At 68.2% G+C, this 55,733-nt stretch carries 57 protein-coding genes (2 of these 57 cut by a window edge); 20 read left to right on the plus strand and 37 right to left on the minus strand.

The features are described 5' to 3' along the window. Positions 1–644 carry the 3' portion of a GNAT family N-acetyltransferase gene (locus tag EV646_RS03575; protein WP_132143793.1) on the plus strand. 271 nt of this gene lie to the left of the window's left edge, so the window shows 644 of its 915 coding nt (coding positions 272–915); its start codon lies off the left edge, out of view; the stop codon is at positions 642–644. 600 nt (positions 645–1,244) lie between these two features. On the opposite strand, the gene EV646_RS03580 is transcribed toward EV646_RS03575, so the two are convergent. Continuing rightward, on the minus strand, positions 1,245–1,850 hold the full coding sequence (locus EV646_RS03580; protein WP_132143795.1) for a hypothetical protein: 606 nt from the start codon (positions 1,848–1,850) through the stop codon (positions 1,245–1,247). Beyond that, positions 1,843–2,355 (minus strand): RNA polymerase sigma factor, encoded by a 513-nt coding sequence (locus EV646_RS03585; protein WP_132143797.1) that lies wholly within the window; start codon positions 2,353–2,355, stop codon positions 1,843–1,845. The genes EV646_RS03580 and EV646_RS03585 overlap by 8 nt, the downstream gene beginning before the upstream one ends. A 112-nt stretch (positions 2,356–2,467) precedes the next feature. Between EV646_RS03585 and EV646_RS03590 the strand changes: the two genes are divergently transcribed. Together EV646_RS03590 and EV646_RS03595 are read left to right on the plus strand one after the other, a co-directional pair. Next, on the plus strand, positions 2,468–3,049 hold the full coding sequence (locus tag EV646_RS03590) for an ArsR/SmtB family transcription factor (protein ID WP_132143799.1): 582 nt from the start codon (positions 2,468–2,470) through the stop codon (positions 3,047–3,049). Between the two features lie 45 nt (positions 3,050–3,094). After that, positions 3,095–4,351 (plus strand): MFS transporter, encoded by a 1,257-nt coding sequence (locus EV646_RS03595; RefSeq protein WP_199236766.1) that lies wholly within the window; start codon positions 3,095–3,097, stop codon positions 4,349–4,351. Here EV646_RS03595 and EV646_RS03600 read toward each other — a convergent pair. After that, positions 4,348–5,913 carry an MDR family MFS transporter gene (locus tag EV646_RS03600; protein WP_132143803.1) on the minus strand — a complete coding sequence of 522 codons (1,566 nt, stop codon included), beginning with the start codon at positions 5,911–5,913 and terminating at the stop codon, positions 4,348–4,350. The genes EV646_RS03595 and EV646_RS03600 overlap by 4 nt on opposite strands. After that, a complete protein-coding gene (locus EV646_RS03605; protein WP_158290894.1) occupies positions 5,910–6,419 on the minus strand; it encodes a MarR family winged helix-turn-helix transcriptional regulator in 510 nt (169 codons plus the stop codon). Before EV646_RS03605 ends, EV646_RS03600 begins: the two co-directional genes overlap by 4 nt. A 129-nt stretch (positions 6,420–6,548) precedes the next feature. Between EV646_RS03605 and EV646_RS38755 the strand changes: the two genes are divergently transcribed. The 3 genes from EV646_RS38755 (at position 6,549) to EV646_RS03615 (ending at position 8,446) form a co-directional block, all read left to right on the plus strand. Further along, the gene (locus EV646_RS38755; protein WP_158290895.1) at positions 6,549–6,695 is read left to right on the plus strand and encodes a hypothetical protein; all 147 of its coding nucleotides are present in this window, start codon (positions 6,549–6,551) and stop codon (positions 6,693–6,695) included. Continuing rightward, positions 6,692–7,117, plus strand: a complete 426-nt coding sequence (locus EV646_RS03610) for a P-loop NTPase family protein (RefSeq protein ID WP_132143807.1) — start codon at positions 6,692–6,694, stop codon at positions 7,115–7,117. Before EV646_RS38755 ends, EV646_RS03610 begins: the two co-directional genes overlap by 4 nt. A 165-nt stretch (positions 7,118–7,282) precedes the next feature. Continuing rightward, positions 7,283–8,446 (plus strand): right-handed parallel beta-helix repeat-containing protein, encoded by a 1,164-nt coding sequence (locus tag EV646_RS03615; protein ID WP_132143809.1) that lies wholly within the window; start codon positions 7,283–7,285, stop codon positions 8,444–8,446. On the opposite strand, the gene EV646_RS03620 is transcribed toward EV646_RS03615, so the two are convergent. From EV646_RS03620 to priA, 7 genes are all read right to left on the minus strand, one after another. Further along, on the minus strand, positions 8,427–8,894 hold the full coding sequence (locus tag EV646_RS03620; RefSeq protein WP_241995243.1) for a MarR family winged helix-turn-helix transcriptional regulator: 468 nt from the start codon (positions 8,892–8,894) through the stop codon (positions 8,427–8,429). The genes EV646_RS03615 and EV646_RS03620 overlap by 20 nt on opposite strands. Then, on the minus strand, positions 8,891–9,652 hold the full coding sequence (gene hisF / locus EV646_RS03625; RefSeq protein WP_132143811.1) for an imidazole glycerol phosphate synthase subunit HisF: 762 nt from the start codon (positions 9,650–9,652) through the stop codon (positions 8,891–8,893). Before hisF ends, EV646_RS03620 begins: the two co-directional genes overlap by 4 nt. 98 nt (positions 9,653–9,750) lie before the next feature. Continuing rightward, positions 9,751–10,683 (minus strand): lysophospholipid acyltransferase family protein, encoded by a 933-nt coding sequence (locus EV646_RS03630; protein ID WP_132143813.1) that lies wholly within the window; start codon positions 10,681–10,683, stop codon positions 9,751–9,753. Next, the gene (larAH, locus tag EV646_RS03635; protein WP_132143815.1) at positions 10,683–12,263 is read right to left on the minus strand and encodes an NPN-dependent hydroxyacid isomerase, LarAH14/15/16 family; all 1,581 of its coding nucleotides are present in this window, start codon (positions 12,261–12,263) and stop codon (positions 10,683–10,685) included. Before larAH ends, EV646_RS03630 begins: the two co-directional genes overlap by 1 nt. A 36-nt stretch (positions 12,264–12,299) precedes the next feature. Continuing rightward, on the minus strand, positions 12,300–13,496 hold the full coding sequence (locus EV646_RS03640) for a zinc-dependent alcohol dehydrogenase (RefSeq protein ID WP_132143817.1): 1,197 nt from the start codon (positions 13,494–13,496) through the stop codon (positions 12,300–12,302). Beyond that, the gene (locus EV646_RS03645; RefSeq protein ID WP_132143819.1) at positions 13,493–15,784 is read right to left on the minus strand and encodes an HAD-IB family hydrolase; all 2,292 of its coding nucleotides are present in this window, start codon (positions 15,782–15,784) and stop codon (positions 13,493–13,495) included. Before EV646_RS03645 ends, EV646_RS03640 begins: the two co-directional genes overlap by 4 nt. Further along, a complete protein-coding gene (priA, locus tag EV646_RS03650) occupies positions 15,781–16,518 on the minus strand; it encodes a bifunctional 1-(5-phosphoribosyl)-5-((5-phosphoribosylamino)methylideneamino)imidazole-4-carboxamide isomerase/phosphoribosylanthranilate isomerase PriA (RefSeq protein ID WP_132143821.1) in 738 nt (245 codons plus the stop codon). Before priA ends, EV646_RS03645 begins: the two co-directional genes overlap by 4 nt. A 122-nt stretch (positions 16,519–16,640) precedes the next feature. On the opposite strand from priA, the gene EV646_RS03655 reads away from it, so the two are divergent. Then, positions 16,641–17,756: a cytochrome P450 gene (locus EV646_RS03655; protein WP_132143823.1), complete on the plus strand. Its 1,116-nt coding sequence runs from the start codon at positions 16,641–16,643 to the stop codon at positions 17,754–17,756. Here the strand turns inward: EV646_RS03655 and EV646_RS03660 are convergent. Next, on the minus strand, positions 17,734–18,501 hold the full coding sequence (locus EV646_RS03660) for a class I SAM-dependent methyltransferase (protein WP_132143825.1): 768 nt from the start codon (positions 18,499–18,501) through the stop codon (positions 17,734–17,736). The genes EV646_RS03655 and EV646_RS03660 overlap by 23 nt on opposite strands. Before the next feature lie 48 nt (positions 18,502–18,549). On the opposite strand from EV646_RS03660, the gene EV646_RS03665 reads away from it, so the two are divergent. Beyond that, positions 18,550–19,038: a GAF domain-containing protein gene (locus EV646_RS03665; protein WP_132143827.1), complete on the plus strand. Its 489-nt coding sequence runs from the start codon at positions 18,550–18,552 to the stop codon at positions 19,036–19,038. Positions 19,039–19,433: 395 nt separating this feature from the next. Here EV646_RS03665 and EV646_RS03670 read toward each other — a convergent pair whose 3' ends face one another. After that, positions 19,434–20,210 (minus strand): sulfite exporter TauE/SafE family protein, encoded by a 777-nt coding sequence (locus EV646_RS03670; RefSeq protein ID WP_132143829.1) that lies wholly within the window; start codon positions 20,208–20,210, stop codon positions 19,434–19,436. Positions 20,211–20,328: 118 nt separating this feature from the next. Here EV646_RS03670 and EV646_RS03675 point away from each other — a divergent pair, with 118 nt between their 5' ends. Next, the gene (locus EV646_RS03675; RefSeq protein WP_132143831.1) at positions 20,329–21,132 is read left to right on the plus strand and encodes a GNAT family N-acetyltransferase; all 804 of its coding nucleotides are present in this window, start codon (positions 20,329–20,331) and stop codon (positions 21,130–21,132) included. Here the strand turns inward: EV646_RS03675 and EV646_RS03680 are convergent. From EV646_RS03680 to EV646_RS03710, 7 genes are all read right to left on the minus strand, one after another. Beyond that, complete coding sequence (locus EV646_RS03680) at positions 21,129–21,554, minus strand: HIT family protein (RefSeq protein WP_132143833.1); 426 nt, start codon at positions 21,552–21,554, stop codon at positions 21,129–21,131. The two genes, EV646_RS03675 and EV646_RS03680, sit on opposite strands and share 4 nt — an antisense overlap. 45 nt (positions 21,555–21,599) lie before the next feature. Continuing rightward, entirely contained in the window at positions 21,600–23,363 is a 1,764-nt protein-coding gene (locus EV646_RS03685) for a proline--tRNA ligase (protein WP_132143834.1), read from the minus strand. A 135-nt stretch (positions 23,364–23,498) separates the two neighbouring features. Beyond that, on the minus strand, positions 23,499–24,797 hold the full coding sequence (locus EV646_RS03690; protein WP_132143836.1) for a M14 family zinc carboxypeptidase: 1,299 nt from the start codon (positions 24,795–24,797) through the stop codon (positions 23,499–23,501). Between the two features lie 54 nt (positions 24,798–24,851). After that, positions 24,852–25,676, minus strand: coding sequence for a GNAT family N-acetyltransferase (locus EV646_RS03695; RefSeq protein WP_132143838.1), 825 nt, complete (start codon positions 25,674–25,676; stop codon positions 24,852–24,854). Between the two features lie 27 nt (positions 25,677–25,703). Continuing rightward, the gene (locus tag EV646_RS03700) at positions 25,704–26,972 is read right to left on the minus strand and encodes an MFS transporter (RefSeq protein ID WP_132143840.1); all 1,269 of its coding nucleotides are present in this window, start codon (positions 26,970–26,972) and stop codon (positions 25,704–25,706) included. 103 nt (positions 26,973–27,075) lie between these two features. After that, positions 27,076–27,714, minus strand: a complete 639-nt coding sequence (locus tag EV646_RS03705; RefSeq protein ID WP_132143842.1) for a VOC family protein — start codon at positions 27,712–27,714, stop codon at positions 27,076–27,078. Beyond that, a complete protein-coding gene (locus tag EV646_RS03710; protein WP_132143844.1) occupies positions 27,711–27,875 on the minus strand; it encodes a ribbon-helix-helix domain-containing protein in 165 nt (54 codons plus the stop codon). The genes EV646_RS03705 and EV646_RS03710 overlap by 4 nt, the downstream gene beginning before the upstream one ends. 51 nt (positions 27,876–27,926) lie before the next feature. Between EV646_RS03710 and EV646_RS03715 the strand changes: the two genes are divergently transcribed. After that, positions 27,927–28,295, plus strand: a complete 369-nt coding sequence (locus tag EV646_RS03715; protein WP_132143846.1) for a VOC family protein — start codon at positions 27,927–27,929, stop codon at positions 28,293–28,295. Here the strand turns inward: EV646_RS03715 and trxA are convergent. Further along, complete coding sequence (trxA, locus tag EV646_RS03720) at positions 28,285–28,620, minus strand: thioredoxin (protein WP_132143849.1); 336 nt, start codon at positions 28,618–28,620, stop codon at positions 28,285–28,287. The two genes, EV646_RS03715 and trxA, sit on opposite strands and share 11 nt — an antisense overlap. After that, a complete protein-coding gene (locus EV646_RS03725; RefSeq protein ID WP_132143851.1) occupies positions 28,617–28,985 on the minus strand; it encodes a MerR family transcriptional regulator in 369 nt (122 codons plus the stop codon). Before EV646_RS03725 ends, trxA begins: the two co-directional genes overlap by 4 nt. 65 nt (positions 28,986–29,050) lie before the next feature. Here EV646_RS03725 and EV646_RS03730 point away from each other — a divergent pair, with 65 nt between their 5' ends. Beyond that, positions 29,051–29,557 carry an NUDIX domain-containing protein gene (locus EV646_RS03730; protein ID WP_132143853.1) on the plus strand — a complete coding sequence of 169 codons (507 nt, stop codon included), beginning with the start codon at positions 29,051–29,053 and terminating at the stop codon, positions 29,555–29,557. Here the strand turns inward: EV646_RS03730 and EV646_RS03735 are convergent. The 7 genes from EV646_RS03735 to dxr form a co-directional block, all read right to left on the minus strand. After that, positions 29,545–30,093, minus strand: a complete 549-nt coding sequence (locus tag EV646_RS03735) for a nucleosidase (RefSeq protein WP_132143855.1) — start codon at positions 30,091–30,093, stop codon at positions 29,545–29,547. The genes EV646_RS03730 and EV646_RS03735 overlap by 13 nt on opposite strands. Positions 30,094–30,134: 41 nt before the next feature. Next, a complete protein-coding gene (locus EV646_RS03740) occupies positions 30,135–31,016 on the minus strand; it encodes a trypsin-like serine protease (RefSeq protein ID WP_132143857.1) in 882 nt (293 codons plus the stop codon). Positions 31,017–31,105: 89 nt separating this feature from the next. Then, the gene (locus EV646_RS03745) at positions 31,106–31,528 is read right to left on the minus strand and encodes a PIN domain nuclease (RefSeq protein WP_132143859.1); all 423 of its coding nucleotides are present in this window, start codon (positions 31,526–31,528) and stop codon (positions 31,106–31,108) included. Further along, on the minus strand, positions 31,525–31,779 hold the full coding sequence (locus tag EV646_RS03750) for a type II toxin-antitoxin system VapB family antitoxin (protein ID WP_132143861.1): 255 nt from the start codon (positions 31,777–31,779) through the stop codon (positions 31,525–31,527). Before EV646_RS03750 ends, EV646_RS03745 begins: the two co-directional genes overlap by 4 nt. A 109-nt stretch (positions 31,780–31,888) precedes the next feature. Next, positions 31,889–33,040 (minus strand): flavodoxin-dependent (E)-4-hydroxy-3-methylbut-2-enyl-diphosphate synthase, encoded by a 1,152-nt coding sequence (gene ispG / locus EV646_RS03755; RefSeq protein WP_132143863.1) that lies wholly within the window; start codon positions 33,038–33,040, stop codon positions 31,889–31,891. 12 nt (positions 33,041–33,052) lie between these two features. Continuing rightward, the gene (locus EV646_RS03760) at positions 33,053–34,363 is read right to left on the minus strand and encodes a M50 family metallopeptidase (RefSeq protein ID WP_132143865.1); all 1,311 of its coding nucleotides are present in this window, start codon (positions 34,361–34,363) and stop codon (positions 33,053–33,055) included. Beyond that, on the minus strand, positions 34,360–35,580 hold the full coding sequence (gene dxr, locus EV646_RS03765; protein ID WP_199236767.1) for a 1-deoxy-D-xylulose-5-phosphate reductoisomerase: 1,221 nt from the start codon (positions 35,578–35,580) through the stop codon (positions 34,360–34,362). The genes EV646_RS03760 and dxr overlap by 4 nt, the downstream gene beginning before the upstream one ends. A gap of 48 nt (positions 35,581–35,628) precedes the next feature. On the opposite strand from dxr, the gene EV646_RS03770 reads away from it, so the two are divergent. The 4 genes from EV646_RS03770 to EV646_RS03785 all read left to right on the plus strand — a co-directional run bounded on the left by EV646_RS03770 (position 35,629) and on the right by EV646_RS03785 (position 38,637). Further along, the gene (locus EV646_RS03770) at positions 35,629–36,207 is read left to right on the plus strand and encodes a DUF1707 SHOCT-like domain-containing protein (protein ID WP_132143868.1); all 579 of its coding nucleotides are present in this window, start codon (positions 35,629–35,631) and stop codon (positions 36,205–36,207) included. Positions 36,208–36,226: 19 nt separating this feature from the next. After that, a complete protein-coding gene (locus EV646_RS03775; protein ID WP_132143870.1) occupies positions 36,227–37,390 on the plus strand; it encodes an acyl-CoA dehydrogenase family protein in 1,164 nt (387 codons plus the stop codon). Further along, positions 37,390–38,286, plus strand: coding sequence for an aminoglycoside phosphotransferase family protein (locus tag EV646_RS03780; RefSeq protein WP_132143872.1), 897 nt, complete (start codon positions 37,390–37,392; stop codon positions 38,284–38,286). Before EV646_RS03775 ends, EV646_RS03780 begins: the two co-directional genes overlap by 1 nt. A 66-nt stretch (positions 38,287–38,352) precedes the next feature. After that, a complete protein-coding gene (locus EV646_RS03785) occupies positions 38,353–38,637 on the plus strand; it encodes a DUF6458 family protein (protein ID WP_199236768.1) in 285 nt (94 codons plus the stop codon). On the opposite strand, the gene EV646_RS03790 is transcribed toward EV646_RS03785, so the two are convergent. Continuing rightward, the gene (locus tag EV646_RS03790) at positions 38,606–39,118 is read right to left on the minus strand and encodes a GNAT family N-acetyltransferase (RefSeq protein WP_132143874.1); all 513 of its coding nucleotides are present in this window, start codon (positions 39,116–39,118) and stop codon (positions 38,606–38,608) included. The genes EV646_RS03785 and EV646_RS03790 overlap by 32 nt on opposite strands. A 93-nt stretch (positions 39,119–39,211) precedes the next feature. Here EV646_RS03790 and EV646_RS03795 point away from each other — a divergent pair, with 93 nt between their 5' ends. Further along, the gene (locus EV646_RS03795; protein ID WP_132143876.1) at positions 39,212–39,583 is read left to right on the plus strand and encodes a nuclear transport factor 2 family protein; all 372 of its coding nucleotides are present in this window, start codon (positions 39,212–39,214) and stop codon (positions 39,581–39,583) included. A gap of 14 nt (positions 39,584–39,597) precedes the next feature. Here the strand turns inward: EV646_RS03795 and rny are convergent, their stop codons facing one another. The 5 genes from rny to recA all read right to left on the minus strand — a co-directional run bounded on the left by rny (position 39,598) and on the right by recA (position 47,068). Beyond that, a complete protein-coding gene (gene rny / locus EV646_RS03800) occupies positions 39,598–41,373 on the minus strand; it encodes a ribonuclease Y (RefSeq protein ID WP_241995245.1) in 1,776 nt (591 codons plus the stop codon). Positions 41,374–42,214: 841 nt separating this feature from the next. Further along, the gene (locus tag EV646_RS39190) at positions 42,215–42,958 is read right to left on the minus strand and encodes an antitoxin (RefSeq protein ID WP_199236769.1); all 744 of its coding nucleotides are present in this window, start codon (positions 42,956–42,958) and stop codon (positions 42,215–42,217) included. Between the two features lie 525 nt (positions 42,959–43,483). Then, entirely contained in the window at positions 43,484–43,876 is a 393-nt protein-coding gene (locus EV646_RS03810) for an MmcQ/YjbR family DNA-binding protein (RefSeq protein ID WP_132143878.1), read from the minus strand. Between the two features lie 212 nt (positions 43,877–44,088). Next, complete coding sequence (locus EV646_RS03815) at positions 44,089–44,622, minus strand: regulatory protein RecX (protein WP_241995247.1); 534 nt, start codon at positions 44,620–44,622, stop codon at positions 44,089–44,091. A 1,372-nt stretch (positions 44,623–45,994) separates the two neighbouring features. After that, entirely contained in the window at positions 45,995–47,068 is a 1,074-nt protein-coding gene (recA, locus tag EV646_RS03820; protein WP_132143880.1) for a recombinase RecA, read from the minus strand. Between the two features lie 251 nt (positions 47,069–47,319). On the opposite strand from recA, the gene EV646_RS03825 reads away from it, so the two are divergent. The 3 genes from EV646_RS03825 to EV646_RS03835 all read left to right on the plus strand — a co-directional run bounded on the left by EV646_RS03825 (position 47,320) and on the right by EV646_RS03835 (position 50,980). Further along, positions 47,320–48,114: a hypothetical protein gene (locus tag EV646_RS03825; RefSeq protein ID WP_132143882.1), complete on the plus strand. Its 795-nt coding sequence runs from the start codon at positions 47,320–47,322 to the stop codon at positions 48,112–48,114. A gap of 40 nt (positions 48,115–48,154) precedes the next feature. Next, positions 48,155–48,718 carry a GrpB family protein gene (locus EV646_RS03830; protein WP_132143884.1) on the plus strand — a complete coding sequence of 188 codons (564 nt, stop codon included), beginning with the start codon at positions 48,155–48,157 and terminating at the stop codon, positions 48,716–48,718. Between the two features lie 144 nt (positions 48,719–48,862). Next, positions 48,863–50,980: an MMPL family transporter gene (locus EV646_RS03835; protein ID WP_132143886.1), complete on the plus strand. Its 2,118-nt coding sequence runs from the start codon at positions 48,863–48,865 to the stop codon at positions 50,978–50,980. Between the two features lie 45 nt (positions 50,981–51,025). Here EV646_RS03835 and EV646_RS03840 read toward each other — a convergent pair whose 3' ends face one another. After that, a complete protein-coding gene (locus EV646_RS03840) occupies positions 51,026–51,220 on the minus strand; it encodes a DUF3046 domain-containing protein (RefSeq protein ID WP_132143888.1) in 195 nt (64 codons plus the stop codon). Continuing rightward, the gene (locus tag EV646_RS03845; RefSeq protein ID WP_132143890.1) at positions 51,217–52,389 is read right to left on the minus strand and encodes an LppM family (lipo)protein; all 1,173 of its coding nucleotides are present in this window, start codon (positions 52,387–52,389) and stop codon (positions 51,217–51,219) included. The genes EV646_RS03840 and EV646_RS03845 overlap by 4 nt, the downstream gene beginning before the upstream one ends. Before the next feature lie 98 nt (positions 52,390–52,487). On the opposite strand from EV646_RS03845, the gene EV646_RS03850 reads away from it, so the two are divergent. Further along, positions 52,488–55,733, plus strand: the 5' portion of a protein-coding gene (locus EV646_RS03850; protein WP_132144805.1) for an ATP-dependent helicase. 1,350 nt of this gene lie beyond the right edge of the window; only the first 3,246 of its 4,596 coding nucleotides appear in the window; it begins with the start codon at positions 52,488–52,490; the stop codon falls past the right edge of the window.

Consider the following 55,733-nt stretch of genomic DNA (forward strand, 5'->3'; position numbering starts at 1 on the left):
TCCAGCGCGCCACGGGAATAGGCCGGCACGCCCATCAATCAGAGGTCGTCCTGAGCCTCGGCGTGATCAGGCAAGACCAGTTCATGTCCGGCATCGCCGCCGCGCACGGCTTCACCATCGCCACCTCGGTCCACCGCATGCGGATCAACTTCACCGGCCCCATCGAACCACCGGCAGTCCCCGCAGGCGCCGTCGTCAAGCAAGGAGCCTTCGACGATGCCACCCGCCGCGCCGCCCACGCCGTACTGGTAGAAGCCTTCGCAACCCAGCCCGGCGCCGATCCTCGCCCGTACGACGAATGGGCCGCCTCGCGCGAATCCCGCTCGACCTTCGACTGGTCCCAGCTCACCACCGTCGAACTCGACGGTCGCCCCGTAGCCGTTGCCGAATGCAACGACAACTTCCGCACCACCGACAACTGCGGCTACATCGGCCGCCTGGCCGTCATCCCAGCAGCCCGCGGCAAAGGCCTGGCCAAGTTCCTCCTCCACCACACCTTCGCCACCGACGCCACCGCCGGCCGCTCCGGCACCATCCTCCACGTAGACACCAGCAACCCCACCCCCGCTCTAGCCCTCTACACCGCCGTAGGCATGCGCCCAGACCTGACCAGCGACATCTACCGCCGCCCTCTCCCCCTCTAGCCCCTCCTCGATAGCGGCCTATATGACGACTAGCGGCCTATTGAGCGCTATCGATCAAACAACCCGCTATCGAGCCGGCGAATCAACCTCTGTGCCCGGGATGTGGTCGAGTTTGTCCGGATGCCGGGATCCCAGGGCTTGAGCGAGGACTGCGGACACCCTCCGGGGACCTGGAACACCTGGCCAGATGTCCGAGGTCCCGGCAAGGTGTCCGAGGTCCGGCCCGACACAGGAACCAGGGGCCGGCCACACGCTATGTCCTGTGTCAGGCCCCGCGATGGTGTGCCAGCCGTCCCGGCGACACCCATCGGCTGCAGCTAGACCCAACCACCCCCGGCCCCGGGCTACACCTCCCCGCGCGCTCCGCATAGCTGCGTCCTTCCCTGGTCGGGGTGGTGGGGGTCAAGGGTCGAAGATCGCGCAGCGACGCCGACGAAGGAGGCGCCCTTGACACCCGCCACCCCGACTAGCACCATCACGCAGCGAAGCCCGCGGACAATCACCTCCGTCTAAGCGCGAGACAAACCCGCACCCAACAGACAGACGGCACCACCAGCGGACGACGCCCGCCGGGGCGGTCGCGGTCCACCCCGGCGGGCGTCAGTTCAGGACCACCCGTGTGCCGGAGCTGCCGGCATAGACGACGCGGTCGGCGAGTGGGGAACGAAGGTCGAGGTAGACGGCGGTGGGGTCGGTGCCCGGCTTGACGCATTGGCGGTTCGAGGTGGAGTCGGGCGCGACCGAGTACCGGTACGCCGCGATGCGCACACTGCCGGCATCCTGGGACAGGATCCGTACGACGGTCTGCGGCACACAAGCCTCAGCGACATACGGATCGCTCGGCACCTCAACAACAAGCACCGACGACCGCCCCGGATCCACCCGCACCGAAGACACCAATATCTCTCCCCGCAGCACCATCAGCGTCGTACCGTTCCTGAACTGAGCCGGCGGCGGCCCGTCATCCAGATGCCCCGGCGTAGCGGTCGTCGTCACCTGAGGCGCGACCGGCTCCTCGGCTCGCGGACGGTCGATCGACACAACCGCCACCCCAGCGACCGCAACCATCGCGGCCGCAGCCGTCAGCACGTGTCGACGCCGACGACGCGACCGAGCGACAAGCTCGACTTCCGAGAACGGCGGCGCCTCCTCCGGCGTCCGCTCGTCGACGTACTCGACCAGCAGGTCGGTCGGCAGCTCACGCATGATCACGAACCTCTTCCTTGACGGCGAGCAGCGGCGCCAGCGCCTGACGCGCCCGAGCCAGCCGCGATTTCACCGTGCCGGGTGGCAGTTGCAGTTCCTCGGCGATCTGCTCGACCGGCAGATCCATCACGTGATGCAGTACGACGACCGCCCGCTGCGCCGGAGTGATCCGTGCAAGCGCCGCAGCCACGTCCAATGCATCACCGTCCGGCCCGCGGACTACGGCAGGCCGACCGGTCAGCTTGGCCAGCGCACGCCGAGCCACCTGCTGCCGGCGCAACCGGCTGACGAGCGTCCGTACGGCGACCGCCCGCACCCAGGCCTCCGGGTCGTCGTACCGCCGGATCGAGTCCCAGCGGCCGAGCAGCTTCACGTACGCGTCCTGCGCGACCTCCTCGGCGTCCGCGCGCGAGCCCCCGATGGACACCAGTACGCCGATCAACCGCGGCCAGGTCCGCCGGTACAGCGCTGCCATCTCCGCCGCCGGATCATCCTGCACGTCCACACCCCCACCGTCGGTCACACGGCTAACACGCGCCAGCACCCCACCCGGTTCCACCGAATCTCAAGCATCTCAGGGGTTGCCCTTCCGAGATCTGAGAGATTACTCTCGAAACATGTCTCTCACAAATCCGTACGGCGACTTCGAGATCACCGACCCGCAAGCCATGCGGGCGCTGGCTCACCCCGTCCGGCTGGCCGCCCTCAGCTGGTTGCAGAAGAACGGACCGGCGACGGCGACCCAGCTGTCCGAGCACGTCGGGGCCTCGCCGTCGGTGACCAGCTGGCATCTGCGGCATCTGGCCCAGTTCGGGCTGGTGATCGACGAGCAGCCCCCGGGGGCGGACAAGCGGCAGCGCTGGTGGAAGGCGGTGGCGCGGGGGTTCCGGTACGAGATGCCGGACACCCCCGAGGGCGTTGAAGCCGGCCGACTGCTGCGCGCCGAGATGATGAACCAGGCCCTCGAAGCTGCACAGCAGTGGCTCGCCGAGACCGAGCCCGAGCTGGATGCCGAGTGGAGCCGCCTGGCCGGCTCCGCGAACACGCGACTGGTCCTCACCCCCGAAGAGGCCGAGGCGATCGAGGCCGCGATCGAGCAAGTCCTCACGCCGTATGTCCAACGCGGCGAGGAAGGCGCGCCACCGACGGCCCGCGCCGTCCGCTACCTCCGCATCTCTTTGCCTGAAGCAACCAACTGACCAAGTCAATCAATTAACCGAGTTAATCTTGGGGGGAACCACACCGTGAGCACAGTTTCCGCAACCAGCCTCTGGCGGGACCGGCAGTTCCGGACCTTCTGGTCGGCGCAAGGCGTGTCCGAGTTCGGCGACCGGATCACCGAACTCGCGCTGCCGCTGATCGCCGTCACCATGCTCGACGCCTCACCGAGTCAGGTCGGCTTCCTGACCGCCGCCGTCTGGCTGCCGAACATCATCAGCCTGTTCATCGGTTCCTGGGTCGACCAGCGCCGGGACAAACGCCCGCTGATGATCGCCGCCGACCTCGCCCGGACGATCCTGCTGCTCACTCTGCCGGCGGCGTACTGGCTGGACGTCCTCACGCTCGGTCAGCTCTACGCGATCGCGATCCTGGCCGGTACGGCGCACGTCGTCTTCATCACCGCCTACGTGTCGTTCTTCGTCCGGCTGGTCGAGCAGGACCAATACCTCGAGGCCAACAGCAAGCTCTCAGCGACCAGGTCGATCTCGTTCATGGCCGGCCCGAGCATCGGCGGCCTGCTGATCCAATGGCTGACCGCGCCGATCGCGATCGTCGTGGACGCGTTGTCGTTCCTGTTCTCCGCTTTCCAGCTCAGCCGCCTGAAGACCGAGCCCGGCGAGCACGACGAGTCACCCGAGCCGTTCCTCCAAAGAGCCCGCGCCGGGATGCGCTACCTACTGCGCCACCCGTATCTCCGCGGCAGCCTCGGCTGCGCGACGACGGTCAACTTCTTCAACCTGATCAGCATGGCGCTGCTCGTCCTCTTCGCCAGCCGCAACCTCGAACTGTCCGCGGGCACGATCGGTCTCGCCTTCGGCATCGGCGCCTCCGGCAGTCTCCTCGGCGCACTCGCCGCCTCCCCGCTGACTCGGCTCCTCGGCGCCGGGCGGCTGATCGCGATCAGCTCGGTCATCTTCCCCGGCTCGGTCGCGATCGCCGCGTTCGCCGGCGGCCCGACCTGGGCGCGCGCCGCCGCGCTCGCCGGGGCCGAGTTCGTCGCCGGCTTCGCGGTGATGTGCTTCGACGTACCGCTGAACTCACTGCAGGCTGCCGTCACCCACGACCACATGCGCAGCCGGGTCGCGGGTGCGTTCAGCAGCATCAACTACGGCGTCCGCCCGCTCGGTGCGATCGTCGGCGGCTTCCTCGGCACCTGGATCGGCGTCCGCGAAACCCTGCTCATCTCCGCGGTCGGCGGCCTGTTCGCCGTACTGTGGCTGCTGCGCTCCCCCATCATCCACACCCGCGAACTGACCGGCCTCAAGCCACCAGAGCTCTAATCATCGACCTTTGCGACCGTACGCCGGAGCGGGACTTCCTTGATGAAGAGCACGGCCACCAGGCTGACGACAGCACACGCTGCCGCGATCAGGAAGATCCGCCCGGTCGCATCGCCGTACGACTGCCGTACCAGCGCAGCCAACTGCGGCGGCAAGTGACCGACATCCAGCAGACTCGTAGATCCGCCCTCATTCAGCCTCCGAGCCGCCTCAGCACCACCGGGACCAGCGAGCACACCAGCGACGATGAGGTCCTTCACCCGAGCCGCGAGGACCGCGCCAAGCGCCGACACACCAACCGCACCACCCAGGCTGCGGAAGAACGAGACCGTCGCACTCGACGCACCGATCTGCGAAACGTCGACGGTGTTCTGTACGGCGAGCACCAGGTTCTGCATCGTCATCCCCATGCCCAGCCCCATCGCGAGCATGCCGAGACCGACGTACCAGTACGGCGTGGTGTGGTCGATCGTGCCGAGCACCACCAGACCGCCGACCAGAAGGATGCCGCCGGCAACCAGGTACCGCTTCCACTTGCCGAACCGGCTGATCAGCTGCCCGGACCCGACCGACCCGAGGAACGAGCCCAGCATCATCGGAATGGTCAGCAACCCGGCCTCGGTCGGGCTGTACCCGCGAGCCACCTGGAAGTACTGACCAAGGAACAACGCACTGCCGAACAACGCGACCCCGACCGCGAGGCTGGCGACGATCGCCAGCGCGGTGGTCCGCTCCCGAACGACCTTCAACGGAACCAGCGGCTCCGCGGCCCGGTTCTCCACCAGTACGGCGAGAAGACCGAGGACCACGGTGCCACCAACGAACAGCGCCGACTCCCAGGACACCCACGCGAAGTCGTGACCGGCGAAGGTCACCCAGATCAGCGGCAGGCTGGCCGCACCCGCGATCAGAATCGCACCGAGGTAGTCGAGCTTGACCTCACGCTTGAACACCGGCAGATGCAAGTACTTCTGCAGTACGACGAGACTGATGACAGCAAGCGGCACACAGACGTAGAAACACCAGCGCCAGCCGAGCCAAGACGTGTCGACGATGACTCCACCGATCAGCGGACCGCTCACCGTCGCAACCGCCATCACGGCACCCATGTAGCCGGAGTACCGGCCGCGGTCGCGAGGCGGGATCGCCGCACCGATGATCGCCTGGGCGAGCGCCATCAGACCGCCCATCGCCAGGCCCTGCAGAACACGGGCACCGATCAGGAACGGGACGTTGTGGGCCATGCCGGCCAGCGCGGAGCCGACCACGAACAGCGAGATCGCCAGCTGCACCAGCAGCTTCTTGCTGATCAGGTCGGCGAGCTTGCCCCAGATCGGGGTCGACACCGTGGTCGCGAGCAGGCTCGCGGTCAGCACCCAGGTGTACTGCGTCTGGGAGCCTTCGAGGCTGGCGATGATCGTCGGCAGGGCATTGCTGACGATCGTCGAGCTCAGCATCGCGGTGAACAACGCGGCGAGCAGGCCGACCAGGATCTCGAGGATTTCGCGGTGGGTGAGTTCCGGCGCGGCGGGCGTCTGCGGCCGGGTCTCGGTGACAGTCATCGGTCTCCAGAAAGTTGGGGGCGCCTCACGGCCTTGTTGACATCGGTCATGGCGTGCGCGATCCGCTGCATGGTGTCGGCCACCGCGAGCAGCGCGTCGTCATCGAGATCCGACAAGGCGGTACGAAGCTCCTTGGTGTAGGACGCATAAAGGGCCTCCAGCTCGGCCCGGCCCTTGGGCGCCAGGCTGACCAGCCCTACCCGGGCATCCGCCGGATCCGGCCGACGGCTCACCAGTCCGTCGGCCTCCAGCGCGGTCAGCTGCCGGCTCACCACCGACGCGTCGACTCCCAGTTTGGCGGCCAGCTCGCCGCCGCGTTGCTCGCCGTCCCTCAGCAGGACCTTGAGAACGCTGGCGTCAGACCGTCGCAGGCCACTGTTCGGCATCAGCTGCCGGTGCTCGACACAACGCACGGCCCGGATCAGGGAACTGATCCCCTCGAGCACTTCCTGGACCGGCGTATCCCGCTCGACCCCCGGGACAGAGGGATGCTGAGCTAGTTGCATAACCCAACTATATGCGTCATTAGTTGGCTTCTGCAACCATATATCCGGATCGCGAGGATGTGGTGACAATGGGTGACCTTGACCACAACCAGCTATCATCGCCGTAAAGGGGGCTCTGCAACGGGGGCGGTGCTCGATCCGGTCGCCATCTACGACGCACCACTCATGGGCGACATCCCGCCACCGGGGCGGAACCGGATGCTGACCGGCCCCAAGAGTCCGCTGCCGATGGCCGTCGACCCGCTGTCGAGCCCAGCCCGCTCAACGCGGACGTGAGCGTCCTGCGCGCCGGCACCACCCAGACGAAACCGACCACCGGCATGGCGTATGCGGAGGCGGTGGACAAGGTGATCGCCGAGGCGAAGGCCTGCTTCGATCTCGTCCTGATCGACAGCCCTCCCCTGCTCAGCGTGGCGAACGCGGTCGAGCTGGTGAACGATTCCGACGCCGCGATCGTCGTACTCGGGTCCGGTGAGTCGGTTCAGGATCACCTCACCATGCTCGAGCGGCTGGACCAGGTCGAGTCCGGCGTCGCAGGGTACGTCTACCGGCGCGAAGCCGGCGGCCCGAGGTTCGTCCGCCGGCTGCGCGAGCGATCCGCCCCTTCTCCACCGAGCGGCGCCGGCCTCACCGGCCCGGTCGGACCCGTCCCGAGATCCTGTGACGGCGTTACGCTCAGGCCGTCCGACGATCTCTAGCCGATCATCGCTGCGCATCCGGCCGGTACGACGTACTGCTTCTCTCCCGGGATCTACCGGCTGGAGGAACCGCTACGGCCGAAGGAAGGCGACGCGTTCATCGGTCACCGAGGGGCCATTGTCAGTGGATCGAAGGTGCTGACCGGCTGGCGACACGAGGGTCGGGTGTGGTCGACGAAGGGCTTCCTGCCCGGCGCGCCCGGCGTGCATGGCGAGTGCCTGGAGGAGGTGCCGACCTGCGCGTACGCCGAAGATGTCTTCGTCGACAAACGGCGGCTGACCCGGGTCGACTCCCCGGCCGCGGTGGTCAGCGGCAGTGTCTACGCCGACTACCGCACCAACACGATCATGATCGGCGAGGATCCCGGACGCCACTCGGTCGAGCAGGCGGTCGCACCCAGCCTGATCCGGTCGATGACGTCACCGTCGCAAAACCTCGTCCTCGAGCAAGCAGCCAACGAGGCCCAGACCGCAGCAGTCGAAAGCCGGCAGCAGACGCCTCATCGGGTCGGCTCCGGCTGGCGCATCGAGCACAACGAGGTGCGGTTCAACCATGGCGCCGGCCTCGGTCTCGCCGACGATGCCGTGGTCACGGCCAACTTCATCCACCACCAGGGCCAGCTGGGTTTCGGGGCCTGGGGCAACGGCTCGGTTGTCAGTGGCAACGAGATCTCGTTCAACGGTGTGGCCGGCTACTCGCCGGAGTGGGAGGCGGGTGGCAGCAAGAGCTGGCTCACCGACCGTCACAAAGTCACTCACAACTACGTACACGACAACCTGGGGCCGGGGTTGTGGACCGACGGCGGCAACATCCGGACGGAGTACTCATCGAACAAGATCACCGGCAACTGGGGCGCGGGGATCCAGCACGAGCTCAGCTACGACGCCACCATCCGGGACAACGACATCTCCGGCAACGGCCGCCGGCACAAGGGGTGGGCGTGGGAGGCCGGCATCCAGATCCAGTCGTCTGGCGGGATCGGCCTGATCGAGGTCACCGGCAACGTCGTCAGCGGCAACGCCAACGGCATCGCGCTCATCGACAGCGGCAACCGCGCTGACGAGACGCCGGCACCGCACGGACCGCACATGGTCCGCAACGTGTGGGTCCACGACAACCGCGTCGTCATGTCGGAGGGTCAAACCACCGGTGCTGTTCAGGACACCGGAGACCCGGTTGTCTACACCAACCGCTTCGAGAGCAACACCTACTACCTGCAGTCCCGCGACGAGCCGCACTTCTCCTGGAACGACGCCGACCTCACCTGGGCGCAGTGGCAAGACCTCGGCAACGACCGCGAAGGCAGCGTCAGCCCAGGTCGTCGTTGAGGCGGGCGAGCAGGCGGCCGAGGTCGCCGAGATCGGCCGGACTCCAGCGGTCCAGGATGGCGCGGAATTCGGTCTGGCGCTGGGCTCGCATCGCGTCGAAGCGTTCGGCGCCGACCGTGGTGAGGCGGAGCAGCCGGGCGCGGCCGTCGTCCGGGTCGCCGACGCGCTCGATCAGGCCGAGGTTCTCCAGTTGGGTGATGCCGCGGCTGACGGTCGACTTGTCCAGGCCGAGCGCCTGGGCCACATCTGACGCTCGTACGCCGCCACTCGCCGTACCGGGCTCGATCTGGGAGATCAGCGCGTAGCCCGCCGCGTCCATCTCCGGGTGGACCCGGCGCGCGAGCCGCAGCGACGCCGACCGGGACCGCCGGAACAGGGCCGACAGTTGCTGCTCGATGTCGGCGACGAGGCGCTCGCTCTGCTCGGACCGCTCCACCGTCGAGCTCACCGGACCACGATCCCCGCGTCGCGCAGCGCCTTCTTCACGTCCGCGATCCTGAAGTCGCCGAAGTGGAACACGCTCGCGGCCAGGACGGCGTCCGCTCCGGCCTCGACCGCGGGCGGGAAGTGCTCCGGCGCGCCCGCTCCCCCGCTGGCGATCAGCGGTACGTCGACCACCGCGCGGACCGCCCGGATCAGCTCCAGGTCGAAGCCCTGCCGGGTCCCGTCGGCGTCCATCGAGTTCAGCAGAATCTCCCCCGCACCGAGCTCACAACCGCGCTGGGCCCACTCGATCGCGTCCAGCCCGGCCGACTTGCGCCCGCCGTGGGTGGTGACCTCGAACCCGCTCGGCTGGTCCGCGGAGCGTCGTACGTCGAGGGACAGCACCAGGACCTGGTTGCCGAACCGCTGCGCGATCTCGCGAATCACCTCGGGCCGGGCGATCGCGCCGGTGTTGATGCCGACCTTGTCCGCGCCGGCCCGCAGCAGCCGGTCCACGTCCGTCGCCTCGCGGACGCCGCCACCGACAGTGAGCGGGATGAACACCTGCTCAGCGGTCCGCCCAACCACCTCGTACGTCGTCTCGCGGGAGCCCGAGGAGGCGGTGATGTCGAGGAAGGTGAGCTCGTCGGCCCCCTCCGCGTCGTACACCTTGGCCATCTCGACCGGATCTCCGGCATCGCGCAGGTCGGTGAAGTTGACACCCTTGACCACCCGCCCGGCATCGACGTCCAGACAGGGGATCACACGCACGGCAAGAGTCACGCGGTCAGGGTACCTACTCCAGGCCGGCAATCCGTCCAGCCGTCCATCGCGGGCACTTCACGAACAGCTTGCGTCCGGGGAAACACCCGCGATGTCAGCTACTTCCAGGCGCGGCGTTTGGTGCCGGCGGGCTTGATCGGGGCGGTGGATTCCCAGACGCGGCGCCAGCGGGCGGCGTCCGGGCCCGACTGGGACGGCGACGTGCCGGCGGCGACGCGGCGGCGGGCCTCCCACCAGGTGGTGGACTCCTCGTCGAGGAGCGCGGACACCGCGGCCGAGATCTTGGGCGCGAAGTCGCGGGCGCTGTCCCCCTCGGCCGGGCGCAGCGGATCGCCGTACCGGACTGCGACGGTCGGACGACCCGGGATCGGCCAGCCGCGACCGCGCGGCATCGCGGCGAACGAGCCCTTGATGCCGACCGGGATCACCGGCACGCCGTGCTCGACGGCCAGGTACGCCGCGCCCATCCGGAACCGTTCCATCCACCCGTCCGGCGACCGGGTGCCCTCCGGGAAGACGACCACGTTCCAGCCGTCCGCGAGCAGGTCGCCCGGCGTCGAGCTGAGCTTGCCGCCACGACGCTCGATCGGGAACGTGTTGAACACGATCGCCGACGCCGTCGCCCGCCACCAGGTGTCGAAGAAGTAGTCCGCCGCGGCCGCCACCGCCGTCTTCCGGCGCATCGCGTCGGGCAGCGTGCAGAGCACCAGCGGGGTGTCCAGGTGCGACGAGTGGTTCGCCACGATCAGCGCCGGGCCGTTGACCTTGAGCAGCGAGTCCAGCCCGCTCACCTGCGGGTTGACCTCCCACCGCAGTACCGAGTTCAGCGCCCCCTTCTGCAGCACCTCCCGTACGGCGATCGCCGCCGGAGTCCGGGCCCACTTCGTCGGGAAGACCGAGGTCTCCTTCGGGATCACGTACGGCTCGGCCGACCGCGGCACCTGCGGACGCCGGCCCCAGCGCCACCCGCGCGCGACCTGCTTGACGTCGCGCGCGGTGTCGCGGCTGAACTTCACCAGGCTGGTACCCATCAGCGCACGTCCGCGAGCAGGTGCGGCGGGTTGTGCAGATACGTGATCGACGGCGACCGGCCGACCGAGTGGCTGACCATCTCCAGCGCATCCTGCAGCGTCGACGCGGACCGGAAGCCCATCCGCTCGACCGTCTTGCGGTTCGCGCCGACCCAGACGATGTCGCCGCAGTGGTCCAGCGCGTGGGAGATCCAGTACCACATGTAGAACGGGTGCACGCCGTGGTAGGCGTACGACGTCCGGTACAGGTGGATGTACCACGGGTCCTCGGCGTACTGCTTCTCGAACTTCGCCTCGATCGTGGCCGGATCGGTCGACTCCGACAGCACCTCTTCGAAGAAGTCGACGTACGACGGGTGGTGCAGCTGGCTGAACTCGTACGGCACCGGGTGGTAGAGGATGACCGCGCCGTCCTTGCGGACGATGGGGTTCCCCCGGTACGCGTTGAAGTGGTAACCCAGCCCCATGCAGGCGGCCAGGATCGGGTTCATCACCGAGTTCACGTTGTAGGGGCCGAGGTACGGCACGCCGATGATGCCGACGTCGGACTGGCCCTGCACCTCGACCAGGTGCTGGCGGTGCACGACCTCCAGCGTCTTCTCGTGTACCGGCTCGATCGCGCCGGCGTTCACTCCGGTCAGCTCGTAGCTCGCCCGGACGTCGGTGAAGATCTTGTGCCGCAGCTTGGCCGGCGCCGCCGCCAGACCGCGCTTGGTGGCCAGCATCGAGGCCTGGTCCTTGAGCGACCACTCCCACTCGCGCTTCTGCAGGAACTCCAGCGGCCCGCCGAATACGTTGTTGTTCAGCGTCGTCTCGATCTGGAAGACCTTGACGTGCTGGGTCAGCACCTCGCCCATCCGCCAGGCGGAGTGGTGCATCTTCGACGCCTTGTGGTCCATGAACGACCGCGAGTGGATCATCGTGTGGCTGTTGTGGTGGTGCTTCAGCGACTTGTACGACGCCAGCCCGATCGACGTCGACTTGTGGCCGCCGTCCATCGCCACCAGGTTCACGTTCACGTAGACGAGCAGGTCGGACTCGGCCGCCCGCTTGGAGATCTCCACGTCCTCGCCGTGCCGGGTCTGGCCCAGGTGGGTCAGGTTGTCGCGGTCCTCGGCGTCGAAGTTGTAGAGCTTGCCGTCGGGGAAGAACGAGCGGAACACCCGCTCACCGACGATGTCGCGCAACTCGTTCGGGGTGAGCCGGCGGTGCAGCGCGTTCGCCGAGATGATCTCGACGTCGTCGACCCCCGCGTCGGCGGCCATCGTCAGCACCGCCTCGATGATCCGCTGCCGGATGTCCGGCTTCTTCATCGGCGGCAGCGGCAGCGAGATGTCGTCGAACGCGATCGTCAGCCGCATCCCGGCGGTGAGCAGCTCCGGCAGCGGCTCGGAGTCGATCGGGTTCAGCAGCGCGTTCTGGATCGCCTCCTCGACGTCCCGCACCGGCGGCAGCGCCTCCGGCGGGTACACCACCCGGGTGCCGAGCGGGAAGCGCTCCAGCAGGAAGCCCTCACCCGAGTGCACGATCAGCGGCGGGGTCCGGTCGTCCACCTCAAGCACAAAACCTGGCCGAGACATGTCAGAACCTCTCTCGTCGTACGTCGTTCAGCGCCCTCATGAGGCCCTCACATCAAATGCGACCTTGACCGTGCCGAGCCGGCCGGCCGAATGCGCGTGGTCGATCGCCTCGCGCCAGCGGTACAGCGGGTAACGCGCACCGACGATCCCGTCCAGCGGAGCCTTGGCGGCCAGCTCCAGCGCGGTCTCGAAAGCGGGCTGCTCGTTCGGCTCCTGCCGGGCGGACGCGTAGCTGCCGGTCAGCTCCAGCTCCCGGAACCACACCGGCGACAGGTCAGACCCAGCCGCAGGCATCCCGGACAGCACGACCCGGCCGCCGGCCTTGGTCACCCGCAACACAGTGTCGATCGAGTCCTTGCTGCCGACCGCGTCCACGGCGATGTCGACACCGCCGAGCAGGAACTCCTTCGCCATCTCGGGCTTCAGCCGGAAGGCACCGGTCGAGCGTCGTACGCCGCGGAACACCTCGTCCGGAGCGACCACGTCGCTGGCGCCGAAGGCCCGGGCGAGTTCGCGCTGCTTGGCGTGCTTGGCGACGACCGTGATCCGGCCGGCCTGGGTCAGCTCGCGCAGCGCGAGGGTCGCGAACAACCCGACCGCGCCGGCGCCGCTGACCAGGATCGACTGGCCCGGCTGAACCTTCGCCCGAAGCGCGGTGTGCACAGCGCAGGCCAGCGGCTCGGTCAGTACGGCGCGCTCGTCGGACATCCCGTCCGGTACGGCGTACAACTGGCTGCGGTGCGCGACCATCACGTTGCCCCAGCCGCCACCGGTGTCCTGGCAGAACCCGGTCTGCAGACCCGGCGCCACGTGGCCGACGGTGATCCGGTCGCACCGGTTGGTGTTGCCGGAAGCACAGCCCTCGCAGGGCTCGACGCCGCGAGCCGCGCAGGTGAGGACAGAGTCCATCACCACGCGGGTGCCCTTGGGCAGGTCCTCGCAATCGTCGAGCAATTCGCCGACTATCTCGTGACCCGGGACGAACGGCATCGACACCATCGCGGAGAAGTACAGCTTGGTCGAGCCGGTGACCATGCCGAGGTCGGAACCGCAGATGCCGGACAGGATCGGGCGGATCCGCGCCCAGCCCTCGCGCTCGGCCTTCGGCTCGTTGATGGTGACCAGGCGCAGTGGCGCGGCCGGGCCGGTCAGGATGCCGGGGATCCGGCCGCCGACCGCCTTGGCGGCCAGGTACTTGGCCGGCGACCGGTACATCTCGAGAGCGAGCATCATCGGGCGTTCACCCCAGGTAGCTCCAGTCGGGACGAGGTGGACGGGGTCTTCCAGTCGACGATCTGCCAGCGGGCGGCCCGGGCAGCCCGGAACAGCGACACGTCCGGAGAGACCGCGACCGGATTGCCGACGGCCTGCAGCATCGGGAGATCCGAGTGGCTGTCGGCGTAGGCGTAGGACTTGGACAGGTCGATGTTGGTGCCGCGGGCGCGGTGCTTGATCCACGCGGCCCGGGACTCACCGACCAGCGGCGGCCCGGACAGGAACCCGGTGCACCGGCCGCGGTCGTCGACGGCCAGCTCGGCCGCGATGATCTCGTCGAACAGCGGCTCGAGCGGCCGGGTCAGCGGCCGGATCGCGCCGGTGATCAGGATCGTCTTGTGACCGGCCGCGCGGTGCTCGCGAATCCGTCGTACGGCGTCACCACTCAACCGCTCGAGCACGTGCTCGGCGAGCAGTTCGTCGACGATGCGGTTCAGCTGTTCCAGATCGGCGCCTTCGTAGCGGCGGTAGATCGTGCGCAGGAACGTGCCGCGGTCCTTGCGCTCGGCCGAGATCAGCTTCGGCAGTCTCCGCAGCATCGAGCCGATCTCGCCGATGCGCTGGTGGCTGTCCAGCTCGGGCAGCCGCATCCACAGGTAGGTCTCGATCACATTCGAGGACAGCAACGTGCCGTCCATGTCGAACGCCGCGATCACCTCGACGTCCTGCTGAGGCTCGACCTTCTTGAGCTGCCCGGCGGACTCCGCCAGCGCCTTGTTCCGCTTCTTCCGTACGACGTCCAGGCGCCGCAGCGAGTCGGTCACGCTCGGGCAGTGCACTTCCTGCAGGTAGTGCTGCCAGTCGACGACCGCGGTGTCGCACCAGAACTTCTCCCGGTCGTCACCCTCGAGCGCGTTGTGCAGCGCCAGCACGTTGTCGTCGATGAACTGCAGCTCCGCCTGGGCATACTCGGAGTACAGGTCCATGTAGCGGCGGAGGAAGTCGAGCCGGCGCTTCTGCACGTCCAGCTCACGGGCGTACTTCCGGGTCCGCTCGCCGCGAGGGACGGTGGTGATGATCTTGTCGGCGATCTTGTGCGCGCGTTCGCCGTACCGGAGCATGCTCTCGACCGAGTCGCCCCCGGGGAACTTCCACACCGGCAGCCGGACCGCGCCACGCTCGCCCAGGTCGAAGGGGTGCTTGGAGAAGTACGCGCGGACGCCGGCGTACAGCTGCTCGAAGGTCAACGGGTTCCGGGCGCCGGAGCCGATGTGGTAGTACTCCGGCCTGCTCAGCTCCGGCTTGGTCGCCATCACCGCGCAGATCGCGCCGACGACGTGGTCGACCGGGATGATCTCGATGACGGAGTCCGGCGACGCCGGGAACTCCGGCAGCTCGCCGCGGCCGTACGCCAGGATCAGCGGCTCGGCCATCTTGAAGCCCTCGATCCAGCCCGGGTGCGGGGACTGGACGGCGGACTCGATGATGGCGGGCCGGACGATCGAGGTCGGCAGCTTGGCCGAGAACTCCTCGACCACGCGCTCGCCGAGGGCCTTGGTGAAGGTGTAGCAGTCGGTCCAGCCGAGGCTGCGGGCCCGCTCGGTGCCGGTCTCGACCAGCTTCTTCGCGACCCATTCGGTACGGCGGCGCTCGGTGTCGGCCGCGGCGGTCAGGTGACCGGCGCGCCGGTGCAGCTTCTCGGCCTCCTTGCGGAACTTCGCCAGCATCGGCGCCGACCGGGACTGCTCCTCGACCCGGGCCTTCATCGCCATCCCGGCCTCGGCCTCGGTCCGCCAGTCGACGTTGTGGTCGACCGGTGCCTCGGGGATCGCGCCCCGGCGCCGGCCCGCGGTGTAGGCGGTGGAGATGTGCACGTAGTGGACCTCGCGGCCCGTCTCGACGATGCGCTCGAGCAGGCTCTTGGTGCCGAGCACGTTGGTCGTGAACGCCTCGTGGATCGGCGGGTCGAAGCTGACGTCGCCGGCGCAGTGCACGACGATGTCGAGATCCTTCGGCAGCTCCGGTACGTCGGACAGGTCGCCCTCGATCACCTCGATCCGGGCGGCGGTGAGCGCCTCGGCGTCGGCATGGTCGGTGCCCTCGCCGTAGAACGGCTTGAAGATGTCCTTCTTCAGCAGCTGCGCCATCCGGGCGGTGCCGGTCAGCGAGCCCTTCGGCCGGATGATCGCGACCACCGTCGTACCGGGCAGGTCGCCGATGATCCGGTGCAGCAGGGCCTCACCGACGAAGCCGGTGACGCCGGTGACCAGGACCTTCTTGTCCTTGAGCTTGTCGGCCAGACTCACTTGTCGCCTCCACGCGTGAGCTCGAGTGCCTCGGTCAGGGTGAACGCACCGGCGTACAGAGCCTTACCCACGATGACGCCCTCGACGCCTTCGGGGACCAGGGTGCTCAGTGCCCTCAGGTCCTCCAGGCTGGAGACGCCGCCGGAGGCGATGATCGGCTTGTCGGTGCGCGCGCACAGATCGCGGTACAGGTCCAGGTTCGGGCCCTGGAGCATGCCGTCCTTGGTCACGTCGGTGACGACGTACCGCTCGCAGCCGGCCGCTTCCAGCCGCTCGAGCACCTCGTAGAGGTCGCCGCCTTCCTTCGTCCAGCCGCGGGCCGCCAGGGTCCGGCCGCGGACGTCGAGCCCGATCGCGACGCGGTCGCCGTACTGCTGGATGATCCGGTCGCACCACTGGGGGTCCTCGAGCGCGGCGGTGCCGATGTTGACCCGGCGGGCCCCGGTTGCCAGGGCTGCTTCGAGGGAGTCGTCGTCGCGGATGCCGCCGGACAGCTCCACCTGGACGTCGAGCTTGCCGGTGACGTCCGCGAGCAGCTCGCGGTTGGAGCCGCGGCCGAACGCCGCGTCCAGGTCGACCAGGTGGATCCACTCCGCGCCGGCTTCCTGCCAGGCCATCGCCGCGGCCAGCGGATCGCCGTACGACGTCTCGCTCCCGGCCTCCCCCTGCACCAGCCGGACCGCCTGACCATCCGCCACATCGACGGCAGGCAGCAGCACCAGGTTCTCAGACATGGCCACACCCTAGATGGCGTCGCTCCGGGATTCGTAACCCGCTGCCCCGCTGAGTCGTTGAGATCCAATCTGTCTCAGCAATACCACCCAGGCTACTGGTCTCATCCAATTAGGGTGGTCCGGTGGTCACCCTTGAGGAGCTCGAGACGGATCCGCATCCGGCGCTGGCGGCGATCCGGCCGATCGGTTGGGTGGACGCACTGGGCAGCTGGGTGGTCACCAGCCGTGCGCTCGCCCTCGACGTACTGCGGGATCCTTCGACCTTCACCGTCGACGACCCACGTTTCTCCACCGCCCAGGTCGTCGGGCCCTCGATGCTTTCGCTGGATGGTGCCGCTCACAAGGCCCACCGCGATCCATTCGAGTCCCCCTTCGGTCTGGCCGAGACCCGCCGCCGCTTCACCGAGCCCGTCCAGCAAACGGTGGACGACCTACTCGCGGCCATTCGCCCGGGCCAGGCGGACCTCCGGACGGCTCTTGCCGGACCGTTGTCCGTCGCCGTGGTGGCCTACTCCCTGGGCCTGCCGCCTGCCTCGGCCGCCACGGTGCTGGACTGGTACACCGCGATCTCCGACTCGGTGTCGGGTGTGTCCGCCGGGCGCCCAGTCACCCCGGAAGGCGCCGCGGCCTTTGCGGAGCTGCACAAACACGTTGCCTCAGGCATCGACTCTTCGGACTCCCTGGTCGCCGCCGCGGCCCGGGCCGGCCTCGGCGTCGACGACGTGGTGGCGAATGCCGCCGTACTGATGTTCGGCGGCATCGAGACCACCGAGGGGATGATCACCAACGCGCTCTGGCACCTGCTGACCCATCGCGACCAGCTCGACCTCGTCCTCGCCGATCCCTCGCTCCTCCCGAACGCCCTGGAGGAATCCCTCCGCCTCGAGCCCGCAGCCGCAGTCGTCGACCGCTACGCCACCCGCGACGTCGACCTGGCCGGAGTGTCGATCAAGCAAGGTGACATGGTCACCGTCTCGCTGGCCGGCGCCGGTCGCGACCCCGCCGTTTTCGAGCGCCCCGACGACTTCGACGTACGGCGTCCCAACGCGCGCCGGCACCTCGCCTTCGCCAGCGGTCCTCACATCTGCCTGGGAATGCACCTGACCCGCCTGGAGGCCTTCGCGGCGGTGGAAGCGGCCTTGAAACTGCCGGGTCTGCGGCTTTCCCCGGACTCACCACCACCCCGCGGGCTCGTCTTCCGCAAACCGTCCGCGCTCAAGGTGTTGTGGGACGCCTGAGCAGCAGAATCGCGCCGGGGTGGACGGGCATCGGCTTGTCCGGGTCGCGCTCGGCGTCGGCGGCGAAGCGCTCGAAGCCGGGGTCGAGTTCGGATTCGGGCAGGTGCTCGAAGGTCGACAAGGCGCGGAGCTTGATGCGGTCATAGGTTTCGAGGAGCGTCCGCGGTTTCTCGGCGAAGACCCAGACCGGGGTCGCATCCGGCACCAGGCCGGCTCGGCGGGCCAGATTCTGCGTCTCCGGGACGGACAGGTACATCGCGGCATCGACCTCGCGTGCCGACGGAAAGTAGTCGTACCAGAACAGATCCGGCATCACGTCCGCGAACTGGCTGCGCAGGAACGCCACTCCCCCAGGCTTCAGCACCCTGCACACCTCGGTCAGCCCGCGCAGCTGATCCGGGAAGTGATGGAACGACAGGAACATCAGCACCCCGTCAACCGATGCCTCCGGCAACGGGATGTCCTCCGCGCTGCCTTGTAGATAGGTGACCTGCGGGTGTACGGCGTTCTCCTCGGCGACACCGCGCATCCGGTCCGACGGCTCCACGCCGTACACCGGTCCGCCGAACTCGTCGGCCAGGCCAGGCGTGAGCCGGCCGGTGCCGCTGCCCAGGTCAAGGATGCTGAGCGGCCGTTCCGCCGGCAGGTGCTCCGCCAACGCCTGCGTCCACCGTTGAACCTCGGCTGCCGCCATCCGGCGCCCTGCCGCGTAGACAGCGCCCAACCGACCGTTGTAATCCACCATGGTCCACCGACCCTAGCGCCGTACGACGCAGGTGCGCACAATGTCGGCATGAAGAACATCGCGCCCGCGCTCGATCGGGCCACCAGCCTCGCCGAGGTCGGTGAGATCGTCCGGGTCGAGGCCCGGCAACTCACCCTCGCACAGGGCGCGACCTTCGTGCTGCGCGAGCAGGACAAGTGCTTCTACGCCGACGAGGACGCGATCGCGCCGCTGTGGAAGGGCCAGCGATTCCCGATCACGGCCTGCATCAGCGGCTGGGCGATGCTGCACGCCGAGACCGCCGTCGTCCCCGACATCCAACTGGACGAACGCATCCCCCTCGAGGCCTACCTGCCCACCTTCGTCCGCAGCCTCGTGATGGCACCCGTCGGCTCTCCGACCCCCGTCGCCGCGATCGGCGCCTACTGGTCCAGCCGCCACACCGCAACCAAACACGAAATCCGCGCCCTCGAACATCTGGCCACCGCCACCGCGACCGCCATCCACCGCATCGGCCTCACCGACGCCCCCTGGGCCCCCACCTTCACCAAGAACTAGCGCCGCATCCAGCAACCACTCGAGGCTGCCTACCCAGTGGGTGCACCTTGTGCACGGGTCAACCACAACTCGCCACTCCATGTGGTTGATCGGTGCCCAAGGTGGGTCCCGCGACCGAAGACAGGGCGCTGGGTCGGGGACGGCGAACTGGAGGGCGACATGCAGCACGTCCACCGGCGCTTCGGCGTACTCGGCGAACGCAGGCGGCCTGGGCACCCACCCTCACCAAGAACTAGCGCCGCTGTCATCGTGCAGTTCGACAGGACGTGTCCGGCGATCGAGCCGGATACCCGGTGGGCTCAGGCGGGGCGTGACCCGCAGTGGGCATATACGCCCTGTCGATTTGCACCCAAGGCGGTGAGCCGTGCGTGGGTTGTGACCCAGCGCTGGCTTCTTCAGCTGAAGAAGACGTCGTAGGCCAGGCGGAGGATGAGGGCGGAGACTACGCAGAGGAAGATGATGCGGACGAAGCGGCTGCCACGGGCTACGGCGGTGCGGGCGCCGAGGAGGCCGCCGAGCATGTTGGCGGCGCCCATGATCAGGCCGAGGGTCCACAGCGGGGCGCCGTGGACGGCGAAGATGATGATGGCGCCGAGGTTGGTGGCGACGTTGGCGATCTTCGCCTTCGCGCTCGCCTGCAGGAAGTTGTAACCGAGGAAACCGACCAGCGCGAAGATCAGGAACGATCCGGTCCCCGGGCCGACCGCGCCGTCGTAGAAGCCGATCAGTACGCCGACCCCAGCGGCGGCAACGTAGTGGTCGCGGCCGTCGAAGCGCAGCGCCGTCCGGGCGCCGAGCGATGGCTTCATCGCGGTGTAGATCGCGACCTCGATCAGCAGCACCAGCACGATCGGCTTGAACCACGCCATCGGGATCTTCGTCGCCACCAGCGCACCCGCGGCGGATCCGAGCCCGGCCAGAATCGCCAGCGGTACGACGGTTCGTTTGTCGGGCCGCACCTTCACTCCGAAAGTCACCGCGGACGTCGCCGTACCGCACAACGAGGAGACCTTGTTCGTCGACAGGATCTGCGCCGGCGTCGCCCCCGGCAACCCGAGCAGCATCGCCGGCAGCTGGATCAGCCCACCGCCACCGACCACCGCGTCGATCCACCCCGCTGAGAACGCCGCCACCACCAGGAAGACGACCGTCCAGAAAGAAACGTCAGGCACGGCGCCGCCGCGATCGAGAAGAGGTCACGGACCGATGATCCGGTAATGACATTGTTCCACTCAACCCTTACACCGGGGAGTGAGAGACAAACCACTTCGGCGATGCCACAGTGGGCAGATGGCGTCGTCGATCCTGCCACCCGAAGGCGAAACCCTCGCCACCGGCTGGGAACCGGACCTTGCGCCGGCCGACTCACTCATCCGGCAGGCGGTGCTCGCACACGCTTCGTGGGCAACCGATGCCGCCCGGCGAGCAGGCAAGCCGTGGTACGACGGTGACGCGTGGGCCGGCGGCATCCTCGGCGACCGCGGCCCGCTCACCAACTGGGTCGTCGCGAAGCAGCCGGTCGATCCTGCCGAGATCATCCTCGACGCCGCCCGCGAGCTGCCGAACAACGTGCCCTACCTGTTCCTCAGTCCCTGGCCGACCCGCGATCTGCGCGAGCACGGCCTCGGCCTGGCCGGCCATCCGCCGCTCATGATGCGCCTCCCCAGCACGTCAACCACTCCACCGGTCACGGACCTCGAGATCCGCGAGATCACCGACGAGGCCGGCCTCGCGGACGCCGAACGAGTAGTGATCGAGGGCTACCCGTTCCCTGAGCTACAGCCGTTCCAGCCCGGCGCGCTCTACGACCCGACGTTCCTCGGCGGAGGGTCAACGATCTGGGTCGGGTACGACGGCGACGTACCTCTAGCCACTGCGATCGCACACAACGCCGCCAGCCTGACACTCGTCGAAAACGTTGCCGTCATGCCCGCGGCGCGCGGCCGCGGCGGCGGCGCAGCTCTCACCTGGGCCGCCACAACCCACCATCCCGACCAGCCGGCAGCCGTCACAGCCAGCGACGCCGGCCAACCCGTCTACGAACGCCTCGGCTTCCTCCGCTTGGAACGCTGGACGGTGTGGGTCCGGCCCTAGGCGCCGGGGCCGACGAGTTGCTGGTGCGTCTGGTCCAGCTTGTCCCGCGCGGCCTCGTCCGCCGTGAAGTCGGTCAGCCGACGGTCGCCACGCCAGCGTGGCACCAGATGGAAATGCAGATGGAAGACCTCCTGGCCTGCCGCGGCCCCGTTCGCCTGCAGCAGGCTGATCCCGTCAGCGTCGAGCCGGCTGGAGAGTAGCCGCGCGGTCTCCTGCAGCGCCGGCGCCAGCGCTGCCACCGCCTCGGGCGCACCTTCCGCGCCGAGATCGACGACATGCCGCCGCGGCACCACCAAGGTGTGTCCCACCCGAAGCGGCCGGATGTCCAGGAACGCACACGCGTCGTCGTCCTGGTACAGGAACCGGGCCGGCAACCGTCCCGCGACGATGCCACAGAACACGCACGAGTCGTCCACTGTCATCCCCTGACGTGACGCCGGGCCCCACAACAGGGGCCCGGCGATGAGTCAGCCGCGAACGGTGGTGACCAGGTGGTCGACGACCTCGGCCACCGGGATGTCGGCGCGGTCGCCGGAGCGGCGGTCCTTGACCTCGATGGTGCCGTCCGCGAGGCCCTTGCCCACCACGGCGATCGTCGGCACGCCGAGAAGCTCGGCGTCCTTGAACTTCACGCCTGGGGAGACCTTCTCGCGGTCGTCGTAGATCACCGACAGGCCGCGGGCCTCCAGCTCGGCGGCCAGCTCAGCCGCCTTCTCGAACACCTCGGAGTCCTTGCCGGTGGCAACGAGGTGGACGTCGGCCGGGCTGATCTCGCGAGGCCAGATCAGGCCGAGCTCGTCGTGGTTGCCCTCGGCGATGGCGGCCACCGCGCGGGTGACACCGACGCCGTACGAGCCCATCGTGACGGTGACGAGCTTGCCGTTCTGGTCCAGCACCTTGAGGTCGAGCGCGTCGGCGTACTTCCGGCCGAGCTGGAAGATGTGGCCCATCTCGATGCCGCGCGCCGACTCCAGCGGACCGGAACCGTCGGGTGCCTCGTCGCCGTCGCGCACCTCGGCGGCCTGGATCGTGCCGTCGGCGGTGAAGTCGCGACCGTGGACCAGGTTCATCACGTGGAAGCCGGACCTGTCGGCACCCGTCACCCACGCCGAGCCCTCGGCGATCCTGGGGTCGAGCAGGTAGCGGATCCCGGAGGTGTTCTCCGAGCCGAGCACACCGGGACCGATGTAGCCCTTCGCCAGCGAGGGGAACTTCTCGAAGTCCGACTCCTCGAACGCGACGACCTCGGCGGGCTCCACCTGCGCGCCCAGCCGCTTCTCGTCGATCGCCCGGTCACCCGGTACGCCGATGGCCAGCGGCTCGCGGCTGCCGTCGGGGTGCACCAGCATGACGAGCACGTTCTTCAACGTGTCCGCCGCGGTCCACTCGCGGCCGTCCGTACGGGCGTGCTTCGCGTTCATCGCATCCACGAGCGTCTCGATCGTGGGGGTGTCCGGCGTGTCGACCACCTCGGCGGCCGGCACCCCGGACGCGTCGACCGGCGCGGCCTGGGGAACCACCACCGCCTCGACGTTGGCGGCATACCCACCGGCCGAGCGGACGAAGGTGTCCTCACCGTTCTCCGCGATCGCCAGGAACTCCTCCGACCGCGAGCCACCCATCGCACCGGACATCGCCTTGACGATCACGTAGTCGAAGCCGAGCCGGTCGAAGATCTTGATGTACGCCTCGCGGTGCAGCTCGTACGACGCAGCCAGGCCCTCGTCGTCCACGTCGAACGAGTACGAGTCCTTCATCACGAACTCGCGCCCGCGCAGCACCCCGGCCCGCGGCCGCGCCTCGTCGCGGTACTTGTTCTGGATCTGGTAGATCGACAGCGGCAGGTCCTTGTACGACGAGTAGAGCTCCTTCACGACGAGCGTGAACATCTCCTCGTGCGTCGGCCCGAGCAGCATGTCGGCGCCCTTGCGGTCCTTCAGCCGGAAGATGTTCGGCCCGTATTCGGTCCAGCGGCCGGTCGCCTCGTAGGGCTCGCGGGGCAGCAGCGCCGGGAACACCAGCTCCTGCGCGCCGATCGCGTCCATCTCCTCGCGCACGATCCGCTCGACGTTGCGCAGCACCCGCAGGCCCAGCGGCAGCCAGGTGTAGATCCCGGGCGCGGTCCGGCGGATGTACCCGGCGCGGACGAGCAACTTGTGGCTCGGGACCTCCGCGTCCGCCGGGTCCTCGCGAAGGGTGCGGAGGAACAGCGACGACATACGCAGAATCACGGGAGTCTCCAAAACGCCTGAGCAAAGATGGATGAAACAACGGACGTCACAGAGGATATCCGCCCGGCGCCAATGCTCTCGACACGTTATCCACAGCCCCACCGGGACGTCGTGCCACGGAGCATAGCGGAGCCACTACCCAGAGGTAGCCGGCAGCTTCCCGTACGGCGCCGCCGCGGCCTGGGCCGCGTAAACCAACGCTGGTTTCAGCTTCGGCCAGAACGTCGACGAGACGCACGAGTACGCGGGCAGGAAGCCCGCGCACGACCCCGAGGCAGAGCCGATCTCGAAGGTGTACGCCGGTACGCCGCGGGTGCCGTAGAGCCAGTCGTCGGTCGTGCCCGGCGCGAAGTACCCGACGCCGCCGTCGCCCGTCGACACCGGGTACCCGGTGAAGCCGCTCATCTTCTTGCCCAGGGCAACCAAGGCCGCGCGGTCCGGCGCCGCCGTGTTGGTGTAGCCCCAGGGCGCCAGGATGTCGTTGCCGAAACTGTGCAGGCTCAGCATCACCCCGGTCGTGCCCGCGGCCGCCGGCTCGTCCACGCCGCCCTTGGTGTCGCGGAAGATCTTGTCCAGGAATCCTTGCATCGCGACGGTTTCGGGCTCGGACATCGCCTTCGCTCCCGGATAGGTCTCGTCACACGGCCCGCCATGATCGACGTCCCACTGGAACGACGAGTTCCGGTTCAGATCGACCCCGGAGTCGCCGGCGCGGCACCCGCCCGCGCTGTTGTCGACGTTCTTCCGCTGCAGGACCGGACGACTCGGGTTCGACGCGACCACGTCAACGCCGTCCGGGTTCGCGATCGGCACGACCCACAGCTCCCGGGTGTCGAGCAATTCGGTGATCTCCGGGTCCTCGCCGTACGACGAAACGAGCAGGTCGATCCACCGATACGCGATCTCCCCGGTCGCGATCTCCCGCGCGTGCATCTGCGTGTGCAGCACGAACCTGGGCTTCTTCCCGCTGCTGTTCAGTGCACAATCACCTGCCGTCAGCTTGGTGATGCACAACGCCTGGATGTCGTGCCCGCCCTGGCCTCGAGCCTTCTTCCACGAGTCGCCGATGTCGTACAGCTTCACCAACTCCGGATGCTTGGCGGCGACCGCCGCGTTGTGCTGCTCGTGGCCAGCCGTGGTGTGGTAGCCGCCGTAGTACGTCGCTCCGCCAGGTTCCGAGCGGGGCGCGGGCTGATAGACATTGCCGGTCTTCCCCAGTACGACGCCCGCCGCGCGCAGTCGCTCCGCCTCGGCGGGTGTGGCCACGAGTTGTCCGTGGCTCACGTCGTACCCCTGCCGGATCAGGCTCGCGGCTGTGACACCGGCGGGCAGCCGCATCGAGTAGTACGACGGGTCCGACGTACCGGAGGAGAAACCGGTGACAGCCAGAAAGACGATCGCAAAGCTGCACAGGGGGACGACGACTCTTCGCATCTCACGACGTAACCCCATCAGCCGTCACCGTCGGATCACGGTGAGCGCCCAGTATCAGAACAGGATCGTCGCGAAGGTCTCGATCGTCCGGAAGCCGACCCGTTCGTACGCCGCCCGGGCCGGCGTATTGAAGGCGTTCACGTACAACGTCACCACCGGCGTGATCTGCCGGGCCAGCTCGACCACCGCCGCCATTCCCGGCGCCGCCAATCCCTGCCCGCGGAACTCCGGATCCACCCAGACCCCCTGGATCTGGCACACCCCAGAGCCCACCGAGCCGACCTCGGCCTTGAACAGGACCCTGCCGTCCTCGATCCGGGCGAACGCACGCCCGGACCGGATCAGCTCCGCCACCCGCGACCGGTAGAACGTCCCGTCCGGCCCGGTCTGCGGCGGTACGCCGACCTCCTCGGTGTACATGGCCACACAGGCCGGGTAGAGGATTGGCAGCTCGACCGGCTCGACCGCCCGGACCAGCGGGTCGGGAGCGATCGCCGGCGCGTCCTCGATCACCATGAACGGCTGGTCGTCCCGGATCTCGCGGGCCGGACCCCAGTGCGGTTCGAGGATGCTCCAGAGCAGCTCGACGTCACGGGCCGGCCCGAGGATCTGGAAGCAGTTGCGGCCGCGACGCAAGGCGTACGCCGCGAACGCGCGCAGCGCCGCATCGTCCGCGCCCACCGGCACCATGTTGCCGCCCGCATGGCACAGTGCCTCGAGTACGCCCTTCTCGACGTACCCCCAGACCTCGGCACCCCGCCGTGGGTCGAGTCCGGAAGCCTGCACCAGGCTGTCGACGAACACGTTGACGACCGGGTCGCGGGCGATCACCGCACGCGCCGCCGCGAGGTCACGAGGACCGAGAACCCGTACGCCCACGCGCAGAACCTAGCGGATGAAGACCCGTCAGGCTCGCAATGGGTCATGCCCAGGGTCGTGGTTGGCGGCGATCCGACGCAACGGCGAGGTCCAGGCGACGACCGCACCGACGAACCCGAAGACACCCATGACGACCATCGCGGTGCGGATGCCGTAGTGGCTCCCGAGCACGCCACCGGTGATCGAGCCGAGCGTCCACCCGACTCCCCACGACAGCATCCGGCCGGCCGTGTTGACCCGGCCGAGCAACTGCTCCGGCGTCACCTGCTGCCGGTACGAGATCGAGTTGACGATCACCAGGATGTACGCCGAACCCCACAACAGCAGGGCGATCGCGGCCAGCTCCCAGCGCGGCACCAACGCGGTGACGATGCCGAGCACCGCGGAGGTGGGTACGGCGTAGAGCGTGATCGCCGCCGGCGCCAACCGCTTGAGCAGACGCGGCAGCCCGACCGCGGCCACCAGTCCCCCGATCCCCCACGCGCCCCACACGATCCCGAACCGAACCCCGGACGTACCGACGTGAAGGATCCGGTCACACCACACCACCATCAGCCCGACGAACCCACCGCCCGCGAACGACTGCAGCGTGCCGATCATCGTCATCGTGCGTACGCCCGGATGCCGGACCAGGAAGCGAATCCCTTCGGCGATGTCGGCGAGGAGCACCCGCGGCCGCAACGGCGCTTGTCCCGCCCGCGGCTCGGACAGCGCCCGGACGATCGCGCGGACGGCGATCGCGGACGCGACGAAGCTCAACGCATCCAGAGCGAGCAGGTCGGCCGGATTCAGCACCGCCAGCGCGAGGCCGGCGAGCGTCGGGACGAACAACTCGATCAGGCTCGAGGCGGTCCAGACCGCCGAGTTCGCCTGGGCCACCCGCGCGCGGCCGACCAGCACCGGCAGGGCCCCGAAGTTCGCGCCGTCGAAGAACGAATAGACGGCTTGCACCGTGAACGCGACCACGAGCGCATGGACGACAGTCAGTACGCCGAGCAGATGCGCGAGCGGGATCGAGCCGACCACGACCGCGTTGACCAGATCCGCGGACACCATCACCCGGCGCCGATTCCACCGGTCGGAAAGCGCCCCGGCGAACAGCCCGGTGACCAGGTACGGCGCCGCCTCGAGCGCCGTCACCGATGCCGTTAGCAAGGTCGAGCCGCTCAGCCGGTAGACGAGTACTGGCATCGCGACCGCGGTGATCATCGACCCGGTGAACGACAACGTCCGGGCCAGCCAGTACCGGCGGAAGTCGGGATCATCCCGCAACCGTTCAGGCAGCGTCGCCGTCATGTCGTCGTCGTGAGGTCGAGGCGCAGCCACATCAGCTCGACGCCGAGGTCGCGGTCCGGTGTCTCGCTGGGCTCCCCGAAACCGTTCGCACGGTAGAAGCCGATCATCCGTGCACCACCACCGGCTGGCCGTCCGGGTCCACGATCTCGAGCTGGTCGTCGGTCCGGGTCACCTGGTAGCCGTCCAACCGTCGCCGTACCTCTTCCAGGTCCTCCGTCGTGGTCAGATCCAGTCGTACGGCGAACTCGCCCGAAGTGAAGCGGACCGGCGACTCCACGCCCAGGGTCTCCAGGAACCGCTCCCACGCCGCCTGGTCGATCACAGTGAGCTGTGGTGTGACCGACCAGCGCTGGTCGGGTTGTGAGTCGTGCGACTGGTAGCCGTACAGATCCTTGCTGCGCTCGTCGATCCAGATCTTCTGCCCGTCCGGTCCGGTCAGCGAGAGCACGCGTCCGAACGCCTCGTCGAAGACCGTCGCATCGTCGTACCCGGCACTCTCGAGCGTCTCCTTGAGCGCGTCGACGTCCTCCGCCTCGAAGGCGAGGTTGGTCTGCCCGTGCGGCGCTTTGCTGTCGCTCCGCTCGGCGTCGTGCAGCGCGATCATGCCGCTGCCGGCCACCAGTTCCACCCACACGCCCGATTCGGACGTGATCCGGGGACGCAACCCCAGCGTCTCCAGAAACGACCGCATCGCCGCCGTGTCGTCGGTGAACCGTAGCGGCCGGATCACAACCCCGTTCATCCCCGGGCCTCCCCATGCTTGTCCAGGTACTCGGTCAAGGCCTGCTCCACCAATGCGGACAGGCTCGCCGACTCGTCGATCGCCTTGTGCTTGATCCGGCGAATCAGCTCAGGCGGCAGATACACATTGAACTGCGCCTTCTTGCCAGTGAAGTCAGCCATGGCTATATTGCTAGCATCCTAGACAGCTACCAGTCAACTCAGGAGACGACGATGAACCTGCGCTTCGACCACCTCGGTCTGCTCTCCGACACGGCCGCGAAGAACCAGGAGATCGCCGAGTTCTTCGCCGGCGTGCTCGGCCTGGAGATCTCCGGCAACGCCGCCGAGGGCTATGCCGAGGTGAAGGCCGGCGCGATGACGATCGCGCTGCACACCGGCGCGATGGTCGACGACTTCGGCTCGCACGGCGGCACGCTCTTGCAGTTCAGCAGCGACGACGTACGGGCCGACATCGAGGAGATCCGGCGCCGCGGCGGGAACATCGTCCTCGAGCCGGTCGAGACCGACTGGGGTACGACGTCCGCCTACGTCGCCGGACCGCACGGCGTACTGGTGGAGCTCTACAAGTTCACTGCATGACCAGCAGGGCGTCGTCGATCTCCTTGAGCAGCTTGGCTTTCGGGCGGGCGCCGACGACGGACCAGATCACCTCGCCGCGGTGGAACAGCATCAGCGTCGGCAACGCCATCACCCGGTAGCGCGCCGAGATCGACGGGTTCTCGTCGGAGTTCAGCTTCACCACGGTGAGCTGATCGTTGCGTTCGGCCCCGATCTGGGCGAGCACCGGGGCGATCTGGTGGCACGGCGGGCACCACTGCGCCCAGAAGTCCACCAGCACCGGCTTGTCGGAGCGCAGTACCGTCTGGTCGAAGGTCGTCTCGTCGACCGCCTGCAGGTCACTCATGCTTGGTTCGTCCTCCAGCTCTCGGCATCGGTCAGGAGGTCGGTCAGCCGGGCCTTCAGGTCGCTCAGTTCCGCGATCCGCTGATCCACTTCGGCGATCCGGGTGCGATACGCGGTCAGCGACGCCGGGCAGACATCCGCCCGCTCGTTGCCGGCCCGCAGGCACTCGATGAACGGATACGTCTGCTCCGCGGTCAGTCCGAGACTGAGCAACGCCTTCACCTCACGTACGACGACCACGTCATCCTCGTCGTACGCGCGGTACCCGTTGGACTCCCGCCGGGGCTTCAGCAGCCCCTGCGACTCGTAATACCGCACCGCCTTGACCGTCACTCCTGCCTCGGCCGCCACATCGCTGATCCGCATCCCGCCTCCTTCACCCCGACGCTAAACCTTGCCCCCAGGGTCAAGGTCAAGCCAGCATAGTCCGCATGCTCCTCGGCAGCTTCCGTTCGCCAGACCTCGCCCCTCATGGTCGCGTCATCGAGCGAACCGCCGTCCGCGGCGTGCTGTTCCGGGGGCCGGAGTTGCTGCTGCTCGCGTCGCGTCACGGCGACTACAAGTTCCCCGGAGGCGGAGTTGAGCCGGGCGAGTCACACCCCGCGGCGGTGCGCCGGGAGTTCCGGGAGGAGTGCGGGCTGGTCGACGTCAGCGTGGGCCCAGGGCTCGGCTCGACGATCGAGGAGGTGCCGGCGATCGAGCCGGCGTACGACATCTTCCGGATGACCTCGCACTACTTCCGCTGCTCGGGCGGTGCTTCTGGAGGCGTTCGCGAGTTGGAAGCGTACGAGGCTGAGCTGGAGCTGGTGCCGCGGTGGGTGACGGTGGATGAGGCGCTCGCGGCGAATCGAGCTGTGCAGGGCGGTGGAGTCGGAGTGATGCGCTGGCTCGTGCGGGAGACGGCCGTACTCGAGTGGCTGGCCGCTCAGGACACGTAGTCGGTGACCCACTCGCCGAGGATCTTGGCGCTGGCGTCGACGAGGGCGGGCCAGTCGAGGGCGGTTTCATCGGCCGAGTCGGAGACGTGCTTGATGACGCGGACTGGTACGCCGAACTCGCGGCAGGCGTAGACGACGCCGTACGCCTCCATGTCGACCAAATGCGCCCGCTCCGCCAGCCGGGCCCGCACCACCGGGTCGGTGACGAACACATCCCCCGACGCCAGCACGGTCCCGTCACCACCCTCGACCGGCAGCACCTCCTGCGGGTCGATCCCCAGCGCCCGGACCGCGTCCGCGTTGATGTCGTGGTTGATCACCTGCGACGGCAAATACACCCCCGCCATCCCATCCCGCAGCGCCCCCGTCGTGCCGATGTTCAAGACCACCAACCCGGCCGTGTCCCGCCCCGCCAAAGCCCGTGCGGTCGCCACCGCCGCCGCTGTTTTCCCAACGCCCGTAAGGACGACGGGCAGGTCGGCAGGAACGTACCGAGCCTCGGCGCGGATCGCGCTGACGATCAAGTAGCTGGTCACCCGCCGAAGCGTAGTCGGCGGCCAACCCCGCCGTTGAACGATCAGGGCAGGTTCACGTACTTCGCCAGGAATGACCGCGCCGATGGGGTGTCCATCCGGTAAGCGACGTTCGTCGCATAGCAGGGCGTGTCACCGGTGATCGTGGTCGCCGCGAGCACCAGTGTGCCGCCGAGTTCGACGAAGTTCGGGCCTCCCGAGTCGCCGTAACAGGCGCCACCGTTGCCCTGCGGCTCCGTCATGGCCAACCGGACCCAGGTCTTGTTCAACGCATCGAAGTCCACCGGCGCCTTCATCCGGACGCCGCCACCGGGATGCGTCTGCCCACCCGGACCTCTCGCGGCCTCCTGCGTGCCATAGCCGACGACCAGCCAGGATGCAGCATCCAGCGCGCGGCTGCCGAGCCGGTCCAACTGGCCTGCAGCCGGGAGCGTCGCGGGGGTGAAGCTCCAGACGTCGGCTGGATCTGTCGCGCGAGCCGCGAAGTCGATGACGCCGATGTCATGAGCGTCCGCGGATGTACCCGGGAACGCCGCGTCCTGGTGCGTGTCACCTTCGACCGCGTGGTGGTTCGCCACGAAGGCCGCCGCGGTCTGTGCAGGAGTCAGGCCCTGCGCCGCCGCGTCATCCAGGAGCGTCTGCACGTCCTGGTCGAGCGACACGTAGAACGTCGTACCAGCTGGCCAGTCGTCCGTGCAGTGAGCAGCGGTCAGGTAGGTGTCACGGTCAACCATCGTCCCGCTGCACACCCAGTCGAACCGGTCGGGTACGCCATCACCGGTGTTGTCCCACAGCGCCATGAACGCCCCGACCTCGGTCCGCTCAGGCGCCGGCGTCGCGTTGTAAGAGTTGATCGCCGCCGCCGGTGAGACCGACGTGCACACCGCGGCGGTGGTCGCGAGCAGGGCAAGAATCTTGGTCCTCATTGCGCCTCCCCAACCGCCCACCACCTTGGCGAGCGGGCTGCTGGCACCTTATGCCGCCCACCAACCCTTGAGAAGACGTGACCTCACGATCAGAGAGACCCCTTCGGCGCCACCCACTCCACCGGTTGCCCGGTGATCTTCGCGATCCGGTCGTAGTCCTCGTCGTAGTGCAAGACCGTCAGCCCAGCCAGCTCAGCGGTCGCGGCAATGATCAGGTCAGGCAGGCTGAAGTGCCGATGCTGACTCTTTTGCGCGAGCTCGCGATGCACCGCCATCGCACGATCCATCGCCTCGCTGGTCACATCCACCCACCGCTGGCTGTGGAGTGCTCCCCACAAAGTCTCGTACCACTTTGGGTCGGGAGCGTTGTTCAAGTACTCGAGCGCCGCCATCTGACAGGCGGCCAGCCTGCCTTCGACGAGCAGCGATTGGAATCTCCGATAGACGTCGTCGGACCTCGACTGGTACACGTACACCGACGTGTCGGCCAGGTACACGGCGCCTGCCATCATGCGCTGCGGTCCTCCCGAGCACGTTCTGCCAGCCCCTCGAGATCACGGCCGCCGCCGTACCGCCAAGCCTCGTCCGCGCCGGAGAAGTCCATCGGTGCGCTCGCAAAGATTTCGGCGATCTCCCGGCCCCGCCGCCGCACGGCGAGCTCTCGGAGGGCGCCATTGATCGTCTCGACCTTGCTGTCAGTGCCGAGCTCGGCACGAGCGGCCTCCAGCCACTCGTCGTTCACGTCCACGGAGATGCGCGTCATGGCATCGACTTTACACCAGGAAGAACGTCAACGCTGCACCAAAATCAATGCGTGCGTAGCACCAGAATCTCCTGCAATGAGACACCGAGTCGACGTGGGTGCTGGTGCCTCAGCTGACGGTGACGGTGGGTTCGCCGGGTTCGGCAGTCTCGCCCATTTCTTCGGCTATGCGGAGGGCTTCTTCGACCAGGGTTTCCACGATGGCGGACTCAGGGACGGTTTTGATGACCTCGCCCTTGACGAAGATCTGGCCCTTGCCGTTGCCGGAGGCGACGCCGAGGTCGGCTTCGCGGGCCTCGCCGGGGCCGTTCACGACGCAGCCCATGACGGCGACGCGGAGCGGGACCTCCATGCCCTCGAGGCCGGCGGTGACCTGCTCGGCCAGGGTGTAGACGTCGACCTGGGCGCGGCCGCAGGACGGGCAGGAGACGATCTCCAGCTTCCGCTCCCGCAGGTTCAGCGACTGCAGGATCTGCAGGCCGACCTTGACCTCCTCGACCGGCGGTGCGGACAGCGAGACGCGGATCGTGTCGCCGATCCCCTTCGACAGCAGCGCGCCGAACGCGACCGCGGACTTGATCGTGCCCTGGAACGCCGGCCCGGCCTCGGTCACGCCGAGGTGCAGCGGCCAGTCTCCCGCCTCGGACAGGAGCTCGTACGCGCGCACCATCACGACCGGGTCGTTGTGCTTGACCGAAATCTTGAAGTCGTGGAAGTCGTGCTCCTCGAACAGCGACGCCTCCCAGACGGCCGACTCGACCAGCGCCTCGGGCGTCGCCTTGCCGTACTTCTGCAGCAGCCGGGGATCCAGCGAGCCGGCGTTCACACCGATCCGGATCGACGTACCGTGGTCCTTCGCCGCGGCCGCGATCTCCTTCACCTGGTCGTCGAACTTGCGGATGTTGCCCGGGTTCACCCGGACCGCCGCGCAGCCGGCCTCGATCGCGGCGAACACGTACTTCGGCTGGAAGTGGATGTCGGCGATCACCGGGATCTGCGAGTGCCGCGCGATCTCCGGCAGCGCGTCCGCGTCGTCCTGCGACGGGCACGCGACCCGGACGATGTCACAGCCGGCCGCGGTCAGCTCCGCGATCTGCTGCAGCGTGGTGTTGACGTCCGCGGTCAGCGTCGTGGTCATCGACTGCACCGACACCGGCGCGTCCCCGCCGACCAGCACCTTGCCCACCTTGATCTGGCGGGTCTTGCGGCGGGGGGCGAGGGTCGGCGGCGGCAGCGCGGGCATGCCCAGGTTGATGCTCATCTGTCCTTCGAGTTATCCGTTGAAGAGTTTGATCGGGTTCACGATGTCGGCGATGACGAGCAGGACGCCCATCACCACAATGACGCTGGCCGCCACGTACGCGATCGGCAGCAGCTTGGCCACGTCGACGTACCCGGGGTCGGGCCGGTGGAACAGCTTGGCGAAGCCGCGCCGGATGCCCTCCCAGATCGCGCCGGCCATGTGGCCGCCGTCCAGCGGTAGCAGCGGGATGAAGTTGAACAGGGCCAGGAACAGGTTCAGTGAGGCGAGCAGCGAGACCAGGAACGCGATCCGCTGGCCGCCAGTGAGCGACTGGTTCGAGGCGATCTCGCCGGCCACCCGGCTGGCGCCGACGACGCTCATCGGGCTGTCCTCGTCACGGTCGCCGCCGACGATCGACTTGGCCACGCCGACCAGCTTCTCCGGGAAGTTGCCGAGCGCCTTCACCGTCGCGACGGTCAGCTCGCCCATCCGGCTGACGGCGAAGCCGAAGTCCTGCCGCTCCACCTTCATCACCGGCGAGACACCGAGGAACCCGACGGACACGATCTTGTCCGAGCCGGCCTCCTCGGGCACCTGGTTGATGATCGTGTGCGTCTCCAGCGTCTGCTGCTGGCCGTTGCGCTCGACAACGATCGTGGCGGGCTTGTCGGTGTTTGCCCGGATCAGCGGGGTCAGCTGGTCCCAGCTGGTGATCTGGGTGCCGTTGAAGGACACGATCTTGTCACCGACCTGGAACCCGGCGTCCTTCGCCGGCGACACCTTGTCACCCGGCTCGCACTTGCGGTCCGCGGTCGCCTGCGAGGCCGGGATGACGCAGTCGGTGACGGTCGACACAGTCGTCTGCGCGACGTTGGCGCCGTACAGCATGAAGAGGCCTGCGAACAGCAGGAAGGCGATGGCGACGTTGACCAGCGGTCCGGAGGCCATCACGATCAGCTTCTTCCACCACACCTTCTGGTAGAACAGCCGGCCGTTGTCCTCCGGCGCGATCGTCTCGTACTCCGCGGTCCGCGCGTTCTCCACCATCGACTGGATCGGGCCGGTGTTGGCCTTGCGGACCTTGTTCGGGTCCTGGCCCTTGGCCGGCGGCATCATGCCGATGATCCGGACGTATCCACCGGCCGGGATCAGCTTGATGCCGTACTCCGTCTCACCGCGCTTGGTGGACCAGATCGTCCGGCCGAACCCGACGAAGAACTGGGTGACCTTCATCCCGAAGGCCTTCGCCGGCAGCATGTGGCCGAGTTCGTGCAACGCGACCGAGACCAGGATGCCGGCCACGAACAGCACGATGCCGATGAAAGTGAGAAGCGCGGTCATGCCTTCGTGGTCTCCTGTACGCCGGTAAGTTCACGGGCCCGCGCGCGGGCCCAGCTGTCCGCCGCGAGTACGTCGTCGATGGACAGCTCCTCGTACGAGGGTACGTCGTGATCGGTCACCACCCGGGCCACCGTGTCGACGATCGCGAGGAACGGCAGCCTGCCGTCCCGGAACGCCTGGACGCAGACCTCGTTCGCGGCGTTGAACACGGCCGGAGCGGTGCCGCCGCGGGTCCCGGCCTCGCGGGCCAGCTGGACCGACGGGAACGCCTCGTGGTCGAGCGGGAGGAACTGCCAATTGCTCGCCTCGGCCCAGTTCCACGGCGGCGACGCGTCCGGTATCCGGTCGGGCCAGCCAAGACCGAGCGCGATCGGGAGCGTCATCGTCGGCGGCGACACCTGAGCCAGGGTCGACCCGTCGTAGAACTCCACCATCGAGTGCACCGCCTGCTGCGGGTGTACGACGACGTCCACCCGCTCCATCGGGATGCCGAACAGCAGGTGCGCCTCGATCAGCTCCAGGCCCTTGTTCACCAAGGTGGCCGAGTTGATCGTGACGACCGGGCCCATCGCGAAGTTCGGGTGGGCAAGGGCTTGCTCGACCGTGACGTCCTCGAGGGTGTGCCGCGGCCGGCCCAGGAACGGACCGCCACTCGCGGTGAGCAGGAGCTTGCGGACCTCGTCGGCCGAGCCGCCGCGCAGACATTGCGCGATCGCACTGTGCTCGGAGTCGACCGGGACGATCTGACCGGGCTTGACCCTGCGGGTGACCAGCGGGCCGCCGATCACCAGCGACTCCTTGTTGGCCAGAGCCAGGGTGTTGCCGGCATCGAGAGCGGCGAGCGTCGGCCGCAACCCGACCGACCCGTTGATGCCGTTGAGAACCACGTCACACGGCATCGCGGCGATCTCGCTGGACGCGTCCGGGCCGGTGAGGATCTTCGGGATCCGGAACTCGCCCTGCGCGTAGCCCTTCCGCTTCGCCTCGGCGTAGAACGCGAGCTGGAGATCCTGGGCGACCGTGGCCTTCGCGACCGCGACGACCTCGACGCCGTACTCGAGCGCCTGCTCGGCGAGCAGGGCGACGTTGTCGCCGCCGGCCGAGATCGCGAGCACCCGGAACCGGTCACGGTTCCGGCCGATCAGCTCCAGCGCCTGCGTGCCGACAGAGCCGGTCGACCCGAGGATGACGACGGTTCGCGGATTCACGTCGGCCATTGTCCCAGGTGAACACCCATGGTGACGATTCGCAGTACCTTTGGGGGCATGAGTCTGGAGCAGCCGCCGCCCATGCCTCGGGCCTCGGACAACGACCGCGAGCGCGCCGCCGCCGTGGTCCAGGAAGCACACAGTGATGGCCGGCTGGATTTCGAGGAGCTGGACGAGCGTCTGACCCAGATCTACTCGGCCAAGACCCAGTTGGAGCTGCGCAACGCGACGGCCGACCTGGTGCCGGTGCGGTCCGGCAGCAATGCGGCCGAGGTGGTGATCCGGGCCAAGCACAGTGCGCAGAAACGTGAGGGCGCCTGGCAGGTGCCGGAGCGCGTCGTCGCGACGGCCGAGCACTCGTCGCTGCGCCTCGACTTCACCGACGCGGTGGTCCGCTGGCCGGAGATCGAGGTGAGCGCGGATATCCAGCACAGCTCGATCGTGATGATCGTGCCGCCGGGCTGGTCGGTCTCCATCGACGACGTGGAGCTGTCCCACGGCTCGTCCAAGAACAAGACCACCGCTGCCGCCCCCAACGGCGTCCACCTGCGCGTCACCGGCCGCGCCAAGCACAGCTCCTTCGTCGTCCGCCACCCCCGCAAACGCCACTGGTGGTGGCCCTGGTACCGGAAGTAGCACGGGATAGCGTGAGGCCATGACGGCTTCTCTGGATCTGGTGGATGTCGACTCCTTGCTGAGCGAGGAGGAGGTTGATGTCCGGGCGGCGGCTCGGCGGTTCGCGGATGAGCGGTTGCGGCCATCGTTGCCGGAGTGGTTCGAGTCGGCGACGATCCCGGCGCGGGAGCTGGCCAAGGAGCTGGGGGCGCTCGGGTTCCTCGGGATGCATCTCACCGGGTACGGCTGTGCCGGCCTCGGCCCGGTCGCCTACGGGCTCGCCTGTCTGGAGATCGAGGCGGCCGACTCCGGCATGCGTTCGCTGGTGTCGGTGCAGGGATCGCTGGCGATGTACGCGATCTGGAAGTACGGCAGCGAAGAGCAGAAGAACGAGTGGCTCCCGCGGATGTCCGCGGGTGAGGCGATCGGCTGCTTCGGGCTGACCGAGCCGGACTTCGGCTCGAACCCGGCCGGGATGCGCACCAACGCCCGCCGCGACGGCGACGACTGGGTGCTCAACGGCTCGAAGATGTGGATCACCAACGGTTCCGTCGCCGATGTCGCGGTCGTCTGGGCCCGGACCGACGACGGTGTGCGCGGCTTCGTCGTACCGACATCGACGCCTGGCTTCTCGGCGCCGGAGATCACCCGGAAGATGTCGCTGCGTGCGTCGGTCACGTCGGAGCTGGTGCTGGACGACGTACGGCTGCCGGCGTCCGCTCTGCTTCCTTTGGCGCAGGGCCTGTCCGGCCCGCTCGGGTGTCTCAATGAAGCGCGCTTCGGCATCATCTTCGGCGCGATGGGTGCCGCGCGGGACTGCCTGGAGACGGCGATCGCCTACGCCGGTGAGCGCGTGGTGTTCGACAAGCCGCTGTCGGCCTACCAGCTGACCCAGGCGAAGTTCGCCGACATGGCAGTGGAGCTGAACAAGGGCATCCTGCTCGCGGTTCACCTCGGCCGGCTGAAGGAGAAGGGCACGCTCCGGCCCGAGCAGGTCAGCGTCGGCAAACTCAACAACGTCCGCGAGGCCATCGCAATCGCTCGCGAGTGCCGCACGATCCTCGCGGCCAACGGCATCAGCGGCGAGTACCCGATCATGCGCCACGCCAACAACCTCGAGTCCGTCCTCACCTACGAGGGCACCTCCGAGGTCCACCAGCTCGTCATCGGCCAATCCCTCACCGGCCACGCCGCCTTCCGCTGATGCTGGCCGAGCCGCAGCTGGACCGTGCGGCTCTGGTGGAGGCGGTCAGGACGTCGTACGGCGTCTCGCCCGTCAGCCTGCGCTTCATACCCGTCGGCTGGACGTCCGTGAGCTACGAACTACAGACCGACGACACGCGCTACTTCCTCAAGCTCACTGACCAGACGTCTCGTCTGCCCCTGGTGCGCCGCCTCCACGAGCTGGGCTTCCGCGCTCGACTTCCGTACCCGATGGAGACGCTCGACGGCCGCCTCTCAGCCCACACACCAGCAGGCGAGGCCGTGCTCTCCCCCTTCCTCCCCGGTACGACGCCGCCCGGCTGGCCGAGCTGGTCCGACGCCGTACTCGACGAGCTAGGTCGAGCGCTGGCAGACCTGCACGCGACGCCACCGCCAGTGCCGCTCCCACAGGAGCAGTTCGCCTTCGACGTCGTACCGGATCTGCCTCGGGCGGTCCTCACTCGGCTGGAGCAGTTGCAGTACGTCGTACGCCGACTGTCGCAACCGCTCGTCCTGTGCCACACGGACCTGATCGGCGACAACCTGCTCGTCGACGAGGACGGCAGATTGAGTGCGCTGGACTGGGACGACGCCAAGCTCGCGCCACCGGAGAGCGACCTTGCGCTGCTCCTGCATGGCGAGCAACCAGTCGACGACCACGCGCTCCGGCGAGTGCTGTCCGTCTACTCCGGACCGCTCGAGATCGACCGCTTCGCCTTCTTCCTGCTCCGGCGCTACGCGGAGGACTACTCAGCGCGCGTACGCCGCCTCGAACAGGGTGGGCTATCACCCGCCGATCTCGAGGAGGCTCGGGCAGGGATGGTCACCTGGGGATCGGCGCAGTGGTCCCGGCTCGACCGGACGCTGGACCTGGTGCGTGCGTCGCTTGATGCATGAGAAAAGAGCGCCTGGGTACTGTGCGTGAGCAGGGTTACGGAACGTCATCACAGTCAGGAGTCGCTCATGAGGATCGGGGCCGGGATCGCGCTGATCGCGATCGGGGCCATCATCGCGTTCGCCATTCGTGATACGTCGGAGTCGCTGAATCTGACCGCCCTCGGAATCATCATCATGCTGGCCGGCGTGGCCGGGATCTGGGTGTCGTACCAGATCGCCAACCCGCGACGGCGCAGCGAGCACAAGGTGCTCGATCCGTCGGTGGAGAAGCAGTACCGGACCACTCCGCCGGAGCAGGTGGCCACCCGCCCGATCGACGTCACCCCAACCCATCTGCGCGACGAGGAGTGAGCTTCTTCAGCAGGTAGTCGCAAGCGTCGTTGTGAGTACGCACGACGACGCCTGCGGCATCTTGCTCGGTCCAGGTGTCGACGACCTGAGAGCCAGGCCACTGCCGGTAGCCGAGGCGTTCATAGAGGCGGCGTGCGGCGGGGTTGTCCGGTTCGACGGCCAGGCCGATGGCGTTGCGGCCCCAGTCTGTGGCCAGCGCCTCGGCGGCGCGGATGATCGCCGTACCGATGCCTTGGTTCTGGACATAGGCGTGCAGGGCGTTGATCTCGACCGGATCGTCGGCCGCGCGGACTTCGGCGTACTTCGACTGGCGCAGGAGCATGGTGTGACCGACGACCTCGCCGTCGCGATGCGCGAGCAGGAACAGGCCGTCACCGTGTTCCTGGGTCTCCCAGCGGGCGCGGAGGTGATGCTGGGTCACGGGTCCGGCCGTGGCGATCAGCCGGTCGACGTCCGCGCGGGTGGCGGGTTTGATGTCCATCTCCCGACCGTAGCGATCCGCGCCGCATGAGCCGACCGAATTTAAGGGTGACTGAAGGCACGGTCCTAGGGTGGAGGACGAGGGGTGATCACGATGGACAGGAATCGGGAACTGCTGGAGCGGCTGTGGCCGATGGACGGGCAGCTGGCCTTGTCGGCGGAGGCGGAGCACGAGCTGCGGGCCGAGGACTACGTACTGGAGATGCCTCAGTCCGGTGAGCGGATCGTCGGGCGGGACAAGATGCGGGCGATGCAGCAGGAATACCCGAATCCGCCGTCGATCGAGGTCCAGCGCATCACCGGCGCCGGCGACCACTTCGTCCTCGTCGGCCGCTCGGACTACGGCGGCGACATCTACTACGTGGCGAACATCGTCGAGTTCAAGGACGGCCGGATCGCCCGCGAGACCAGGATCTACGGCTCGCCGTTCGATCCACCCGAATGGCGGTCGAAGTACGCCGAGTAGTTGCCTCAAGCAATCTACTTGGCGACCTCGGTGGCGCGGGACTCGCGGACGACGGTGACCCGGATCTGGCCCGGGTACGTGAGCTCCTCCTCGACCTGCTTGGCGATGTCGCGCGCCATCACCTGCGCCGCGATGTCGTCGACCGCATCCGGCAGCACCATCACCCGGATCTCCCGGCCGGCCTGCATCGCGAACACCTTCTCGACCCCGTCGTGGTGCATCGCGATCTCCTCCAGCCGCTCGAGCCGCTGCACGTACGCCTCCAGCGACTCGCGCCGCGCACCCGGCCGGCCACCGCTGACCGCGTCCGCCGCCTGGGTGAGCACCGCCTCGACGGTCCGCACCTCGACCTCGTTGTGGTGCGCCTCGATGCAGTGCACGACGTCGTCGTTCTCGCCCCACTTGCGGGCCAGCTCTGCCCCGACGATCGCGTGGCTGCCCTCGGACTCGTGCGTGAGCGCCTTGCCGATGTCGTGCAGGAACGCGCCGCGCTTGCACAGCTTCGGATCCAACCCGAGCTCGGCCGCCATCATGCCCGCGATGTGCGCCGACTCGACCAGATGCTTGAGCACGTTCTGCCCGTACGACGTCCGGTAGCGCAGCAGGCCCATCGTCCGCGCGAGCTCCGGGTGCAGGTCCGTGATACCGACCTCGGCCATCGCGTCCTCGGCCGCCCGCTCGCACAGCTCGGCGACCTCACCCTTGCTGCGTTCGTAGATCTCCTCGATCCGGCTCGGGTGGATGCGTCCGTCCAGCACCAGCGAATCCAGCGTCAGCCGTGCGGTCTCCCGCCGTACCGGATCGAAGCAGGACAGCAGCACCGCCTCCGGGGTGTCGTCGATGATCAGGTTGACCCCGGTCGTCTGCTCGAACGACCGGATGTTGCGACCCTCCCGGCCGATGATCCGGCCCTTCATGTCGTCGCTTGGCAGATGTACGACGGAGACGACCGACTCGCTGGTCTGCTCCGACGCCAGCCGCTGCACCGCGCCAGTGATGATCTTGCGGGCCTTCGTCTCGCCCTCATCCAGCGCCTGACGCTCGATATCGCGGACGATCGCGTGCGCGTGCCGCTTCGCCTCCGCCTCGATGGCGGCGACCAGCTCGGCCTTGGCCTGCTCGCTGGTCAGATTCGCGACGCCTTCCAGGATCCGGCGGCGCTCGTCCTCCAGGTCGCGGATCTCGGCCTTGCGCCGGTCCAGCTCGGCCAGTTGCGCGGTCAGCTCGGTCTGGCGTTCCTCGATCGCGCGGTGCTGCTCGTCGAGACGCTCCTCCCGCTCGGTCAGCCGGTGCTCGCGACGTTCCATCTCCAGCCGTTGCTCACGCAGGTCGTCGCGGATCGACTGCGCCTCCGACTCGGCTTCCCGCCGTAAGTCGGACGCCCGCTGCTCGGCCTCACGCCGTACCTCCGAGGCCCTGTCCTCCGCGGCCCGGCGGATCTCCTCGGCCCGCTGCTCGGCCGCCTCCGCCCTCACCCGCAGTACGGCGGCTTCCTCCTCGGCCTGGCGACGGACCAGCTCGGCCGCGGACTTGGCATGCGCGGCGACGGTCGCAGCCTCCACCTGTGCCTCGGCGGCCGACGTGTCGACCGCCTTGCGGCGCGACAGGGTGAAAGCGATCCACGCCAGGAGTCCGGTGATGATCACGCCGATCACGACCAGGCCGATGGACGCTGGTGGCGGCGGGGCCGCGAGTACGTGGGAGGCCGTCGCAGCGGCCGTCGGATCGGCCGCCGTTCCGGCAGCCGTTTCGGCAGGGAAGGACACTAGCGGCAGGGACGCGATCGACATCGGCGTCTCCCCTCATCGAGTCGCGCACCGGGCGGGACTTTGGCGTCGGTCGAAGGGATTCGCCACTTGTGCGGTCGGCGGAAGGTGCAGCTGTCCGACGGTACGGCTGACCGCACCACCGGTACCGGCGGTGCATTCATTGCTGCCGTTACGGCTCGCGGTGTCCGGTGTGCCGACCTGCCGGCGCCTGACTCGGCAGTCCCCAGAATTGCCGGTCCCGAGCAATCGGCCACAGCACACTCGCTGTCCGTGCTCGTTGGCCGCCGCCACCGTCGGACCCGCCCATCGCGGTTCCGTCTATCCGACGGCGGTGCGAGTCGCCGTCGTCCGTCCTTCAGCTCGGTCGAGCGTCGTTTCGTGTCTTCTCTCCGGCCGGTCGGCCGGTGATCAACCGGCCCGCCGGTGCTATATCCGCCACCGTCAGGTGGAGTGATCCCTCACTGATTCCGAGGCTAGGCGTGCCCCCCTAGCCGGTCAAGACGGACACTCACACCCCAGCCCACCTATCACTACGCGTTCTCCCCCCACCTATTTCCGTCATCCCGCGACCAAGTCGCGTATCCCCCACACCGCCCTCCTCTCACCTCAACCGGTTCATCCACCAACCCCCAACCGGCCCTGTCCCCAAGAATCACCGGCCGCCGGCACCCCACCCGGCGCCGGGTGGCAAGCCCGCCGCCAGTTACCGCCCGCCGCGCCGGACGCCGTGCGCGCAACCCGGCACTAGATGCCAAGCACGCCACCTGTGCCGACCGCCGCGTCCTTGCTCCGGCTGTGTGCCCGCCCCAGTCGGGCGGCTGCGGGGTGTGCAGCGGTACTGCGGCTGCGGGTGCGGTGGTTACTAGTCGCGTGGACCGGGGAGGCCGCCCTCTGACTCGTTGGAGGGTTCGGGGTCGCCGTCGGTCCGACCAGTGACGGTGCCACCAGTCTGCGTGCCCTCCGGCCGTGATCCAGCCGAACTGCTGGGCTCCGCCGACGGATCAGGCGTCTCACCGCCCACAACTCCCCCGCCACCAGACTCAGGTGCGCGCCCACCCCCAGGCGCAGCCACATTCCCACCCGACCCCCCAGCCTGCCCCGAAGCATCCGGAGCCCCATCCCCAGTCCCCGTCTCCTCCTCCGGCCCTGAACTAGTACTCACAGTCCCCTCAGCCGACGCCTCATCGCCACCAGCCCCCGCACCAGACGCCTCACCGCTCGCCTGCTCCCCGGCTGACTGCTCCTGCGCGGACGTCTCTCCGCTCGCCTGCTCCGCGGCTAACTGCTCAGCGCTCGATTGCTTCTGCGCGGACGTCTCGCCGCTTGGCTGTTCTTCCGATGCCGACCCTGCGGTTGGGTCCTGCCCGGACGGTTCGGTGGATGGGGCTTGTTCGGTGGGTGGCTGGGATGAGGCGCCGGCGCCGGACTGGGAATCTACGTACTTGCCGACCTTCTCCTGGACGGAGTCGACCTTCTCGGCGTATTTCCCGCCGGTCTGCTTGTCGATCAGATCTCCGGCCTTCTCCACGCCGGCCTTGATCTTGTCCGGGTTCTGCTTGACGACATTCCGGAGCCAGTTCTTCGCCTGTTCCTGGAAATCGTTCATTGCACCCTCCGCGGTGTCAGGGGCGGATCGACGAAAAATCCCAGCCTACGGACCGGCCAAAACACCGACCCACTTCGCATGACACACCGTGACCCCCCACCCGTCAACGCCCCTCGCCGTACGACCCCACCGCCAACACCCCGCGCCATACAAACGCTCTCCGCGCCCTCGCCGTACAGCCACACCGCCCACACCCCTCGCCCGACGACCACACGGCCAACACCGCTCGCGGTACGAAACGCTATCCGCGCCCCCTCGCCATACAGCCACGCCGCCAACACCTCTCGCCGTATGGGCACCGCTTTCAACGCCGCTAGCTGCACGACCACACTGCCGGCGCCCTTCGCCGTACGGGCACCGCTTTCAACGCCAGTCGCCGTACTGACACACTGTCGGCGACCTCCCGCATGGACGCGTGTGAGGCGCCCGTCGCAGTACGGACGCGCTGTGAGCGAGCTTCGCCGTACTGCTCGGCGCTGCAGCGAATCGAGGCGAACAGCCGATGCGTGCACCGTGGCGACGGGCCTACCTACCCTCGAGCTGCGCCTTCGCCAGATGCGGTGGTGCGAAGACGAGCCAGCCGTCGAGGAGTGCTTCGCTCAAAACCGGCTCGGAGACCTTGTCGAGTTCGATCAGTACGGCGGCGTAGTTGTCGAAATGCGGGATCGTGAAGAACCCGTCATCCGCCCGTGCAGCAAGTACCGCTTCCTTCTCCGCGAGATCCTCAACGCGGATCGCCAGGATCGGCTCACCCGGCGGGGTTTCGTCACCGAAGCGCCGCAGATCCGCCTTGCTGAACGGCCGTTCCCACGCATAGGCCTTGCCGCCGACCGCCCACGTCCGGTGGCCATGCCGCGTCGTCTCCACCGTCTCCGGCAACGCCCCGACCAACCGCTCCACATCCTCGAACGTCGCCATGCCGATCACGCTACTCGGCCCCCTCACCCGGTGGAACAACGACGCCGCCTCGGGCGGGGACGTGTAGCCCGAGGCGGGGCTGGTCGGATTTAGCCGCAACGTGTGGGGTGTCGCCGCGAGGGCTAGGACAACTCCTTGGGACCTCGGACATGAAATAGATCCTCGCCGTACACCAGATCGAACATGCCGGGACCGGACTCGGGTCCGAGGGGTCAGTCGGGCTCGAGGCCGGAGGAGTCCAGGAGGGGGAGCTCTTCGTGGGTGGCGGACAGTTCTTGCTTGACGATGGTTATGGCCAAACCGCCGGGGTACCCCTTGCGGGCGAGCATGCCGAGCAGCCGGCGCATCGCAACCTCCCGCTCCAGGGACCGCATGGACTTGAGCTTGCGGCGAACCAGGGCTCGAGCGGTTTCCTCCTCCTGCTCCGGATCCAACTCATCCAGCGCGTCGCGGGCCAGCTGATCATCCACTCCCCGGCGGCGCAGCTCCTGAGCCAGCGCACGTTTACCAAGCCCACGCCCACGGTGCCGAGATTCGACCCACGCATTCGCGAACGCCGCGTCATCGATCAGCCCGACCTCGGTAAACCGGTCGAGCACCTCGTCCGCGACCTCGTCGGGGATCTTCCGCTCCGCCAGCAGCCCAGCCAACTCAGCACGGCTCCGAGGCTGCCCCGTCAACTTGTCCAGCAAAATCGTCCGAGCCGCCGAATGCGGATCGGCCGCCTGATCCAGCTCAGGATCCATCGGCTGGTCCGGCCCATCCGCCGTCCGCTTTCTTCCCCGCCGAGACCCACCAAACTCCCGCCGCCGCACCACCCGCCGGCTTCCACCCCCAGCCCCGCCGCCCCCACGCCGGCCCCCACCGCCATCCCCAGCCCGCTGTCCCACATGCCCAGCGTCATCCGCATTCGCATCCCCAGGCGCCATACGCTCGCCGATTTCACCCAACACCCGAGCGTCACCCAGACGCCCAGCGTTAGCCGCACGCCCACCACCCCCAGGCGTCGCAGGCTCCCCTACATCACCCGACACGCCATCCTCACCACGGCGCCCAGCGCCAGCCGCACCCTCACGCTCAGGTGTCCGACGGCCGCCTACCTCACCCAACACGCCAGCGTCAGCCCGACGGTCAGCGCCAGCCGCAAGATGATTCGTGAGCGCAGGCTTCAGGTGCTCGCCTGTCGCATCCCGAGCTTCATCCCCCACCCCATGCTCGACCTGACCAGCTCGATCAACTGTGGCGGGAACGCCGGCTCGGTCGGGTGTGGCGGGAAGCTGTGGCTGGTGTGGCGTGCCGTCAGCCGACCCGTCGTCCGGGTCGGCCCATGGGTCGTAAGGCTTCGCGTCGGACCTACGACCTCGTGACGAACTGGAGGACGGCGCCTCATCGTCAGCGAAGGCCTTCGCTGCCGCCCATCGGTCGGCCGCCTCCGAAGCTCCTCGAGCTCCGCCGGTACGCCCCGCGCCACGAGACTCCCCGCGCTCATCCGGCGCGACGTCCTCTCCGTCTCCCCAAGGATCCGCGGACTGCGCCATCCGCCGGGATCCGCCCGTACGCCCGGCCCCACGAGACTCGGGATGCTCATGCGACGCGACGTCCGCTGCGTCTCCCCACGGATCCGCCTCCTGCGGGTTCCGCTGGGTTCCGCCGGTACGACGGCGACCGGGCTTCGGGTGAGCGTCGGGCGCAGCATCTGCGCCGTCGTTCCAGGGATCTGCGGTTCCGGGGGTTCGACGGATTCTGCCGACACGGTGGTTTGCGCGGCCCGACTGAGATGGATCGTCGCTTGCTTCGTCCCAAGGGTCGTCCGGGTCCGCAGCGCGCCTGATTCCGCCGGCAGTACGGCGAGGTGGACGCGAGGAGGACGCCTCCTCGGGTACGGCCTCGGACGCATCGGGCTGTGGATCGGCGGAGGTCCGTCCGCCGGCCGGTAGGCGACGCGGGTTGGCCGTGGATGGCTGGGAGTTGTCCGTGGTTGACGAGGTGGCGCTTGGCCCTTGGGCCAGTAGGGATCGGGCGAGGGCCAAGCGCTCGTCGTGGGGTAGGGACAGTGCCGCGGGAGCAGCGTCGTCGGCAGGTGAGTGCCGAGGAGCGCTGCTGCCCGCGGCGGGTCGATCAGAAGTCGACATCGACCTCGACCGGCGCGCCGGCGTCGGCGGGCTGGTCCACGGTGGCCCCGATGCCCATCTTCTCCTTGATCTTCTTCTCCAGCTCGTTGGCCAGATCCGGGTTGTCGCGCAGGAAGTTCCGCGCGTTCTCCCGGCCCTGGCCGAGCTGGTCGCTCTCGTAGGTGAACCAGGCGCCGGCCTTGCGGACGAAGCCCTGCTCCACGCCGAGGTCCAGCAGGCTGCCCTCGCGGCTGATGCCCTGACCGTAGATGATGTCGAACTCGGCCTGCTTGAACGGCGGGGCCACCTTGTTCTTCACGACCTTCACCCGGGTCCGGTTGCCGACGAAGTCGGTACCGTCCTTCAGCGACTCGATCCGGCGGACGTCCAGCCGGACCGAGGCGTAGAACTTCAGCGCCCGGCCACCGGTCGTGGTCTCCGGCGAGCCGAACATGACGCCGATCTTCTCGCGCAGCTGGTTGATGAAGATCGCCGTCGTCCCGGTGCCGTTGACCGCGCCGGTCATCTTCCGCAGCGCCTGGCTCATCAGCCGGGCCTGCAGACCGACGTGGCTGTCACCCATCTCGCCCTCGATCTCGGCCCGTGGCACCAGCGCGGCCACCGAGTCGATCACCACGATGTCGATCGCGCCGGAGCGGACCAGCATGTCGGCGATCTCCAGCGCCTGCTCACCGGAGTCGGGCTGCGAGACCAGCAGCGCGTCGGTGTCGACGCCCAGCTTCCGCGCGTACTCCGGGTCGAGCGCGTGCTCGGCGTCGATGAAGGCCGCGATCCCGCCGGCCCGCTGCGCGTTGGCGACCGCGTGCAGCGCGACTGTCGTCTTACCCGAGGACTCTGGGCCGTAGATCTCCACCACCCGGCCGCGGGGCAGGCCGCCGATCCCGAGCGCGACGTCGAGCGCGATCGAGCCGGTCGGGATGACCTCGATCGGAGCCCTGCCCTGCTCGCCCAGCCGCATCACGGCACCCTTGCCACACTGCCGCTCGATCTGCGTCAGCGCGGTCGCCAGCGCCTTCTCCCGATCCGCCGCCGCGCGTTCCGCACTCGCTGCACCAGCCATGTGACTGCCACCTGACCCATCTGCTAATCGGGGCCGCTGTCTCAGCCGCCCGAAGGAATTTCGTTGTCGCCAGAGAAGGTATTGGTCACGTCGGACAGTTTTCGTCGCCACTTCGAATCTGTGGACAACTCGGCCGGTCCGGCGAGACCCATCGGCACCAAAATAGCCCGAACACGTGTTCGAATCCCAACTGACACGCCGAAGCTGCCCCGACAACCATCCTGGCCCGCGCACTCCCTACTCTTGCGGGCGTGGCAGACCGTCCCGACATCCCCGACTCCGCCGTGGTCCTCGCGCTCAGCCGGGTCGAGTTCGGCATCGACTCCGTACTCGACGCGCTCCGCACCCAGGACCCGTTCGGCATCCGCAGCATCCTCGCCGAGTACTCCGCCCAGGAGCAACCCAATCTGGCCGAGAAAGGCCTGATCGTGGCGATCGACCGGCTGCTGAAGATGAAGGTGCCCGGGCACGCGGAGTGGCCGACGCTACCACTGGCCGAGCGCTGCGACTGGTGGGTGGAGCGCCTCGGCGGCTTCGCGGCAGTCGCGGCGGGCCTCCCCCGCATCAGTGGTGCGGCTGCGGACCGGCTGCCGATCAAGGACACCCTCGGCGCATCCGTACAGGCCATGGTGATCGGCGCGGTCTGCCGCGAGTACGGCGTCGAGGCGCATGCCGACCGTACGGCGGTCATCGCACGTGTCCTGACAGCCCGTCCGATCACACCGGACGACGTACTCAAGTACGACGACCCGAGTGTCGCCGGCCAGGAGGTCGCCAAGCATCTGGGGCTGGGTGACGAGGCGGAGGAGGCGGGACTCCGCAAGGGGATCCGGCTGGTGTGGCGGCTGAGCAAGCTGTTCGGCGGGCTGAGTGAGGTGTTCGAGGAGCGCCCACGCGGCAGCATCGGCGCCAGGCTCATCGGCAAGCTCCCGGCTGTCGGTGTGGTCGGCGGGTACTTCGACGAACGCAAGGGCATCCGCAAAGCGGCGTACGCGGCGGCGGACCTCCTCACCACCAGCGCGTTCCGCGTCCGGCCGCTCGCGTGACGGGCTGGGTCCTCTGCCACAGGACTGGGATGATCTCGGCATGACTGGGATCGTCATCGTACGAGCGGACGAGAGCTGGCCGGCGCAGTACGAGAAGACCGCGCATGCGATCAGTGCACTTCTCAAGGACAAGGCACAGCGGATCGATCACATCGGATCGACCTCTGTGCCGAACCTGCCCGCCAAGGACATCCTCGACATCCAGGTGACGGTCGGGACCGAGCCGGAGCTGGACGACGTCGCAGAACTGATGGCCGCAGCGGACTGGGAGCTCCGGCCGCCCAAACGCGACCACCCGGTGCCCGGTCTGCCGACTGACGAGCTGGAGTGGGTCAAGCGCCTGCTGGTAGAGCCCATGTACCGCCGCCGCGTGAACCTGCACGTTCGTGTAGCCGGCCGGGCGAACCAGCGCTACGCACTTCTGTTCCGCGACTACCTGCGCAGCCATCCGGAGACAGCCGCGGCGTACGGCGAGTTCAAGCGCCGGGCGGCGGCGCTGCCCATCGAGTCGGTCGGGGACTACTCCGACCTCAAGGATCCTGTCTGCGACCTCATCTACCTGCCTGCCGAGGAGTGGGCTGCCCGTACGGGCTGGACGCCCTGACCTGCGAGGCAGAAGAACGCACGGTGAGCGGAGGACTACAGCACGGTCGTTGACCCTGCACGACCTAGCCCGGCACGCTGGGGCGGGGGTGCGTCGAGACAGTCCGGCGTGCGGGCGGGCGTCCCTCCAGGGGGCGTGATTCGGGTGGGTGGAGCAGGACGGCTGGCGGCGCTGCCGTGCGGCAAGGTGTCCAAGTGGATCGTGCTGGCACTGTGGATCGTCGCCATAGGGGTGTCCTTCGGGCCCGCCGGCAAGCTGACAGGTGCTCAAGAGAACGACGCGGTGTCCTGGCTGCCGGGAAAGGCCGAGTCCACTGAGGTGCTCAAAGCCAGTGAGCAGTTCTCGTCACCGGACGAGATCCCAGCGGTCCTCGTGTACGAGCGATCGGGCGGCATCACTCCGGCCGACCAACAGGCGGTAGCAGGGCACGTAGCGCAGTACCGGCAATTGCCGGACGTTGACCGCGAGGTGGTCGGACCGATCCCGTCGGACGACGGCAAAGCGCTACAAGTCCTCGTTCCGATCAACGCGGGCACTGGCGGCTGGGAGTTGCTCGGCGACCGGGCAAAGGACATCAGGCGCGTGGCGGCGGAGCGACCGGAGGGGTTGTCGTTCCACATCACTGGGCCCGGTGGCTTCGCCGCCGACTCGCAGGAAGCGTTCTCGGGTATCGACGGCAAGCTCCTGTATTCCGCCGCCGGAGTGGTCATCGTCATCCTCCTGCTGACCTACCGCAGTCCTGTCCTGTGGCTGCTGCCGCTCCTCTCCGCAGGTGTCGCTCTCACCGCGGCACAGGCCGTCGTCTACCTGCTGGCCACCAAAGCGGATCTCACCGTCAACGCCCAGAGCGCAGGCATCCTCACAGTCCTCGTGTTCGGTGCAGGGACGGACTACGCCCTGCTGCTGGTGGCTCGCTATCGAGAGGAACTCAGGCGACACCAGGACAGGCACGAAGCGATGGCCTTCGCACTGCACCGGTCCGGCCCTGCCATCGTCGCCTCCGGCTCGACTGTCGTCGCAGGCATGCTCTGCTTGCTGCTGGCCTCGATGAACTCGACCAGAGGCCTCGGTCCGGTCGCAGCAGTCGGCATCGTCGTCGCACTGCTCGCCATGCTCACCTTGCTGCCCGCTCTGCTCGTCATCTGCGGCCGCTGGGTGTTCTGGCCGCTGCGACCGACGTACGGATCCGCGGACCACACAGAGACGAGCGTGTGGGGCCGCATTGGGCGGCGGATCGCCGTACGACCACGGCTCACCTGGATCACCACCTCAGTCCTGCTGGCCGCCGCGGCGCTCGGAATGCTGAGCCTCAACGCGAACGGGCTGTCCAACGAAGCTTCCTTCACGGGTACGCCTGACTCCGTGGTCGGTGAGAAGGTCTTGGCCGCCCACTTCCCGGCCGGCGCGGGCAATCCCCTCGTCGTGGTGAGCAACGCCGACAAGGCGGCAGAGGTGCGTACGGCGATGCAGTCGACACAAGGCATCTCCGCAGTGGCAGAGCCCCGGATCGGCGGCGGACGGGCATACCTCGAAGGGACCCTCGCGGACGCAGCGGACAGTCAGGCAGCCAAGGACACGGTCGACCGTGTGCGGGAGTCGGTGCGTGCGGTCCAGGGCGCTGACGCGTTGGCAGGCGGTGGAACAGCGATCCTGCTGGACACCCAGCGGGCGTCCGCTCACGACAACAAGGTGATCATTCCCGCGGTGCTCGCAGTGGTACTGGTGATCCTCGCCTTGTTGCTCCGGGCACTGATCGCACCGGTGTTGCTGGTGGCAACGGTCGTACTGTCGTTCGGCGCGGCACTGGGGATCAGTTCGCTGGTCTTCCAGTACGTGCTGGGTTTCGAAGGTGCGGACCCGTCGCTACCGCTGTTCGTCTTCGTCTTCTTGGTTGCCTTGGGCATCGACTACAACATCTTCCTGATGACCCGGGTGCATGAGGAAGCGAAGACGCACGGGACCCGCCGCGGCGCGCTGATCGGCGTCGCAGCGACCGGTGGTGTGATCACCTCGGCGGGCCTGGTGCTGGCCGGGACGTTCGCGGTGCTGGCGACGATGCCGGTGGTGGCGTTCGCGGAGATCGGTATCGCGGTGGCGCTGGGGGTCCTGCTCGACACCATCGTGGTCCGGTCGGTGCTGGTCACCGCGCTCAACCTCGACATCGGCCGGCACCTGTGGTGGCCGAGCAAGCTGGCTCAGAAGCGCGATCCAGAGCCGATCGACGAGGTACAGGAGCCGGAACCGACGCTGACCGGCCGCTGAAGCCGGAAACCTGACTGACCGGCAGCTGAGCTTGTCAGCTGCCGGTCAGCGTTCGCTGGGTGGGAGTTGCAGGTGTGCCCAGACGGCGCGCCAGACAGTCTTGGCGTGTTCGCCGTCGGCCAGGGCCTCGACGACCGTACGGCCGCCGAGTTCCTGGACGACCTGGGTCTCGGCCCAGGTCCGTGCATAGGCGGGACCGAGATGGTGATCCATCCGCGCCCAGAACTCCGTCAGTCTCATGCCTGCCCGTCGTCATCCTTCGGTGGCTGTCCCCAGCCACCCTGTGCTCCACCCTGCTGCCCTGGCTTGCCCTGCGGAGGCTGGCCCTGCGGAGGCTGGCCCTGCGGAGGCTGTGCCTGCGGCGGCTGCTGGCCCCAGCCACCTTGGCCCTGCTGAGGCGGCTGGCCCGGCTGACCTGGCTGGCCCTGGGGCGGACCCCACTGACCCGGCCGGCCCTGCTGTGGCTGAGGTTGTCCAGGGTACTGCGGCTGCCCAGGCTGCCCCTGGTACGGCGGCTGACCCGGCTGCTGCTGGGGCGGCTGGCCCGGGCCTGGCTGACCCGGGTACTGCCCAGGCTGACCGCCGTACTGGCCCGGCTGACCGCCGTACTGCCCTGGCTGACCCGGCTGACCGCCGTACTGGCCAGGGCCGGACTGCGCGTATCCAGGCTGCTGTCCCTGCTGGTACGGCGGCTGACCGCCGTACTGCGGACCCCACTGGCCCGGCTGTGGCTGGCCTGGGTACTGACCGTATTGCCCGTAGCCCTGCTGGGCCTTCGCCTTGCGACCGCGCAGTACGAGGAACACGACCGCGGCGGCGGCCAGCAACAGCAGCACGATGATGAGGATGATCGCCCACATCGGGAAGCTGCTGCCCGCCTCGGAGGTCAGCGACACCTTGCCGAGCTTGTCGAGGCTGTCGTACGTCGCCGTCCGGCCGTCGATCTTGGCACTGTCGTCGTGCTCGAGAATCTTGCCCGGCATGGTGATCTTGAAGTTCACGCTCGGGTTGGTGCTGGACGGGACCTGGCCGAGGTCGTCCGCCTTCACCGACACCTTGATCTGGTCGCCCTCCTTGCGGAAGCCGACGCCGTCACCGCTCGAGCTGCCCATCTTGTCGAACGGGACGCCCTCGAAGGTGCAGTTGGAACCGACGTACCGGTCGTCCTCGTACTGCTTGCAGGTGACCCCGTCGGTGGTGGTCTCCTTGATCCCGCTCTCGATCTGCTGGCGGACCTTGTCGAGCGACTGGCCGCTGGACTCCAGCAGTTGCTTGTCGACGCCGATCTGCATATTCCCCGAGACGGTCTCGTTCGAGTTGACCTTCAGGTCGGCGTCGAGTTTCACGCACCCGGTCAAGGCGACCAGGCACGCCACGACGACGAGCGCTGCACGTACGCGGTTCATCATGCCGACGATCATTCCAGAAGAGGGGGACAACCCGGCCATCGGAGGGAAACTGCCTGATCAGCGAAGGATTTCGAAAATTGTCCGAGGCACCGGGCAAGATGGGCGACGTGAAGAAGACCAGCGCGTTGAGCCGGTTCTCGCCCGCGACCCGGGCGTGGTTCGGCGACGTCTTCGAGGCGGCCACCCCGGCCCAGCTCGAGGCGTGGGACGCCATCACCGCGGGCCGGGATGCGCTGGTGGTCGCCCCAACGGGTTCGGGGAAGACGCTGGCAGCGTTCCTCTGGGCGCTCGACCGGCTGGCCACGACGCCGCCGCCGAGCGATCCGAAGCTGCGCTGCCGGGTGCTGTACGTCTCGCCGCTGAAGGCGCTGGCGGTCGACGTCGAGCGCAACCTGCGCGCGCCACTGATCGGGATCCGCGAGACCGCGCGGCGGCTGGGCGAGGCGCCGGCCGACATCGAGGTCGCGGTCAGGTCGGGCGATACGCCGGCCGGTGAGCGACGGCGGTTCGCCACCCGGCCGTCCGACGTACTGATCACCACACCGGAATCGCTGTTTCTCCTGCTGACTTCGCAGGGCCGCGATTCCTTGCGGGGTGTGGAAACGGTGATCGTCGACGAGGTGCACGCGGTCGCGGGGACGAAGCGCGGTGCGCATCTGGCGCTGACCCTCGAGCGGCTGGATGAGCTGCTGCCGAAGCCGGCCCAGCGGATCGGGCTGTCAGCGACCGTTCGGCCGGTCGAGGAAGTGGCCCGGTTCCTCGGCGGCGAGCGGCCGGTGACCGTCGTACAGCCGAAGTTCACGAAGCAATGGGATCTGCGCGTCGTCGTACCGGTCGAGGACATGGCCGAGCTGGCGAGCACGGAGCTGGAGACATCCGGATCGGCCGCCGGGCCGCCACAGCACGCGTCGATCTGGCCGCATGTCGAGGAGCACGTCTACGAGCTGATCGCGCAGCACAAGTCGACCATCCTGTTCTCGAACTCGCGAAGGCTGGCCGAGCGGCTGACCGCCCGACTGAACGAGATCGCCGCCGAGCGGGCCGAGTTGGAGCTGGCCGATGCGGGTTCGCCAGCTCAGGTGATGGCTCAGTCGGGTGCATCGCTCGCGGCGCCACCGTTGATCGCGCGAGCGCATCATGGCTCGGTCAGCAAGGAGCAACGGGCTCTGATCGAGGCGGATCTGAAGTCAGGCCGGCTGCCGTGCGTGGTCGCGACGAGCAGCCTCGAGCTCGGCATCGACATGGGTGCGGTGGATCTGGTCATCCAGGTCGAGGCGCCGCCATCTGTGGCCAGCGGTCTGCAACGCGTGGGCCGCGCTGGTCACCAGGTCGGAGCGGTGTCACGGGGCGTACTGTTCCCCAAGTTCCGTGGCGATCTGATCGACACTGCCGTGGTCGTGCAGCGGATGCGCGACGGGCTGATCGAGAGCCTGCACATCCCAACCAATCCACTCGACGTCCTGGCTCAGCAGATCGTCTCGATCGCCGCCCTCGACACGGTCGATGTGGACGAGCTCTTCGCTTTGGTACGACGTTGTGCGCCGTTCGCGACGCTGCCACGGTCGGCGTATGACGGCGTACTGGACATGCTGTCCGGGCGGTATCCGTCGGACGAGTTCGCCGAGCTGAGGCCGCGGATCGTGTTCGACCGGGTGAGTGGCGAGATCTCGGGTCGCCCGGGGGCGCAGCGGCTGGCGGTGACCAGTGGCGGGACGATCCCGGATCGAGGGTTGTTCGGGGTCTTCCTGGTCGGCGAATCGACCAACCATCGGGTCGGCGAGCTCGACGAGGAGATGGTGTACGAGTCGCGGGTCGGCGACGTTTTCACGCTGGGCGCGTCGAGCTGGCGGATCGAGGACATCACGCACGACCGGGTTCTGGTCTCCCCCGCTCCCGGCCAGCCGGGGCGCCTGCCGTTCTGGAAGGGCGACGCTGTTGGGCGGCCGGCCGAGCTCGGTGCGGCGACCGGTGCGTTCGTCCGGAAGATGGCATCGCTCCCTGCGGCCAAGGCGATCGAGCGAGCGCGGGACGCCGGACTGGATGAGTACGCGGCGAACAACCTGGTGTCGTATCTGGCCGAGCAGCGCGACGCGACCAGCCGAGTCCCCGATGACGTGACGGTGGTGGTCGAGCGGTTCCGCGACGAGCTCGGCGACTGGCGGGTCTGCGTCCATTCGCCGTACGGCGGTCAGGTGCATGGGCCATGGGCGTTGGCGATCGCGGCACGACTGCGCGAGCGGTACGGCATGGATGCGCAGTCGGTCTCGGGCGATGACGGGATCGTGCTGCGGCTGCCGGAGACCGACGAGGCGCCACCCGGTGCGGAGCTGGTGCTGTTCGATCCGGCCGAGATCGAGGATCTGGTCACCGCCGAGGTCGGCGGGTCGGCGTTGTTCTCGGCGCGGTTCCGGGAATGTGCGGCGCGGGCGTTGCTCCTCCCCCGGCGGAATCCGGGCAAGCGATCGCCGTTGTGGCAGCAACGTCAACGGTCGGCGCAGCTGCTGAGTGTGGCGAGCAAGTACGGCTCGTTCCCGATCGTGCTCGAGACCCTGCGCGAAGTGCTGCAGGACGTGTACGACCTGCCTGCGTTGAAGGATCTGCTGACCGGGATCAGCGAGCGCCGGATCTCGGTCGTCGAGGTGGAGACGCCGGAGGCCTCGCCCTTCGCGAAGTCGCTGCTGTTCGGGTACATCGGCGCGTTCATGTACGAGGGTGACACGCCACTTGCGGAGAAGCGCGCGGCCGCGCTGGCGCTCGATCAAAGCCTGCTCGCCGAGCTGCTCGGGCGGACCGAGCTGCGCGAACTGCTCGACGCGGAGGTCGTGCTGCGTACCGAGGCGGAGCTGCAACGCCTCGCCGAGGATCGCCGCGCACGCGATGCCGAAGGGTTGTTCGACGTGCTGCGGATGATCGGCCCACAATCGTTGGCCGAGGCATCGCAGCGTTGTGTGGACGGCGCGGATGCGGAGTCCTGGCTGACAGAGCTGGCGGCCGCGCGCCGGGTCGTGCGCGTGCGTATCGCGGGTGAGCATCGGTGGGCTGTGGTCGAGGACGTGGCCCGTCTGCGCGACGCTCTCGGCGTACCGCTCCCACCTGGAATCGCGGAGGCACATGCCGAGCCTGTCGCCGACCCACTCGGGGATCTGGTGTCGCGGTACGCGCGGACGCACGGCCCGTTCCGGGCGATCGATCTGGCCACGCATCTCGGCATCGGCGTTGCTGTCGTCACCGACGCGCTGCGGCGCTTGAGCGCAGCCGGACGCGTCGTCGAGGGCGAGTTCCTGCCTGGCGGGATCGCCATGGAATGGTGCGACAGCGAGGTCCTGCGGCTGCTCCGGCGCCGG

The sequence above is a fragment of the Kribbella antiqua genome, assembly GCF_004345665.1.
Lineage (GTDB): Bacteria > Actinomycetota > Actinomycetes > Propionibacteriales > Kribbellaceae > Kribbella > Kribbella antiqua.

Bases quoted from the DNA above. Each gene is read 5' to 3' on its own strand.
- EV646_RS03580 (WP_132143795.1), bottom strand. From the start codon at position 1,850: ATGCGTGAGCTGCCGACCGACCTGCTGGTCGAGTACGTCGACGAGCGG.
- EV646_RS03590 (WP_132143799.1), top strand. From the start codon at position 2,468: ATGTCTCTCACAAATCCGTACGGCGACTTCGAGATCACCGACCCGCAA.
- EV646_RS03600 (WP_132143803.1), bottom strand. From the start codon at position 5,913: ATGACTGTCACCGAGACCCGGCCGCAGACGCCCGCCGCGCCGGAACTC.
- EV646_RS03605 (WP_158290894.1), bottom strand. From the start codon at position 6,419: ATGCAACTAGCTCAGCATCCCTCTGTCCCGGGGGTCGAGCGGGATACG.
- EV646_RS03630 (WP_132143813.1), bottom strand. From the start codon at position 10,683: ATGGGTACCAGCCTGGTGAAGTTCAGCCGCGACACCGCGCGCGACGTC.
- larAH (WP_132143815.1), bottom strand. From the start codon at position 12,263: ATGTCTCGGCCAGGTTTTGTGCTTGAGGTGGACGACCGGACCCCGCCG.
- EV646_RS03640 (WP_132143817.1), bottom strand. From the start codon at position 13,496: ATGATGCTCGCTCTCGAGATGTACCGGTCGCCGGCCAAGTACCTGGCC.
- priA (WP_132143821.1), bottom strand. From the start codon at position 16,518: ATGTCTGAGAACCTGGTGCTGCTGCCTGCCGTCGATGTGGCGGATGGT.
- EV646_RS03660 (WP_132143825.1), bottom strand. From the start codon at position 18,501: ATGGTGGATTACAACGGTCGGTTGGGCGCTGTCTACGCGGCAGGGCGC.
- EV646_RS03665 (WP_132143827.1), top strand. From the start codon at position 18,550: ATGAAGAACATCGCGCCCGCGCTCGATCGGGCCACCAGCCTCGCCGAG.
- EV646_RS03675 (WP_132143831.1), top strand. From the start codon at position 20,329: ATGGCGTCGTCGATCCTGCCACCCGAAGGCGAAACCCTCGCCACCGGC.
- EV646_RS03680 (WP_132143833.1), bottom strand. From the start codon at position 21,554: ATGACAGTGGACGACTCGTGCGTGTTCTGTGGCATCGTCGCGGGACGG.
- EV646_RS03690 (WP_132143836.1), bottom strand. From the start codon at position 24,797: ATGCGAAGAGTCGTCGTCCCCCTGTGCAGCTTTGCGATCGTCTTTCTG.
- EV646_RS03700 (WP_132143840.1), bottom strand. From the start codon at position 26,972: ATGACGGCGACGCTGCCTGAACGGTTGCGGGATGATCCCGACTTCCGC.
- EV646_RS03705 (WP_132143842.1), bottom strand. From the start codon at position 27,714: ATGAACGGGGTTGTGATCCGGCCGCTACGGTTCACCGACGACACGGCG.
- EV646_RS03710 (WP_132143844.1), bottom strand. From the start codon at position 27,875: ATGGCTGACTTCACTGGCAAGAAGGCGCAGTTCAATGTGTATCTGCCG.
- EV646_RS03715 (WP_132143846.1), top strand. From the start codon at position 27,927: ATGAACCTGCGCTTCGACCACCTCGGTCTGCTCTCCGACACGGCCGCG.
- trxA (WP_132143849.1), bottom strand. From the start codon at position 28,620: ATGAGTGACCTGCAGGCGGTCGACGAGACGACCTTCGACCAGACGGTA.
- EV646_RS03725 (WP_132143851.1), bottom strand. From the start codon at position 28,985: ATGCGGATCAGCGATGTGGCGGCCGAGGCAGGAGTGACGGTCAAGGCG.
- EV646_RS03730 (WP_132143853.1), top strand. From the start codon at position 29,051: ATGCTCCTCGGCAGCTTCCGTTCGCCAGACCTCGCCCCTCATGGTCGC.
- EV646_RS03740 (WP_132143857.1), bottom strand. From the start codon at position 31,016: ATGAGGACCAAGATTCTTGCCCTGCTCGCGACCACCGCCGCGGTGTGC.
- EV646_RS03745 (WP_132143859.1), bottom strand. From the start codon at position 31,528: ATGATGGCAGGCGCCGTGTACCTGGCCGACACGTCGGTGTACGTGTAC.
- EV646_RS03750 (WP_132143861.1), bottom strand. From the start codon at position 31,779: ATGACGCGCATCTCCGTGGACGTGAACGACGAGTGGCTGGAGGCCGCT.
- ispG (WP_132143863.1), bottom strand. From the start codon at position 33,040: ATGAGCATCAACCTGGGCATGCCCGCGCTGCCGCCGCCGACCCTCGCC.
- EV646_RS03760 (WP_132143865.1), bottom strand. From the start codon at position 34,363: ATGACCGCGCTTCTCACTTTCATCGGCATCGTGCTGTTCGTGGCCGGC.
- dxr (WP_199236767.1), bottom strand. From the start codon at position 35,580: ATGGCCGACGTGAATCCGCGAACCGTCGTCATCCTCGGGTCGACCGGC.
- EV646_RS03770 (WP_132143868.1), top strand. From the start codon at position 35,629: ATGAGTCTGGAGCAGCCGCCGCCCATGCCTCGGGCCTCGGACAACGAC.
- EV646_RS03775 (WP_132143870.1), top strand. From the start codon at position 36,227: ATGACGGCTTCTCTGGATCTGGTGGATGTCGACTCCTTGCTGAGCGAG.
- EV646_RS03780 (WP_132143872.1), top strand. From the start codon at position 37,390: ATGCTGGCCGAGCCGCAGCTGGACCGTGCGGCTCTGGTGGAGGCGGTC.
- EV646_RS03785 (WP_199236768.1), top strand. From the start codon at position 38,353: ATGAGGATCGGGGCCGGGATCGCGCTGATCGCGATCGGGGCCATCATC.
- EV646_RS03790 (WP_132143874.1), bottom strand. From the start codon at position 39,118: ATGGACATCAAACCCGCCACCCGCGCGGACGTCGACCGGCTGATCGCC.
- EV646_RS03795 (WP_132143876.1), top strand. From the start codon at position 39,212: ATGGACAGGAATCGGGAACTGCTGGAGCGGCTGTGGCCGATGGACGGG.
- rny (WP_241995245.1), bottom strand. From the start codon at position 41,373: ATGTCGATCGCGTCCCTGCCGCTAGTGTCCTTCCCTGCCGAAACGGCT.
- EV646_RS39190 (WP_199236769.1), bottom strand. From the start codon at position 42,958: ATGAACGATTTCCAGGAACAGGCGAAGAACTGGCTCCGGAATGTCGTC.
- EV646_RS03810 (WP_132143878.1), bottom strand. From the start codon at position 43,876: ATGGCGACGTTCGAGGATGTGGAGCGGTTGGTCGGGGCGTTGCCGGAG.
- EV646_RS03815 (WP_241995247.1), bottom strand. From the start codon at position 44,622: ATGGATCCTGAGCTGGATCAGGCGGCCGATCCGCATTCGGCGGCTCGG.
- recA (WP_132143880.1), bottom strand. From the start codon at position 47,068: ATGGCTGGTGCAGCGAGTGCGGAACGCGCGGCGGCGGATCGGGAGAAG.
- EV646_RS03830 (WP_132143884.1), top strand. From the start codon at position 48,155: ATGACTGGGATCGTCATCGTACGAGCGGACGAGAGCTGGCCGGCGCAG.
- EV646_RS03840 (WP_132143888.1), bottom strand. From the start codon at position 51,220: ATGAGACTGACGGAGTTCTGGGCGCGGATGGATCACCATCTCGGTCCC.
- EV646_RS03845 (WP_132143890.1), bottom strand. From the start codon at position 52,389: ATGATGAACCGCGTACGTGCAGCGCTCGTCGTCGTGGCGTGCCTGGTC.